This window comes from Pseudoalteromonas sp. PA2MD11 (assembly GCF_017808125.1).
Taxonomy (GTDB): Bacteria; Pseudomonadota; Gammaproteobacteria; order Enterobacterales; family Alteromonadaceae; genus Pseudoalteromonas; species Pseudoalteromonas simplex.
Genome location: NZ_JADKNF010000002.1, coordinates 288,357 through 346,027, shown reverse-complemented (window position 1 = coordinate 346,027; position 57,671 = coordinate 288,357). Strand labels below are relative to the sequence as shown.

Genomic DNA, 57,671 nt, shown 5'->3' with positions numbered 1-57,671 from the left:
TTATTTTTTCTGAAATATTCCCAACCCGTATCCGTGGTGTTGCCATTCCAACGTTTGCCTTTATTGCCAGTGTTGTGAGCTACTTAGTTCAGCAGTTTTTCCCTTGGCAATTAAATAACTTTGGTGCGGCGAATATCTTTTTGTTTTATAGCATGAGTGGCGTGATTGGTTTTGTCTTACTTTATAAAATTATGCCTGAAACAAAAAATAAATCGATTGAAGAGATTGAAGAGCAATTAGCCGGTGTATCAGCTAAAAAAGTATTGGAGGGGGTGTGAGTACTTTATTAGCGATAGGCGAATGTATGGTGGAGCTGGTACCTCAAGGGATCAGTGAATGCAAGCAATCGTTTGCCGGAGATACGTATAACGCTTTAGTTTACGCCAAGCGTTTTGCAGAGCAGCTAAATTGTGAATTATTTACAGCGGTTGGTGAAGACGTATTAAGTGTCAACATGCTGAAAAAATGGCAACAAGAAGGCATTAGCGCTCAGCAAGTAATAAAAACGGCTACGCATAATGTAGGGATCTACGCAATTTCAACAGATCAACAAGGTGAGCGTAGTTTTGATTATTGGCGTAATCAATCTGCTGCTAAACATATGATGAAGCTGTTTGCTGCCAAGCCATTCGATTTAGGTTTAGGCGTTAATGATTGGGTGTTTTTTAGTGGTATCAGTTTAGCTATTCTTGATGACGAATCCAAACAAGCATTACTCGATTTATTAGCTAGTTTAAAACGACAAGGCTGCACCATTGCGTTTGACCCTAATTACCGTGCCCGTATGTGGCAATCAAAAGAGCATGCAATTGACTGGTTAGAGCGCGCATACCAAATCAGTGATCTCGTATTGCCTGGGCTTGATGACCATCATACTTTATTTGGCCACACTGATATTGACGAAATAGTCCTGTATTGCCAACAATTTGCTGTTAATGAAGTGGTAGTAAAAGCCGGTGTTAAAGGCATGCAGGTGTTTTGCCAAAATAGTTTAATTGCACAGTGCTCATTTAATCCTGCGCCGCAGCAAGTTGACAGCACCGCGGCAGGCGACTCTTTTGCGGGCACTTACTTAGCGGCCAGAATGACTAATCATAAACCACAAGCAGCTTTACACATGGCTGATAAAGTTGCATGCCAGGTAGTGCAATATCAGGGTGCCATTTTACCTTTTGACGTTTACCAAGCGCTCAAATTAAGCAGTGCAAAGTAAGGAATATACATGTCTGAAAATCAACAAAAATTAAGTTTAGCAAGCCGTAGAGCAATTGAACGAGGTTATGATCAAAAAGGCCCACAATGGTTAACAGAGTTTGATGTAACGCCATTAAAAGGTGACTTTGCATATGAAGAAGGGGTTATTCGCCGTGATCCGTCATCAGTTTTATACATCGATGGGCTGTACCATTGTTGGTATACAAAAGGTGAAGGCGAAACCGTAGGTTTCAATTCAAATGATCCTGAGGCAAAAGTATTTCCGTGGGATTTGACCGAAGTTTGGCATGCCACTTCAAAAGATAGCATAACGTGGCAAGAGCAAGGCGTGGCAATCGCCCGCGGCGAGGCTGGGAAGTACGATGATAGAGCGGTATTTACGCCAGAAGTTTTTTCTCATTTAGGAAAATACTATTTAGTTTATCAAACTGTTGAAACACCTTATACCAACCGCCAATATGAGCATATTGCCATTGCTCAGGCTGATTCTCCTTATGGTCCTTGGCACAAGTCAGCTGCACCAATCGTTAGCCCAAGCAAAGACGGTGTGTGGTCTGGAATTGAAGATAATCGTTTTGCTGTGAGTAAAAAAGGCAGTTTTGATAGTCATAAAGTACATGATCCGTGCTTAGTGTTTTTTCAAAATAAATTTTACCTGTATTACAAAGGTGAAACCCAAGGGGAGGGCATGAATTTTGGTGGCCGCGAAATAAAACATGGCGTTGCTATCGCTGATAATGTATTAGGGCCCTACGTTAAATCTGAATACAACCCTATCTCGAACAGTGGCCACGAAGTCGTTGTGTGGAATTTTAGAGGTGGTATTGCCAGTTTACTAACGACAGATGGTCCTGAAAAAAATACCATTCAATTTGCTAAAGACGGCATTAACTTTGAAATCATGGCACATATTAAAGGCGGTCCAGAGGCCATAGGTTTATATCGCCCAAATAAAGGCTTTGATGAAAATCCAGCGCCAGGTATTGGTTGGGGTTTATGTCACAAATATGATGCTAGCTGGAACTGGAATTATATTTGCCGTTTTACACCACGAAAACAAGTGCTTGATGCTGGCACGTTCCAAAATAGTAACTAAGGTTTGCTGTAATGAGTAATCAAAACAATGAATTTGATCCGACAGAACATCCACATCGCCGATTTAACCCTTTATTAGGGGAGTCAGTATTGGTCTCACCACATCGAGCTAAGCGTCCTTGGCAAGGCCAAGAAGAAGCTGTTGATCATGAAGTAAAGCCGGCCTATGACGAAAATTGCTTTTTATGTAAAGGAAACACGCGCATCAATGGTGAAGTAAACCCAGATTATGAGGGAACCTTTGTATTTACTAATGACTTTGCTGCACTACGTGAAGATGTGCCAAAGGCAAGCAAAAGTGATCCGTTATTTAGCATGCAAACAGAGCGCGGTACAGCACGGGTTATTTGTTTTTCGCCTGATCATTCAAAAACTCTGCCTGAGCTCTCGATCAGTGAAATCACCAATGTAGTGGATACTTGGCAGCAGCAATGTGCAGAGCTTTCGCAAACTTACCGGTGGGTTCAAGTGTTTGAGAATAAAGGCGCTGTAATGGGGTGTTCAAATCCGCACCCGCATGGACAAATTTGGGCGCAAGATCAACTCCCTAGTTTAGTTGAGCGTAAACACCATAATTTACAAAAGTATTATCAGCAACATGGCAGTAATTTATTACTGGATTACGCCAACCGCGAGTTTGCATTAGATGAACGTGTTGTATGTGCTAATGAAGACTGGCTAGTGGTTGTGCCATATTGGGCTGCATGGCCTTTTGAAACCCTATTATTACCGCGTTTTGCAATTACAAGAATGACTCAGTTAACAAGCGCTCAGCAGATCAGCCTTGCTGAGATGATCAAACAAATTACCGTTAAATACGATAATTTATTTCAATGTTCATTCGCCTATTCAATGGGGTGGCATGGTGCGCCATATGATGATCACGATGACTCATATTGGCAATTACATGGCCAGTTTTTCCCGCCGTTGTTGCGCTCTGCCACGGTGAAAAAATTTATGGTGGGCTATGAAATGATGGCTGAGGCACAGCGTGATATAACGCCAGAGCAAGCCGCTACCATTTTAAAACAGCAATCACTGACGCATTATAAAGAGGTGAAATAATGAACATTGAAAGCAATGCCCGCAACGCATTTTTATCTCATTACGGACGTGATGCTGACTTTGTTGTGAAGGCACCAGGTCGTGTAAATTTAATTGGTGAACACACCGATTATAACGATGGTTTTGTACTGCCTTGTGCCATTGAATACGCCACTTATATTGCCGTTGCCCCGCGTACTGATTCAACTGTAAATGTATTAGCCCTTGATTGTAATAATGAAGTTGACAGCTTTAGCGTAGGCCAAGAACTCGCTCATCATCAAACTCAAAGCTGGAGTAATTATGTGCGCGGCGTGGTTGATGAATTACAAAAACGCGGACATCAATTAACGGGCTGCGATATTTGTATTACCGGTAATGTTCCACAAGGAGCAGGGCTTAGCTCATCGGCCGCCTTAGAAGTTGGTGTTGCTTATGCCTTTAACCATTTATGTGATTTATTTATTGAACGTAAAGAAATAGCTAAAATTGGTCAAGCGGCAGAAAACAATTTTGTGGGTTGCAACTGCGGCATTATGGATCAATTAATTTCTGCGTGCGGTCAGCAAGGTCAAGCACTGGGGATTGATTGCCAGTCTTTAGATTTAATTGAAGTGAGCATTAGTGAAGGCATGACCATCATGATGATCAACTCAAATGTAAAACGTGGTTTAGTTGATAGCGAATATAACCTTCGTCGTGAGCAATGCTATGCTGGGGCAAAAGCTTTTGCAAAACCAAGTTTACGTCACGTGTCAATTGAAGATTATGAAGCAAATAAAGCGCAGCTCGATCCCCAAGTTGCAAAGCGCGTTGAGCACATAGTGTATGAAAACGCGCGAACACTTTCAGCAATGCAAGCCTTTACCAATAACGATATTGCGACGCTGAGTAAGTTGATGGCGCAAAGTCATCAGTCAATGCGTGACTTATTTGAGATCACTACAGTGGAAATAGACACGTTAGTTGAAATTATCGATAACGTACTTGGTGATAAAGGTGGTGTGCGTATGACCGGTGGCGGCTTTGGTGGTTGTGTTGTGGCATTTGTACCTAATGTTATGGTTGCAGAAGTCATAGCAGCTATTGAATCTCAATATCAGCAACAAACCGGTATTAAAGAAACAATCTATACCAGTTTACCTGCACCTGGTGTGTCTGTTATTCGTGCGTAAGGGGTTTAAAATGGAAAAAATACTTGTTACCGGAGGTGCCGGATACATTGGCAGCCATACCGTATTGAGCCTGTTACAAAGTGGCTTTGAAGTTGTGGTTATTGATGATTTAAGTAACTCAAGTCGTGAGTCATTAACACGAGTCGAAAAACTAGCGCGAAAGAAAGTAGAGTTTATACATGCCAGTTTATTGGATAAAGATAAACTCAAAGCAACGTTTAGTGCCCATGACTTTAGTGCCGTTATTCATTTTGCAGGTTTAAAGGCTGTGGGTGAATCAATGAAAAAACCGCTGAGTTATTATCAGACAAATATATTATCGAGTGTCAATTTGTGCCAGTGTATGCTCGAATTTGGTGTTAATAAACTGGTATTCAGTTCATCTGCCACTGTGTATGGTGAAGGGGCTAAACCGCCTTACACGGAAAGTATGCCATTGGGTCGTCCGGCGAGTCCTTATGGACAAACAAAGGCGATGATTGAGCAAATATTGACAGATGTTGCTCGCGCTAACCCACAATTTCAGGTTGCAAGTTTACGTTACTTTAATCCTATTGGTGCCGATGCCAGCGGTGAAATAGGCGAAGACCCGCTCGGTATTCCTAATAATTTAATGCCCTTTATTGCTCAAGTAGCAGTGGGCAAACGTGAACAGTTGGCTATTTTTGGTGGGGATTACCCAACCGAAGATGGCACATGTGAGCGCGACTACATCCATGTTACAGATCTTGCAAATGGTCATGTTAAAGCATTGCAGTGGTTATCCAAGCAAAACCATGGGTTATACGAAGCTTTTAATTTAGGTACCGGCACGCCTTATTCGGTGTTGACCATGGTGAAAGAATTTATTCGTCATACTGGCGTTGATATTAAATTTACCATAGTACAAAGAAGAGAAGGCGATTTACCTGCGTTTTGGGCTGATGCTAGTAAAGCAACAGAAGTACTTAATTGGCAATGTGCATTTACCTTGGCCGATATGATGAAAGATACATGGCATTGGCAAAGTAAAAATCCACAGGGCTTTTTAAGCGAGTAACCGTGATGCAGACAATAACGCTTAAGCAGCACAATGGATTAAAAGTGACTTTAAGTAGCTATGGCGCTACTATTCGATCAATTGAGGCGCCTAACGGCGATCACCTTGCTTTGTGTTATGACAATGAAGACGATTGGCGCAGTAATCCAGTTTATTTAGGTTCTACTATAGGCCGTGTTGCTAATCGCATTGCTGATAGTAAGTACCTCGGAGAGCAACGTGTGGTTAATCTCGTTGCTAATGAGGGCGCTAACCAATTACATGGTGGTAAAAAGGGTTTAAGTCATGTTGATTGGCAGGTAATCGATCACGATATCAGCAATAATAAGGTGGCTTTTCGATACGTTAGCCCTAGCAATGAACAAGGTTTTCCTGGTCGTGTTGAGTTTATTGTCAGCTATCAGCTTAGTGATAACCAGCTAGTGATCGCAATGCAGGGTGACCCAAGTGAAATCACTCCACTTAGTTTAACCAATCATATTTACTGGAATTTAGCGCTAAGTAAACAGCACGATGTTACAGATCATTTTGTGAAATTACCGGCCAGGTTACGGTTATTAAAAAATGAGCAAAATATTGCAAATGGTGAGTTTGCGAATGTTTATGACAGCCATTATGACTTTGCTGAATTTACCAAGCTTGCTTCAGTTTTAACTAGTAACGGTTTTGATGATTACTATTTATTAGACCCACAGGGGACTAGGCAACTACAGCTTCATGGCTCTATAGTGAATAAAATGACGGGTTATCAAGTTGATATACATTCAACATCGCCAGGCTGCCAGTTTTATACAGGGTTTCATCTTGATGAAAGATATAGACATATTGATGGTCAACATTTCGGTCCTTTTATGGGGTTGTGTATTGAGCCACATGAGTTACCAAATGCTGTGAATCACTCACACTTTCTGAGCACACAGTATTCACCGGAAAAACCTTATCATCAAAAAATAGTGTATAAAATCTTTTTTTAAAGTGAATTTCAACGATAGCGTTATAAGTGAGAAGTATATACTTTTGAACTTGGTTATTTTGATCGAATCTGTTACTTAATTTACGTGACTTTTAACACAATAATATTTCAAAAATAGACACCATAAAAAATTTTGCGCAAGCTAAAATTGTTAACAAAATACATTTGACAAAGCTGTGGGGATCATATTATTGTTAACAATATAATAACGTGACAACATAATACAATTATAAAGGGGAACACACATGCATCTAAATAATGGGGCTTTTAAGCTTAGTTTAATCGCTGCAGCTATTTTTGCTTCAAACATTGCAAATTCAGCTGAGCAGGAAACGACTAAAAAAGAGCTGAAGAAGATATTGAGATTATAGAAGTCTCGGGTCTGGCAGCTAGTGTAAAAAAATCAATAAATGATAAACGTTTTGCAGAAAATGTTGTTGATTCAATTAACGCAGAAGATATCGGTAAATCGACTGACCAAAACATTGCCGATGCGCTATCACGTGTAACCGGTGTATCTGTCCAGAGCGTTGATGGTGAGGGCTCTCGCGTCTCTGTTCGAGGAGCAAATTCACAGCAAAACAATATCAGTATGAATGGTGTGCAGTTAGGTTCTACTGGTTATAGTCAAGGGGTTGATTTATCTCAATACTCATCAGATATTTTATCCAAAATTGAAGTTGTTAAAACACCTAGTGCCGACCATGAAGAGGGAGCATTAGGAGCAAATATCAACTTAACTTCTACAAAACCTTTAGATCTAAACTATGAAATTAACACCGTTACTTTAGAGGGCCGTTATAACGATTTATCTGAGGAAGACAATTATAAAGTTTCAGGTACGTTATCGCGTAAATTTTTTGAAGATAAATTTGGTGTAGTAATTACAGCCGTTAAAGAAACAAACGCCTATAGAAAAGATCAATACTCTGCTACTCAATGGTTTGCGGTTGAATCCCCATTAGCAACAGATACACAAGGAAATATCGTTGAGAACGCAGTTGGCATCGCGCCGCTTTTAACAGATTATGAATATCATGAAAGTCAACATGATAGAACTAATGTTAATTTAGGGCTTCAATGGCTTGTTAGTGATGAAACTGAATTCAATTTCAATGCAAATATTAGTGATCAGTCTATCTTAAATTCAATGCATGGAATTCGTACTCGTTCAACTCAATATGGAAACTTAGTTGAAGGTCAAGACCCAGGCCTTTCTACGGGGCCTGCTCAATATACAGATCCGGAAGCTGATTGGCGAACAATCGATTTAGAAACTAATACATTTACAAAGTTTGTTAACAGGTTCGGTACTGGTGATTTGTTGCAATCAGAAGCAGATTATAACAATAAAAGCTCTGTTTTTTCTTTGGATTTGAATCATCAATTTAGTGAAAACTTATTAATGGATTTAGGTGTTGGTTACTCTAAAGCGGAACAAGTTCCCAATAATTCGGTTTATGTTGGATTACAGAACTATGCAAACATAAATGCATGGATTATTAATAATGTCCCACCTGAGGATGTTGAGCCAGTTGGCTATGACTGTACTAGCGGGAAATGCGTGCTCGTTTCTGGTTCTGGCACTGTGGATTATGGAGAAAATGACACTTTCGGAGACCCATTAAATGTTTGGGATAATTATGGGACAACAGGTTTCAATCCTGATGATTTAAGAGCCCAACATTTGAATTATATGAATCGTACATTGAATACAGTTGAAGATGAACAAAAGTCATTGTATGTAGATTTCGATTATATACTTGATTCAAATAATTTCCGCTCTATCGAGTTTGGAGCTAAGTGGTCTAATCGCACAAAATATGTAGATGCTCAGACTGGTGTGTTTACAACAGTAGGTGAAGGTGTTGTCGTATTAAATCCATATACTGGTCAGCCAACTGTTCTTGGCAGTGGTTTACGAGATATTACAGGAGAAATGGTCAGCAATGGTGAAGAATTTCCTGTAGATGATTTTATGGCCGGTCTTGGCTATGATCGTGATAGTATTACAGATGGTTGGAATCGCTTTTCAGCATTCAAAGCATTCGAAGTAGCTCAAGGAAGTCCTGAAGTTGAATTTAACACTGATGATTCAAACACCCGTAACACAGAGCTTGATAACTTAGCACTTTATACTAAATTAAACTTTGAATTAATGGATGGAAAAGTTACAGGGGATATCGGTCTTCGTTATGTCCGAACTACTGTTGAAGTTGCAGGCTCTTCAGGGGTTCAATTTGCTTACGACCCATCAAATGCTGGCAGGTTGATGGACCCTTTCAAACTTGAAGAATTAAGAGACACAAGTTTACCTTTATGTGAGCCAATCCGTTTTTACGGCACAAATTATGATGAAGAAACAAGATGGTCCAGAGTTGACGGCTTAGGTTATGATACTTTGGGTACAAATGACAAAACAGATGACGTAGTAATTCCAGATCAAGGTGCTTGTCATGATCCGAATGCGATTCAGGGAAATCCAAATGAAAGTGAGTGGTGGTTATGGCGTCATTCAGATGTATCGACAGAGAAAAATTATGTCTATGGAGAAAGAAGGTTTGATGAAAATGGTAATTTACTACCAACAGAGGATCGGAGTTTAAGAACATTTGCTGTAACAGATGAGCATGAATATGATTTACTCCTTCCTAGTTTAAATATTAACTACTTACATGACGAAGATACAATTATTCGTTTTGCGGCTTCAAAAACTATGGCACGGCCTCAAATTGACTCGTTGCGTCCAGGTTTCAAAGTACAAGAAACTCAATGGGGAGGAGATAATAGAAATAATTGGATAACATTAACAAACCCTAAACTAGACCCATTAGAATCAATTAATTTAGACATATCTTATGAATGGTATTTTAATAAATCAGGCTTATTAGCTGCTACTTTATTTTATAAAGATATGACTAATTTTGAAGAGTCTGAAACCGTCGTTACTTACATGGATGATCTTCGAGATGTAGGTTTAACAGATGGAGAAACATATGATCCAAACGATCTAGTGTTAATTGCAGGGCAAGATAGTTTGGAAGGATGTATGCCTAAACGCTTCCAAGGTGGAGAAGACTATCAACAAGACTGGATGTATTCAGGTGACCTAGAGCAAATGTGTGCCAAATTTAATACTACTCGGATTAAAAATGGTAAAGGTGCATCTATTAAAGGTTTAGAGTTACAGTATATGCAAACTTATGACAATTTACCTGGCATTTTTTCTGGTTTAGGCCTTCAAGCCAATTATACTTTTCAGGATAGTGAATATGATCAAGAAGTATCATCCATTAACACAGATGTTAAACTTCCTTCATTAGCTGTTGCGTATACTCCTGAGCATAGCTACAACTTAACAGGCTTTTGGGAAAAAAATGGGCATCAGTTACGTTTATCGTATCAGGGAACAACTGATCAATTAGTGCAAAGGTCATGGGAAAATGGTTCATTATGGGAAGAAGGGCGTCAAACATTAGATTTTTCTGCTACATATCAAGTTAATGATATGGTCTCTGTATCTTTCCAAGTTGCTAATTTAACAGATGAAGGCGTACGTCAGTATTTTACTAGTCGTTTCTTATCTGCAGGCGGGGTAACTTTTGATGAGGGGAGTCCACTTGAAGGTGAAGCGACTAAATCTAGAACTGTGTATCAATATCATACAGGTCGAACGTTTAGGCTTAATACTCGTATAAATTTCTAAATATTACTATTTTAGCCCAACTTTTAAGTTGGGCTATTTTGTCTTTAAGTGAGAATTACTCTAATGAATAATTTTTTGCGTCTCGTCCTAATAATTTTAATGTGCAGTATTGTAATTGTAGATACATTTGCTTCAGAAAAACCAAATATCGTAGTGATTCTCGCCGATGACTTAGGGTATGGAGATTTAGGATTTACTGGTTCAAAGGAGATCAAAACACCAAATATTGATGAATTAGCTAATAATGGTGTTAGCTTCAAAAACGCGTATGTAACTCATCCATACTGCGGGCCTTCTCGAGCTGGGTTACTAACGGGACGTTATCAAGCTCGTTTTGGAATGGAGAATAATGTCAGTTACATGCCTGAAGATAAATACATGGGGTTGCCGCTGTCTGAAAAAACAATTGCAGATAGATTACAAGATGTAGGCTATAGTACATCGATCTTTGGTAAGTGGCATCTGGGTGGTGCGCCACATTTTCAGCCTAATAAGCGTGGTTTTGAGTACTTCTATGGTTTTTTAGATGGTGGGCATAATTATATGCCTGATCAAGTGACGGTTGGCGGAGATGGTTATTCACTGCCGCTGATGCGCAACACTAAAGTGGCTGAATTTGATGAGTACCTAACCACTGCGCTTAGCCGTGATGCTGTGAGGTATATCCACCGCCAGCAAGGATCACCATTTTTTATGTATTTATCTTACAATGCACCTCATACGCCACTGCAGGCGCCTGCTGAATATATAGAAAAGTATAATCATATAGAAGATGAGGACCGACGTATATATGCTGCTATGATTGATGTTATGGATGAAGGCATTGGTATGGTTGTTGATGCACTTAAAGAAACCGAACAACTAGAAAATACCCTCATCATCTTTTTATCAGATAATGGCGGCGTATTCCCTGAAAGTTGGCAACCAAACAGTGATTGGGCAGATAACTCCCCTTTTAGGCGAGGTAAAGTAGCTTTACTTGAAGGCGGGATACATGTTCCTTTTCTCGCCCATTGGCCGGGGGTAATTCCTAAAGGTGAGGAGTTTACTGGTTTAGTATCATCACTTGATATTGCTGCAACGTCAGTTGCATTGGCGGGTGCTGATAATAAGAAATTAGATGGTGTTAACTTATTGCCATTTTTACAAGGTACAAAACAAGGTAGTCCACATCAGGCGCTATTTTGGCGCTTAGAGGAAGCACCTAATATTTATGCTGTACGTACTGTTGATTATAAATATATGAACCAACCACTACCGAATGTAGGTCGCAGTTTTTTTGATATGAAAGCCGATCCGTATGAACAAAATAACTTAGTAGATACACTTCCCGCTGAACAAGCGAAATTAGCCAAGTTATGGAATGAGTGGAATAAGCATAATAAAAATAATGTATTGCAGCAATCATGGGAATACAAAGCTGAGATAGATAAGTTTTTTGAGCAATTAAATAAGCGGAATATTGAAAAGGCTGAACAAACGCCAAACTACAATATTAAGTAAAAGTAGTTTACTGATTAGCTATAAAGAAGCCCCAAAATTGGGGCTTTTATTAGTGCTTCATTTTTCCTATATTAATTAAGCGGTCTGCGAGTTGATTACGCAGCTGTCGACTACTTCCATCACGCCAAGTAACATTAATTGTCTTGATTTTGACATCAGTGCCTAAGCCAAAATGGGCTATATTCATTAGGCTCTGTGAATGGTTTGCACTATGTGAACCCACAAGTTTATATTGTGTAGCTTGCTCAGTTTGTATTTCAACCTTTGCCCCCATTGCATCAACTCCTGAAGGCGAATATCCGATACGCACTAAGCTATAATGGTTATTAAGCATCGCGGAGGTGTTTTTATACAAGTGCCAACGACCGTTGTCGTCATCGCCACTGAGCAGATCAAGCTTGCCGTCATGGTTGTAATCAAATGCTGCGCCCATATCTCCATGAGAATCTTGATTTAACTCGCTGGTGGCTGAATTTAATAGCTGGCTAGTAAATTGGTTATTGCCTTGGTTAATAAGCATTACATCGGCAACGCGTTGTTTTAAATGGCCAAATCGATACACCACGAAATCAATTAAAGTGTCATTATTAAAATCACCCGGCACCACGCCCCAGTTATTATCAATAGTTTGTTTTGGTAATTGCGCTGATATATCTGTAAGTTGACCTTTATCGTTACGTAGTAAAATATCACTTAATGCCAGGTTTTGTGGTGTCCAATCTGTGTTATAGCTAGTGACATTTTTGAACGAAGCGCGCACATCCCATGCTAAATTATCCGCTAAATACCATTCTACCCGCCATTTGTTGTTACCTAAATGACCAATATACCAGCCTGTTTTATTGATATTTTTTGCAAATCCTTGGGCTTGATCTGCAGCGATGCTTTGATCTGAAACTGGCGTATTGATGGGTACCTGTTCGGCACCTAAAAAGACCGGCATAGCTTTCATTTTTTTGCCCCGAGGAAAATGATAAAAATCACTTAGAATCAAATCCCCCTGTGTTGTTAGGCTCAAGCCATCATGACTTTTATTGCCTTCGTCTCGTAAGTCTAAACGCTTTAGTTGGTCATTGTATGAAATACTATTATTGGCGATGGTGTAATGTAATTTGCCTCTAGCAAGGTAGTAGTCCATATCTCCATCATTATCGATATCGGCATGGGCGAGAGTTAAAGTACCCGTTGTATCGAGTGATTGTGGCAACACTTTAGCTGTGACATCGGTAAAACTAAAATCATTGTTGCCTTGTAAAATTACTAACGGGCTATAACCATTAAAGCCGAAAATATCAGGAATGTTATCGTTATTAAAATCAGTGATCAGCACGCGCTCGCTATTTAAATTTTCAAAGGCGGGCGAAGGGTGATAATCGAATGTACCATTGCCGTTATTTTCAAATAAAATGTTACGGGGGCTCTGCTCTGTCACCATTTTTTCAGCGTTAACTTGCATAAAGTCCAAGTCGCCATCGTTATCTAGATCAATCCACCGAACAGAACGTCCTCGCGCTCCCATTTCAGATAAGCCAGCTTGCGCTGTAACATCAGTAAATTGACCTTGGTTGTTTTGTAATAACCGCTGTGGTTGCGGGCTAAGGCCATTACCGCCGCCTAATGATAATAAAATGTCATTATCGCCATCATTATCGTAATCGCCACTGGCCATGCCGTGTAAGTCAACTCGTGGATAAATATCAGCTTGCTTGGTAAAACTAAAGTCACTATTTGATAAGAATAACTGAACAGGCGTCGAGTCATGATTAGTTAGTAATAAATCATAGAGTCCATCATTATTTAAATCAGATAGGGATGGGCCGCCGTACTTCCAATTTTTATCAGTTGTTAATCCCACTTCAACAGAGACATCGTTGAACATTATTTTAGGTTTAGCTTGCATGCTGGTGTGTTGATTACTGCAAGCTGTGATGTAAAGTGCAATGGAGATAGCACTGAGTTTAAATACTGTATTGCTCATAGAAAATACTCCTTATAAGGTGTTGGTTGTGGGCTTAACCAAAGTAAACTCATTAATGTAGCTTTCTAAGTTTTCAACAATATCAGCTAAGTTATCGACCGTTTGTTGGTTACTTTGGGTAGTATTTGCTACAGATTGAGCATCAGTATTGATTAAGGTTATTTGCTCATTAATCGAGTTAGACACAGATGTTTGTTCTTCGGTGGCTGTGGCAATTTGCAGGGCCATGTCGATTACTTGATCAAGCTGTTCTTTTAACTGTGTAAAAGCTTGTGTGTTATTGATGACATGATCAATTGCTTGGTTTGATTTTGTTTGTAGCTGCGACATGCTTTGGGTGGCTGTTGTTGCGCCACTTTGAAGGGCATTTATTTGTCCTTGAATTTGTTTAGTTGATTGTTGCGTACGACTAGCAAGATTTCTTACTTCGTCGGCGACAACAGCAAACCCTCTGCCAGTTGTCCCTGCACGGGCGGCTTCAATAGCCGCATTAAGTGCAAGTAAATTAGTTTGCTCTGCAATACCTTCAATCACACTTAAAATATTGCTAATAAGCTGAGCTTGTTCATCTAGCTCTGTCACTATGTCAGTGGTCGTGCTGAGTTCTTCGCTTAGTTGTTTCATCATGGTTTGGCTGATATTGGAGTTTTCTAAGTTATTAGTTGAGAGTGTATGAGCTTGCTCTATGGCATGATGAGTGCGATTCGTCATGGACGACACTTCACTGATGGTCGCTGTCATCTGATTAATTGCCACGGAAATACTGTGTGTGGCTAATTGCTGGTTATTGCTCAACGAAGTACTGTCTTGTATTGCGTGGTGGATAGTGTCTGAGCTGTGTGATATTTGTTGTGATTGTTTGGTTATTTTCGTTAATGTGCTATGAAAGCTGGATAACAATAAGTTAAATGCGTTAGTAAGCTCGGTTAGTTCATCTTGCCCAGTGTGGTTAAATCTATATGTAAGATTTTTTGTACGTGCCAATTCACTCACATTCGCCACTATTTCTGATAATGGCTGGGTAATGCTGCGAATAATAAACCATGAAAATAAAGCCAGAAATACAACTTGCAGCACAAGGGTTAAAATATTGTTGTAGAGCTTTGTTTGTGCTTGCTCTATTAAACTATTTTTAGTGTCGATCAGCTCTTTAAGTACTATTTCAATGGTGCGCTGCTGCAATGCTGACACACTTTTAACAACCTCTGGCCAATCAATGCCAGCGATATTTAGTGGTTTGTTGACTGTTTGATAGATGTTTGTACGGGCTTGTAGCGCCACTTCTTCTGACTTTAAATAGCTCGCGTTTTGCGTCATTTGAGTAAACGCAGATTGTGCATTTGCAGTGGCAAAATTATAAAATAGGCCATTATAAGTTTGCACTGCGGTCGCGCTTCTGAAAATTTCGCCGTATATGTATACATCCAATTGTGTATTGCTTGCAGTATTTATAAAGCTATCGTGAAATGATCGTTCGACACTGCTGGCGACTAAGTAATAGTAAGCATTTGACATTTTTCCTAACTGTTGTTCGCTACTGGCGATGACCACAATTTCACTCAATGTCATTAATAGTTTGCGGATCAGATCGTTAAATTCATACATCGTGTGAACTTCTCGACCAAATTGCGCTATGTAAGCTTTACTTAGGTGATTTTTTTCATCAGCTACTTGTCTGACTATTTGCAGATCGCTTAATTGTTTATCGATTATTTCAACTTGGTTATTCAAGGTCGGAAATTGCTTAATTGTCTGCTGGTTCTCAGTAATGAATTGTTTAAACTGATTAGCATTTGTTAGCGCGCTTTGTCGATAAGTGAGCATCTGTTGCTGCGCTTGTTGCGCACCTGAAGCTGCATCAAGATACAACCTTGTATAAAACCCCTCTTCTAACAAACTTGAAATCAGTGGGTAAGTAACATTAGCGTAATCGAGTATTGCATCAAGCTTACTTATTGCTTGCTGCTGCGCCAAAGAGGAACGTACTTTTTCAACTGACATAAGCCCTGTAATTAGTAATGGAATGAGCACTAGCGTTAAAATTCGTGTCTTTATTTTATAGTTATTTAGAAATGACATAATGAATTAAACTCAATGTTAATTGTTAACAATTGACTTAGGTTACATTTTTTTGTCATTAAATAGCAACCATTAATTAGCGCAATAATAAAGCAAAGCATAAAGTTGCGGGTTCAGTGTTTAGTTAAATGTTTTATTGTGTTGCGTTAATAAATGACAAACGTGTTAAATATAAGGGATTAAATCAATGCCGAGCCATGTGTTATTGCGGGTGAAATAAGGGTCTTAAAAACATCTAACCTTACATTTGAATGAAGTTTTTATAATTTCTTAACGTTTTTATGAAAACAAATGCTGATATTTTTAACGAAAATATATATTGTTTGTTTACTGTTAACAATATTCAATGTGTGAGATTGAAAATTATGAATAAAAATATATCTCGTCGTTCAGTTCTCAAAATGTTTGCTGCTGGGGTTGTAGCAACTGGCGTCTCTGGTTGTACTCGTCATTTAGGTGCTATGAATTCAACCGTTACTAGCGGTACTAAGGCTCACCGTGATAACTGGTATAAAACGTATAATAGAGTTTGGCTTGGTAAACAATATTGGGCTAATCCTATGGAAGATTGGCGTGTGAATAACGGTGCGGCTGAATGTGTAACTCGAGGGGGGAATCGCAGTGTTCATTCTCTAACACATCAAATAACGAATATTGACCAAGCTTTTTCTATGTCAGTGGAGGTTACCCGTTTAGAGCAAAATAATAACGATGGGGGCGCGGGTATTCGTCTTGGCGCTAAAAGTGAACTCAATGAATACCGTAGTAACTGTTTTGTTCAACAGGGATACGATCTCGGTATTAAAAATAACGATTTAGTGTTAGGTAACAACACTGTGCCTTTAACTAGTCAGATAGAGAATCAAGCCGTTACTTTAACACTTACTGGGACTCCTCAATCAGGTGCTATGGCATTAGAGCTAACGGCTCGTTTAACATCATCCGAAACAATAATCGGTACGGTTACTCATTTGGTACCTGCATCAGAGCTATTAGGTAATGTCGCGCTAGTGAGTAATTTCTCAATTCCATCTGTTACTTATGAAAATGTGCCTGAAGACAAATTAGGTGCACGTTATAAATTTAGCCACTGGGCTATGCAAGGTGAAGCATTCTCTGTTACTGATGAGCAGTCATTTGGCCCTATTCTTTGGACTATGTATTCGTTGAGCGATACATTAAGCCATGAAGGTTTTGTGATGAAATTGAGTGCTTACACAGGACCAATAGGTGAGCAAGATAATCAACAATTAGAGCTGCAAGTACAACGTGACAATCAATGGATTGCTATCGACTCACAGCGTATTGACCATGATGGCTGGTTGGCGACTTTTCGTATTGCCAATTGGGATGAGAAACAAGATACGCCTTTTCGAGTTGTATATCATGAGAAATTCAGCGATGGTACACACGCGGCTGATCTATATTCAGGGATCATAAAAGCAAACCCAAGAAGTAATTCGTTACGAATGGCTGCATTGACCTGTCAAAATGATTATGGTTTTCCCTATCAGCCTGTAGCGCAAAATGTCGAAAAACTAAATCCTGATTTGGTGTTTTTCTCTGGCGACCAAATTTATGAAAGTCATGGTGGGTTTGGTGTAATTCGTACGCCTGATGATTTGGCGATTTTGAACTATTTACGCAAATTTTATCAATTTGGTTGGGCTTTTAAAGAAGTCATGCGTAATCAACCGACAATTTGTTTACCTGATGATCACGATGTACTGCAAGGGAATTTGTGGGGTGAAGGGGGCGCAAAAATGCAAAATATTGCAAAAGACCCTTCAGCAAGTGTTTTAGGTGGTTACATAGATTCTGCGCGGGTGGTTAATATGGTACATAAAACAACGCTTAACCATCACCCTGATCCTCATGATCCTACACCAACGAATGGCATTAGTTCGTATTATGGGGCGATGCTATACGGCGGTGTTGGTTTTGCCATTCTTGCCGATAGGCAATGGAAAAGTGGCCCAGAGCGTATTAATGTTGCGGTAGGAGAAACAGGGCAAGACGAAGATCCGCTTTATTATAACCCGCTATTCAATCCTCCAGATTTGGATCTGCTAGGAAATCGCCAAGAGAATTTTCTTAAAGCGTGGGGTAATGACTGGCGTGGACATAAATTAAAAGCGGTATTAAGCCAAACCGTATTTGCTGCTATTTCTACTCATCAGCCTTTGCCAGATCGTTTCTTAAAATATGATTTTGACTCAAGTGGTTGGCCTGCCTCTGCACGTAACCGTGCAATTGATGCAATGCGTGAGTCTATGGCGTTACATATTTGTGGTGATACCCATTTAGGTTCTTTATCGCAATATGGTGTAAATCAACAAAGAGATAGTAATTGGGCTTTTTGTACGCCCGCCATTTCAGCAGGTTGGCCAAGGTGGTGGAAACCTGACTCAATGAATATGCCTTACCAAAACCGCCCTGCACATGGGCTTGCTGAAACAGGCGAATATAATGACACTTTTGGTAACAAGATTTATGTCTATGCGGTTGGTAATCCAGAGGTTGGAAAATCAAATAACCGCTATGTGAAAGCACATGAAAAAGGCAGTGGTTTTGGTTTTATTACGTTTGATTGTGACAACCTCACTTACACAATGGATGCCTATCGATTTTTAGTTGATGTTAACGATGGTAAAGCAAGTAATCAGTTCCCGGGCTGGCCTGTAACAATTCATCAGCAAGAGAACAAAGGTAACAACTTGTTAAGTTAACCTGCTTCTCTAAGTATCACGCATCATAAACATAAAAATTTATGTTGCGTGAAAAACTTGACTAGACTGTATAGCACAAAGCTTTATGAAAACCAGATACTCTCCACTATAGGTCGTGTTTGAAACTAAAATTGTCATTAAGTTTATTGTTACCAAACAGTAAAGTGTCATTAAGCTATAAACCCGTACTGAAGCTGCTTAATTACATTCCTTATCAGCTCGCGGCCACGAATTGAGTTTAATACTGTTACAGGTGCTTTGCCATTGAACTGAATATGAGCAGTATTTAACCATGCACTCCAGTTTTCTATATTTCCGAAGTAATCAATACCCACAATGCTTATCCTTGCTACTTCAAGCGCCTGTTCGCTAACTTGAGAACTTAAGAGTTTTGTCTTGTTTTGAGATAGCTTTGTTGCTGTCGTGCCTATTGCCTTTGCTACTGTTGCAATATCCCAATTAATAGCACTAGCAAATGCATAAACTCCTGATGCTTTTATTCCATGTTTTACTAGCTTAACTTCAATAAGTGGATTGGAATCAAATGCTAGTTCTTTGCATGACATTATACTAATGAGGTCAGTGTTATTTGAAAATTTTGACTGACTTTTTGCCATTATCCACCCACATATAAATTCTCACAGAGATATAATTTTAGCAGAAAAATATTTTTTAATTAGCATTAACGAAATGGGGTGCATAAAGTCCAATAAAAAGACGTGTTGGGTTAGCTGTTGTAATGATGTCATTGCTATAAAAATTTAGTATTACCATAGGTTGTTTTCATGCTCATTAAAAATCAATATTTAGACACGAAAATCCTGTTGGGCACAGTGCCTAAACTTGATGACCAAGATGGTGGTCATTAATTTTTCCCACTATCTACTATAGGGTAGGGGTAACCATTTTTAGTCAATGTAGTGGTCAAAAATACCGGTGAAAAAAGAGTGTAAATTTACCTCAAGGCGCATGGGCACAAAGTTGGGCACAAAAATTCAAATTTGTACCTGATATACCTAGTCTCGATATATTTATATTCTGCTTCAAGTGAGGAATAAAAAATCTTAATGTTGTATTAATGTAGTAATAAAATGGTGAAGAAACTACTGTTCTGACTGTTGAAATTATAAGTAGTGGAACTTGTAAGTTATTGATTTGGTACGACTGAGTGGATTCGAACCACCGACCTCTACCATGTCAAGGTAGCGCTCTAACCAACTGAGCTACAGTCGTATAATAAGGATTTGTGCAATATAATTTATTCATAAATGGCAGAATAAATTTGGTACGACCGAGTGGATTCGAACCACCGACCCCCACCATGTCAAGGTAGTGCTCTAACCAACTGAGCTACGGTTGTATTTTGATTTAAAACTGTTGTTAGCGTGGCTAAACAACGGAGGCTAATATATAGCGACTGGTTGTGTGAATCAAGCAGCTTTAGCTATTTTTGTGCTAAGTGCTGGTTTTTTATTCATAACGGACTAATTTCGCACGTTCTGTAAAAACCTTGCCACCAAGCAACATGGCTTTTAGCAGAGTGCTTAAGACTTTGTAAAATTGCGTCATTACTGTCGCTATCTACAAACTGGGCCAATTCGGTGTCATGCCATATTTGCTGGTAAAGAGGTTGTAGAGTTTCTAATCGACCCACTAAGAATGATTGATAAGGCTGCAATTGCTCTAAATAAAACTTTTTAAACACATTACTCAACGTTTGTGCCTTTTGTTTATTCTTGTTAGCAGGGCAGAGCTCATCTTTTGAGTACTGCATGAGCAGCGCTGTTAATTGTTGATTGTAATGTGTTTGCACACGAGCCGCAGAAATGAGTAGCTTGTTGTATTTAAAGCGGTTTAATACTTCGAGTTGGCTGATGATTTGCTCAGGCTCTATAGCGTTTATTTTGCCGGTATTAATTTGATTGTTTAACTTAGCAATTTGCTCCATCGCGCTCACGGTTTCGCTAAAACCTGCGGTGTTTTCATCAATGTGTGTCGAGCTTAGCTGCCAGCTTTGCTTAAACTCGCTTTCGTTGAGCAGCATAGCTTTAAAGTAAGTAGCAAGGTTTGCTTGCTTTTGTACTGCGGTGAGTTTTATTTTTTCAACTAGCTCACCTTGCTCATCAAAGCTTTCTAAGCACTCCTTTGCGCTTTGAATAAACTTAATTTGATAACTAAGAATGTTAGCAGGCGTTGCAGTTTTGCCAAGCTGGTTATTGTGCTCAGCAATAAGGGTTGCAAGTTTACACTGACGTAATTGGGCAAGCTCGAGCATGCCAATGGTTGCTTTATCTTCACTATATTCAGCAAAGTGGTTAACAGTGAGTGTACTTGGTTTAGATAGCTTAAAACTTTCGGTTTTAAGTACGTTTTCTAATCTTTGCGCGTAGGTGTGATTTACATCACCGGAAGAGGGCGTGCAGGCAATAAGTGCCACACACGCTGTTGCGATGATAGAGTTTAAAAGGCTATTGGTTTTGCAAAAAAGGTGCATGTTTAAATCGCCTATGAACAGTGAACATCAACATAATTGCTGCGGCACTTAACCCTACAATAATGCCTATCCAAAAGCCATGAGGGCCCATTGCTGGAACAATTAAATCTGTACGAGCAAGTACGAAGCCAAGCGCAAAGCCGATCAACCAATACGATACAAAGGTGATATAACCAATCGGTGCCGTGTATTTTAATCCCCGCAAAATACCATTGGCAGAAACTTGCAGGGCATCTGGTAATTGATAGATACAAGCAAGTACCATGATTGAAGAGGCAAGGGCCAATACCTCAGGGTTGTCAGAATACAATTGGCTTATAATATCACGGGCAAAAAAGGTCACACTAGCTAGCAGAAAAGCAATAATTGCCGCGAGAATATAACTCGTTTTAACGGCATTTTTTAACTGCTGATAATGTTGTTGGCCAAACAAATTGCCTATTCGAATGCTAATGGCAATTGAGAGGCTTAACGGCATCATAAACAATAATGTCGTTACACTAGCCGCAATTTGGTGACCGGCAACAGCAACCGCACCTAAGTGCGCTATAAACAAAGGAATACAAGCAAATAGTGTAACTTCAAAAAAAGTAGCTAATGAAATTGGAATACCTACTTTGGTGATAGTCCATAAAGTAGCGGGCTTTGGCGCTTCGAAATTGGCTAGCAATGCTTTGGCATCAATCTTTTTGTTAAAGTGGCAATAAATAACCTGAGTTAACGCCATTGCTGTAAATACCAGCGCCGTGGCAATACCACAGCCCGCGCCACCGTACGCTTGAAAACCTAATTTACCGTGTATAAATACGTAGTTGGCCGGAATATTAACTGCTAAGCCAATTAAACTAATGTAAAAAGCAGGTTTGGTCATTCCCATACCTTCAGTGATATTTCGGTACACACTGAAAAGTAAAAAACCAAAAATACCCCATTTAACAAAATGAATGTATTGCTCAGCTAAGTGGGTAATAGACTTTGAAGTATCTAATTGACTAAGCACAGTATCAGCAAGGCTTGCCAGCCCTAAACCGATTATGGCAAGTACTAACGCCAGATACAGACCTTGTTGAAAGTAGTGGCTAATACCTTGTTTATCGTTTGAACCAGCAAACTGCGCTATGATACCCGTTAACGCCAATAATATGCCTTGCAATGCAAGCATTAACGGATTCCAAATACCCGTTGCAATAGAAAGTGCTGCCAAGTCTGTTGCACTTACTTGGCCTGCCATCACGGTATCTACAACCGTCATTAAAATAAGGGTTACCTGTGCCAAAAAAACAGGAATGGCTAACGAAATTAACCTTTTGGCTTCCCAACTACAAAAAGACATAAAATACACAACTAAATAAACAGACAGCCATTGTAATCTATTCATAGATCAATAAAAATCGCAGTTATCTATTTAATGAAGAAAAGAGAAAGCGATGTTCACTGGAATTGTGCAAACGCAAGCCGTTGTGGTTGATGCTACTAACCAAGGCGGTGTACTAAGGCTAGCTTTACAAGTAGAACAGCAATACGCTGAAAACTTGAATATCGGCGCTAGCATAGCCATTAATGGTTGTTGTTTAACCGTGGTGAAGTTTGCATCAGACACTCAAGGGTGCTGTGTTATAAATTTTGATGTGATTGATGAAACATTGAAGTTAACCAACCTAGGTAAGCTGGCTGTCAATGAGACGGTGAATTTTGAACGTTCAGTGACTTTTGGGACAGAACTGGGCGGGCATATCGTGTCGGGCCACATTCATTGTATGGCCGAGATACTTTCAATTAACCACCATCAAGACAACTGTAAAATGCAATTAGCATTAGCAAAAGAGTGGCAAAAATACGTGCTGTACAAAGGGTTTGTGAGCGTTAACGGGGCAAGCCTCACTGTAGGTGAAGTTGATGAGCAGGGCTTTTGGTTGCACTTAATCCCAGAAACTCTCTCTATTACCAATCTCGATAATTACCGCGAAGGGGATAAGTTAAATATCGAAGTCGATCAGCAAACTTATACCATTATCAACACGGTCGAAAATTATCTCTCGCAACAAGCAAAATAAATACAATAAACGAGCTAAATAGTATAAAAACGAGCAAATTAAAAAATTTGCTCGTCGTCACTATCGACATGTAATTCGAGTTTGTTGTGTGCGTAATCGATATGCATATTCAAATGGATGGGATTGCAACATGCTGCGCAATCTTCATAGTAATCTTGGTCACCGTCACTTGCATCAAGTGCTACGTGAATGTGGTGGCCACAGTGAGGGCATGAAATCCGTTGTGTGTATTGGTTTTTCATCAGCTTTTACCTTAATCAGGCATGCCTGAGTTAGTTAAATTGCAATCTTCATTAAACCCTAACTCATCAAAAATGAATCTAGATTTAATTAGATTGATATAACTCACTAACCGAATTTAGTTAAGCGTAGTGCTACCAATTCGGTTAGCATCTTTATTTATACGCTTTATAAGCTAAATATAGCTGTGTTTAGCGGTTTGTGACATTCCTTTTACAGTGATTTTTAGTTTATTTCAGGAGCTGATCAATTTGTTGTTTTGCTTCAGTAAGATAGTGCCCTGCAAAGATATTGGCATTATTGAGCATAGGGTATAGTTGGTAGATGGCTCTACGTTGCTCGTAGCCTACCTGCAATGGGTAGATATCGTTATAGGCGTCATAAAAGCTATCGGGAAGTGGTGCATAAAGCTCACTCATTGCTATATCGCATTCCCGATCACCATAATAACATGCAGGGTCAAATACACTTGGTACATTATTATAAAAGCCCATATTTCGACGCCAAAAGTCACCGTGTAATAACGAAGGCTCTACAACATGGCTATGCAGTGCGTCTTTAACAAAAGCGATGAAGGTGTCTTGATTGACAAGCTCAATGCCTTTTTCTTGTAATAACTGCAATTGCCAACCAATGCGTTCTTCAGCAAAAAACACATCCCATTTTTTGTGCCAACGATTAGGTTGTAGAGTTAGGCCAAGGAAGTTGTCGTTATCTAAGCCGAACATGGCTTGGGTATGCTTTTGGTGTAAATGGGCAAGGTGTTCTCCCATTTCATGCCAATTGGTATGGGGCTGTTTATCAAGTTCTAACCATTCAAGCACGATAAATGAAAACTCAATATTGCAACCTGTGGTGACGCAATCTGGGATCATAAATAAGCTTTCTTGAGTTAACAGCTCTAGATTAAAGGCTTCGCACTCTAGGCGCTCTAGATCACTCAAGTGAGCAACTTTCACAAAAAAGTGGTGTAGATCATCACCAATTTGGAAGTATTTATCATTATTGGGTGATTGTAATTGGCGCTTAAAGGTATGCTTAAAATCAAAATGCATCGCTTGGCTAATCTGTTCATTCACCGAATTCCACATAATTTTGTTCACCTTTTAACCATATAATTAAACTATGGCAAAAAGACGATGAATTAACAAACCCATAGCGTTAATATTGTTAAAGTTTATCGAAGTATTTATGAGGGGTCAGATGAATAAAAGTCTCATTACTAACTTAGTGGCACTTGCCTTAGTATTAGTCGGATTTTTATTTGAACAAGCAATTGTGCTTTCTGTTGGTTTATTTGCGTTATCGGGCGCAGTAACAAACTGGCTTGCTATTCACATGCTATTCGAAAAAGTACCATTTTTATACGGCTCTGGGGTTATAACATTAAAGTTTGCGTCTTTTAAGGTGGCGATTCGTAACTTGGTAATGACCGAGTTCTTCGCTGAAGAAAAAATCGATCAGGTCATGGCGCTCGCTAAACCAAATATTGATTTAGAGCCTGTGATCAGTGAAGTTAATTTAAGTCCAGCTTATGACTCTTTAATTGAGGTTATCGAAAACTCTCAATTTGGTGGCATGCTGTCGATGTTTGGTGGCCGTGATGCGCTCGAGCCAATGCGCGAACCTTTCATTGAAAAAATGAAAGCAGCGGTGATTGATATTTCGAAGAGCGACGAATTTAAAACCATTCTTGATGAAAAGCTATTTGCAAAATCTCACCTTGGTGGCTCATTACACGGTACAGTTGAGCGTTTAGTTGATGAACGATTGAATGAGCTTACACCAACCATGGTAAAAGATATAATTCAAACCATGATCAAAGAACATTTAGGTTGGTTAGTAATTTGGGGTGGGGTGTTTGGCGGCTTATTTGGCCTGATAGCTGCGCTAGTCTAATGAAGAAGGAATTTGTAGCAGGCCTTCAAAGACCTGCTACTGTGTATTCATCATTATTTTGAGCCTGCAATTACAATCACAGTGTCATCAGATACGTTAGCGATATCTTGAATACTGGTTTTTGTTGCTATGTCAAAATTTAAGTATTTCGCAGAGTTATGCAACCCATAAGTGCTAACAAACTTATTAGTTGGCATATCATTGCAAAATAGTTTTTCTGTCATTACTCGTTTACTTAAGCGTAAATCGCGCATAGTTCCGATTACATTAAGTGGCTTATTTGATGCAATAGCCATACACGCTTGAGTGCCAACTGAGTTATCTGCTGCTACAAATTGGGCTGCACTTGCATCAGTTGCTGCTAGTGAAGAACCTAAAATTATTGCTGTACCTAGTGCTGTAGTTAACGTATTCATCTTTCTCTCCAGTTGTTGTCTATAACGTAACATTTGTGCGACCTGGCTATTATGGATACTGCACACTTCCTGTTTGCTGGGCACATTTAAAGTATTATGCTAAACAAAAACAATTGCTGTTAATGAAAATCGACAAGATGTAAGTAAGTATGTAGATGTGAACAAGCAAAACTAACCGCTTGATAAGTGCTATTTTAAAGTGTGAATTTTGACACAAATAGGCTGATATTTTTTTTCATTTATTTTTTAAAACGTGTTTTGGCTCGTATTAAAGGCTTAATTTTTACGTAGCTGTTACATTTAAGTATTGACTCTAGCTTTTCTTAAAAAGGCTATTCAGAGTATAAGGAGCATGAGTGACCACAAAATTAGCAGGCTATTATCAACAAGCCTATGCATCTGAATCAAAAAACTTTAATCAATGTTTTTATTGTGGTTGTGAAGCAACTGAGCGAGATTTTTGTCCGCCACTGCATATGCTGCAAAGCATTATAGATTTAGGCGAAGAGGCTGAATTTATATCAATTCCAGCATGTTATGAGTGCTTTGCATTACTGCATAACGAACGAGTGCTGACTATTGATGGACGAGTTACAAAGCTTAAAAAGAAACTTTCAACAAAGTATGCAAAAGCGCTGAGAATTTATCACATGTGGCATGAGAGTGAACTTCACGATATGAGTGATGAGTTTGTGCACAGTATTAAAGCAGGCATGAAGTTAGGTGCAGAGGCAGCAGAGCGAGTAGCATTTCAAGGTTATAGCTATTCAACTGAAGATGCCAGTGTCACTATTCGTGAGAAGCGTGCCGAATTTGATGTGCAAGGGAAAGTTTTTTATGACTTTAAAGACGCGCTTAATTACTGCATTAATGATTTACAAGTCGACAGAACAGAATTCTATAAGCTGGTGGTAGAAGATTACAATGGCGATTTTAACCGTGCATTGAGTCAATACCGCCATCGACACGAAAAAGTAACCGCAGCTAACGATGCTGATTCACTGATTAAAAGTTTTGCCAAGCAGCATAAGCAAAACTCTGATTTTGTAACTCGAACTGTGAAACATTTTATCAACAAAGATCCGAGCTTGACGACCGAAGGTGCGTTAGAGCAGCTATATAACAACTACATAAAGAAATAGTGCTCTGTGAGGCTGGTTGTTCGTCTTGAATATAGGTGACTGGCCTTGTTTACTCGCATTAGAATTAACAATTAGTTAAAGTAATTAAATAATAAAAAAGAGGAACGTAAGAATGCAAAAATTTGCACCATCCTTGTTGGTTATGGCGCTTGGTGTCGCGTTAGCGGGTTGCCAAGACAATGGCCCACAAGACCCAAAGGTCTCAATTAATAAAAACCCATATCCAAGCACTTATCAACCACTTGCATCACAAAGTACGTTAATCACTAATGCCACTGTTTTAACCGGCACAGGTGAGCGTTTAGATGACGCAGATGTATTTTTTGTTGATGGCAAAGTACAACAAGTAGGTAAAGACCTATCTGTTCAAGCTGATAAAACAATTGATGCACAAGGTAAATGGGTAACACCAGGTATTATTGATGTGCATTCGCATTTAGGTGCATACCCAACTCCATCGGTGGCATCTCACCAAGATGGTAACGAAATGACCAGCCCAGTGACTGCAGAAGTATGGGTTGAGCATTCAGTATGGCCGCAAGATCCTGGCTTTAACCGTGCTCGTGAAGGCGGTATTACGTCATTACAAATTCTACCTGGTTCAGCAAACTTAATTGGTGGCCGCGGTGTAACGCTTAAAAACATTCCCTCGCACACGATGCAAGGTATGAAGTTTCCTGAAGCACCATATGGTTTAAAAATGGCATGTGGTGAAAACCCGAAACGTGTTTATGGCCGCAAAGGTGTTTTACCATCAACGCGTATGGGTAACATGGCGGGCTATCGCACAGCGTGGATTGAAGCGACTGAATACAAACGTGAATGGGATAAATACGAAAGTGATTATGCCGCAGGTAAAAACCCTGCAGCACCTCACCGCGACATCAAGCTAGATACGCTAGCAGGTGTGTTAGAAGGTGACATATTAATCCATAACCACTGTTATAAAGCAGAAGAAATGGCCATGATGATCGACCTCGGTAAAGAGTTTGGTTATCACTCAGGTACTTTCCATCACGGTGTTGAAGCATACAAAATTGCTGACTTACTTGCTGAAAACGGTAACTGTGCGGCACTTTGGCCAGATTGGTGGGGCTTTAAAATGGAAGCCTACGACATGGTTCAAGAGAACGTAGCAATTGTAGATGCTGTTAAAAATTCATGTGCCGTTGTTCACTCTGATTCTGATACAACGATTCAACGCTTAAATCAAGAAGCCGGTAAAGTGATGTATCGCGCGAATGATGTGGGTTACGACATCTCTGAGCAACACGCAATTAAGTGGATCACTTTAAACGCGGCTAAATCACTGGGGATTGATGATAAAACAGGTTCACTTGAAGCAGGTAAGCAAGCTGATGTGGTTATTTGGAACCAAAACCCATTCAGTGTTTATGCGAAAGCTGAACAAGTATTTATCGATGGTGCCAAAGTTTATGATCGTAACGATGATAAATACCAAGCACAAAGTGATTTCATGCTAGGTCAAAAATAGGAGTAACATTGATGACAAAATTAACTAAATCATTAAAGCTGTCACTTGTTGCTGCTGGCTTATTTTCTGCGACAGCAAGTGCTGCATCAGTAGCGATTGTAAATGCAACACTACACACTTCAACAGAGCAAGGCGTACTTGAAGGCGCAAGCGTTGTTATTGAAGATGGCAAAATTGTTGCTATTAACCCCGCGACTGTCAACGCGGATACTACCATTGATGCAAAAGGCCAAATCGTGACTGCAGGCTTTATTGGTACTATGAACCAATTAGGCTTAGTGGAAGTGGGTGCTGTTGCAGGTTCGCGTGATGGTGGTGACGACAAAGCAGGCATTGACTTTGATCCAAGCCTTGCATTCAACCCACGCAGTAGCTTAATTCCTTATACACGCAAGGGCGGTATTACTCAAGATGTGATTGTACCAAACGGTGGTGACAGTATCTTTGCGGGTCTTGCATCTGTCGTTGATCTATCAGGCAGCTTTGAAAGCGTAAATAAAAAGCAAGTTGCACTTGTTGTTCACTTAGGTGAAAAGAGTAAAGGCTCACGTGCTATGTCGATGAAAACTCTTATCGACAAGCTTGAAGGCGAAAAGTCAGCTAAAAAAGATGACAAAAAAGAGCCATCAACAGAGCAAAAAGTTATAGCTGCTGTGCTTTCGGGTGATATGCCGTTGATTGCCAGTGTTCAACGCGCATCAGACATCTATGAACTTGTTAAGTTAAAAGAAAGCTATGGCATCAATTTAGTGATTCATGGCGGTGATGATGCTGTTGTGGTTGCTGATACATTAGCTAAAGCGGATGTACCTGTGATCATCAGCTCTATGGCTAACTTACCGGGTAGCTTTGACTCTATGCATGCAAATCTTGCTAACGCAGGTAAGCTTGAAAAAGCGGGTGTAAAAGTCATTATTGGTGTTGCTGGTGACTCAAGCCACAATGTATACCAATTACGTTTTGATGCAGGTAATGCTGTGTCATACGGTATGAGCCAACAAGGTGCACTTAGCGCAGTTACCAGCAATATTGCTGATGTTTTTGGTTTAAACTCAGGCGCAATTGCCAAAGGTAAACGTGCAAACCTAGTTATGTGGTCTGCTGATCCATTTGAGCTTAACTCACACGTAAGCAAAATGTGGATCAACGGTGAAGAGGTTTCAACCGAAGCGCGTCAAGACAAACTACGCGATCGTTATACAACTGATTCAGCGATGCCACGCGCTTATACTAAATAAGTGCTCAACATATAAAAAGGCCGCAAATTTGCGGCCTTTTTTTAATACATATTTTCAAACTAAAAGCTAAAAAATTAGATTGCTTAGTTTATAAAGGCTAAGGCCAAATATAAGCAGTATTACTGGCACAATTACAAGGTTAAGTACCAGCGAATTTGTGTAGCCTTTCATCACCGATTTTTGATTCACTAACCAAACAAGGTAACAGGTCACAATTGGTAGTAATAATCCATTGGCAGCTTGCGCAAAGATGATAACCGCAACTGGATCAAGCCCAAGCGATGCGACCAGTGCACCGAAAACAAGGATAGTGATAGCAACCAGTTTAAAACGTGTATCACTCATTTGTGTTGACCAACCAAGCATGCCGCAAACAGCGTAAGCACCCGCAAGCGGTGCAGTGATTGCGCTAGTAAGCCCGGCAGCACATAAACCGATAGCAAAGAAATAATGAGCCATACCACCTAGAAGAGGTTCAAGTTGCACAGCCATATTGGCCGCTGAAATTTTACCTGCATCAGTACCGTAAAATGCCACAGAGGCTGTCGATAAGATAGCTAACGTGATTATGCCACCTAAAGTTATCGAAATACCGGTATCAAGGTTTGTTTCTTTGATTACTTTGTCGATATTTTTTGAACTATCGTGTTTTTCTGCAAGTACCCCAGAGTGTAAAAACAGGTTGTAGGGCACAATTGTTGTGCCTATTAAGGCAAGTACCGTGGTGATTGAATTATCAGGTAAGCTAGGTATAAATCCTTTTAGCACTTCACTAAGTGGCGGAGCTGCCATCACCAGCGTTGAAATAAATACTAAACTCATCAACACCACTAGAACAATTAACGCACCCTCAATGACTTTATGTTTGCCAGTGTACAAGAGCACTGCACTTAAAATTGCAATAAGGGGAGTCCAGAGTAGTGGACTTACAGAAGGTAGTATTTCTTGCAGTCCTAAACTGGCACCAGTCAGATTGCCTGCTTCATAAGCTGCACTGCCAATACCAATTGCACTGATCACTAATATGGCAGCCAGGGCTTTAAAAATCGGTGTTTGAATGGTGGTTCTGAGTGCAGATGCTAAATCAAGTCCTGTAGCAACACCAAGACGAGCAGCCATTGATTGCAACAAAATAGTCGCTACAACTGAGAACAATAACGTCCAAATAAGAGCAAAGCCAAAATTAGCACCAGCAACACTTGCCGTGGTGATGGTACCTGGTCCAATAAAAGCTGCGGTGACTAGCAGTCCGGGCCCTAAACGCATAATAAAACCTTTTATTATTATTTTTATACATTAACTATTAGCAAAGCAGCTAATGTTATAGAAAACAGACCATATAGAGTATAGACAGACTTAGTATGGGTAAAGTAAAACAGGTGAATCGCTTAAAGTTAGCGAGTTGAACTTAGACCAATCCACACTGTAATTTTTATATGCAGTACGTAGTAATGGCACAGTACGCATAACGAAATAAAAGTAAATACTTCTAAAATCAATGGTTTGCTTTGAGTTTTGGCTTGGTAGGTATCTTGCAAAGTGTATTTGCTTTTAACTAAAGGAAATGAAAATGCCTGAACTTACTCTTTCAGCATATGCGGCCGTGTATGTTTATCTGATTATGCTGACAATTCAGTGGGTGGTTGCCGCTGTCACTAAAGCCAAACAGCCCAATGCGGTGCCTGGTAAACTCGATAATTCATTAAGCCACGATAGCTTTGTATTTCGTTCACATCGCACATTTATGAATACCTTAGAAAATAGCCCGTTATTTTTGGGTAGCGTATTTCTGGGGTTCTTTTTAAACTTGAACAGTAGTGCATTTGCACTGTGTATTTGGTTGTATGTGATAGCCAGGATCATTCATATGCTGCTGTATTATGCTGTGGCTACTGAGAAGAATCCAAGCCCACGCAGCTATTTCTTTTTAATCGCTGCTTTGGCAAATAGTGTGATGCTTGTTTTAATTGGTTTACGTTTGATTTAAACAGCATTGCTAACATATATAAAAGGCATTGAATGAATGCTCATACAATGCCTTTTTTAATACTGAAAACCTAGCTACTCAACGCCAATAAAGCCACCTGTTTGGTGTGACCATAGGGCAGCATAGATACCATCTTGGCCAATTAGTTGCTCGTGAGAGCCTTGTTCAACCACGCCACCTTCATCAAGCACAATGAGTCTATCCATTTGCGCAATAGTTGATAGGCGGTGCGCAATGGCAATAACTGTTTTGCCGGTCATTAAATCGTCTAGGCTAGTTTGAATTGCGGCTTCTACTTCAGAATCAAGGGCACTGGTTGCCTCATCTAAGATTAGAATTGGTGCATCTTTTAGAAGGACTCGTGCAATAGCAATACGTTGACGTTGACCACCAGAAAGCTTCACACCGCGTTCACCAACTTGTGCGGCAAAGCCTTTATTGCCTTTGCTGTCTTCTAAGTCTTCGATGAACTCAATTGCTTCTGCTTGCTTTGCGGCCGCAAGCATTTCATCTTCAGTAGCATCGGGTCTGCCATAAAGAATGTTTTCTTTTACTGAGCGGTGTAACAGCGAGGTATCTTGCGTCACCATCGCAATGTGCTTACGTAAGCTTTCTTGGCTTACCTCAGCGATGTTTTGACCATCAATGCGAATTGTGCCTGAGTCAACATCATAAAAGCGCAGTAACAAATTCACTAAGGTAGATTTACCTGCACCAGAGCGACCGACTAAACCTATTTTCTCACCCGGTTTGATGTCTAGATTTAAGCCATTGATAACAGGGCCGCGATGGGTTTCGTTGGCAGCTTTACCATAGTTAAATTGCACATTCTCAAAGCTTATCGACCCTTTATTAACAGTAAGAGTGCTTGCGTTTTCTTTATCATCCACTTCAATCGGCGTTGATAGGGTTTTCATACCATCAGCAACAGTACCAATGTTTTCAAATAGGCTACTGATCTCCCACATGATCCACTGTGCCATACCGTTTAGTCTCAGTGATAAACTCACCGCAATGGCGATAGCTCCAACACTGATGGCGCTAATTGACCAAAGATACAAAGAGAGGGCAGCAATACTAAATACCAATAAATAATTAAGGGTGTTGATAGAGAAGTTTAAGCTAGTAACTAAACGCATTTGCTTATATACAGGCTGTAAAAATACATCCATGCTATCTTTTGCATATTGTTCTTCTCGCTGTGTGTACGAGAATAATTTGATAGTCGAAATGTTAGTATAGCTATCAACAACACGTCCGGTCATTTCTGAGCGCGCATCAGCCTGCGAGCTGGCGACTTTCTTGAGCTTTGGTACAAAATACATTTGAATAGCGGCATAAAGAACTAACCAAATTAATAATGGCAACATTAAACGCCAGTCAGATTCTGCGACCAAAAATACCATGGCGCCAAAGTAGACCACGATATACATTAATACATCGAGCAGTTTCATCACTGATTCACGAACAGCTAATGAGGTTTGCATTACTTTTGTCGCAATACGGCCGGCAAATTCGTTTTGATAAAAACTAACACTCTGACGAAGCAAATAACGGTGTGCTAACCAACGGATAGACATAGGATAGTTGCCAAGCAGCGCTTGATGTAACACTGCTGAATGAAAAAATACGACAATGGGTAACACGACTAGCAACATAATTGCCATTCTTGTAAGTTCAGCCTGCTGCTCAACAAATAAAGTATCAGGAGTATATTCGCCAAGCCAATCGACAAGTTGGCCCATGTAACTAAATAGCGATACTTCTAAAATAGCGAGCGCAGCAGCACTTAACGACATCAGGATTAATGAAAGCTCCATGCCACGGGTATAATGACGGCAAAAAGCAAATAAGCTATTAGGTGGTTGAGAAGGTTGCTCTTTAGGAAACGGATTAGTCATCCGCTCAAATAAACGATACATAGACGACGCTTTTTAAAAAATCAAAGTGGCCTTACTATATCATTTGAGTGGTTTTTTAGCAGTTCATTTAATTTAAAAACTAAGATTAAAATCTATCAACTATTCAGTTATTTACATCTAGTGTGAGAAATGAAAATATAATAAGAAAATTTATCATACATATGGCTCAATATAAGATGTTTCAACGTATTCTGGTGTTAATTGCTATCGGCTTTTTCGCTTTTATTGGTTGGGTTATTTATCTTGCCAATACTGGTCAAAAGTCGGTGTTTTTCGAACTCGTTGCGGCCATTCCTTACGGTGATAAGTTGGGGCATTTTTTCTTATTTGGACTACTTACGTTATTCATAAACCTTGCCTTTAAGTTTAAAACATTGAACGTTGCTGGACGGCCTATTTATTTAGCTGTGTTGATTGTGAGTACGTTTGTGATTTTAGAAGAGCTAAGCCAATTTTTTATTGAATCGAGAACATTAGACTTTGTTGATTTAATTGCAGATTTTACTGGTATCGCAATATTTAGTGCCATATCTGCATGGCTTAGCAAAAAGTTATATCCACCTAAGGTCTAAACTTTCAGTGACTTGTTAGGTTTCGTCTATTCTCAGTATAGTGCTAGCCTAAAAGTTGCGTATGAATAAAGATACCTCAGATTATTTGTCAGATATTATTGAGCTATTACTTGATGCTGTTTGCGTAGTAGATGTAAAAGGCACCTTGCTGTTTACTAATCCAGCTTTTCAAACCATATTTGGTTATACGCTTGAAGAAGCTATAAACAAAAAGATGTTAGACTTTGTTTACCCTGAGGATAGAGCAAAAACCATTAACGCTATCAATCAAATAATGACAGATAATCTACATCCAAGGTTTGTAAACCGGTGGGTGAAAAAAGACGGTACTGTGGTCCATGTCTTGTGGTCTGTCTATTGGTCAAAAGAAAAGCAAGTCAGAGTGGCGATTGCTCATGATATAACAGAACAGAAAAAGCTTGAGCAAAAACTCATATTCATGGCTGGGCACGATCCACTTACTAATCTCCCTAATCGTAGCTTTTTAATTACCCAACTAGAAGAGTCACTATCCACTGCTAATACTATTTCTGCAATTATTGCGGTATTGTTTATCGATATTGATGGCTTCAAGCAAGTCAATGATATTCACGGCCACAGTGCTGGCGACAAGCTATTAAAAACTATTGCCATGCGAATTCGCCATGTATTGGATAAAGACGACATAGTTGGCCGTTTGGGAGGGGATGAGTTTGTAATTGTTGTAAAAAGTGTAAAACGCAAAGCTGATGTAATAAAAATTACTGATAAACTAAGTCGTGAAATATGTAAGCCTTTAGTTTTTAATGATGATGAACTGTGTTATTCCCCAAGTATTGGTGCAGTTCTATTTCCAGAGCATTATGGTGATGCAGAATTCTTAATACAGTGTGCAGATAATGCTATGTATAAAGCTAAGTATGAAGGGGGTAATCGCTTGGTGTTTTATAACGAGGGAATAAAGTTATCAGGCACTAAAAATATTAAATAGTATTAATAGCTTTATCGGAAAAATGTTTTAACCTATTAATTTGTTTTCTAACGCATTACTATTGCGCGAAATGAAATATTAGTTAGCCTTTAATGATTCATTGAAGGAGTGAAACTATGTTAAAGCGTAAAATAACAACAACGGGTGCTTTGTTTAGCTCATCGCTGTTATTGGTCTCGGCAGCTCATGCCACAACACCTCAATATAAAGATCAACAAGCTTTGCATGATATTGCAAGTGCTGTTTCTAAAACACGTATAGAGCAAGATATTCAAACGCTGGTTGATTTTGGCACTCGCCATACTCTCTCTGAGACGAAATCAGATACGCGCGGTATTGGTGCTGCAAGACGTTGGATCAAGTCTGAATTTGAGGCGATTTCTAAAGCTTGTGGTAACTGCCTAGAAATCATCGAGGTAAAAGACACAATCTCCGGTGAAAAGCGTATTCCAAACCCGGTTGACGTGGTCAATATTGTGGCTATACAGCGTGGTCAAGTTGATGCAAACCGTATGGTTATGATGTCGGGTGATATTGACTCGAGAGTGTCTGATGTAATGGACTATACCTCAGATGCGCCAGGGGCTAACGATAATGCATCTGGAGTGGCTGGCGTGCTTGAATCGGCGCGAGTTTTATCAAAGTATAAATTTAACGGCTCAATTGTTTATGCAGCATTATCTGGTGAAGAGCAAGGCTTGTTTGGCGGTAAAATCTTAGCTAAATATGCACAAGAGCATGATTGGCGTGTTCATGGTGTTTTAAACAATGACATGATTGGTAATTCAACAGGGATTAATGGGGTAACAGATAACACAACTGCACGTATCTTTTCTGAAGGTACACGCGTTATTGAAACCAAAGAGCAAGCCCATAAACGCCGTTTTACGGGTGGTGAGGTTGACTCAGCAAGTCGTAACCTAGCGCGTTACATAGATACAATCGCAGATCGTTACATCGAGAATCTAGATACCATGTTGGTATATCGACTCGATCGGTTTGGTCGAGGAGGGCATCACCGTCCATTTAACGATGTTGGCTTTGCCGCTGTGCGTATAATGGAAACCAACGAAAACTATAATCAACAGCATCAAGACTTACGTACTGAAAATGGCATTACTTATGGTGACACCATCGACCATGTTGATTTTGCTTATGCAGCGAAATTAACCTCACTCAATGCAGTAACAATGGCATCAATGGCATGGGCTCCGGCGCCACCAACGGGTGTTAATATTTCAGGTGCTGTAAAGCCAAGTACAACCTTAGCCTGGCATAAAAGCGATGATCCAACGGTGGTTAGTTATAAAATCTATTGGCGTTATACAAGTGAGCCACGATGGCAGTTTAGCCGCGATGTTGGCAAGGTAACCGAAGCTACACTGAAAAATGTTGTTATCGATAACTACTATTTTGGTGTTGCGGCTGTGAACAAAGACGGTATTGAATCACCGGTTGTATTTCCTGGCGATGTTGGCGCGTTTGAATGGCCAGACAAGTCTGCTAAATAGCAATCGTTAAGTCATAGCGTACACCACCCAGTTCGCTATGAGCTGCTGTAATACGCCAGTTATGGGCTTCGACAATTTGTTTTACTATCGCAAGCCCAATTCCTGAACCTGACTGTTTCACTGTTTTTAAGTCAGGCACTCTATAAAGGTGGTCAAAAATCTTTGCTAAACTCTCGTCGCTGACGCCAGGGGATGAATCTTCATAGCAGATTAAAAGCTGTGTTTGGTTTTGGCTAATCGTCAAATTAATCTTACCAGGGTGATTTGTGTACTTAAGCGAATTACTGATTAAGTTTGCAAATAACTGTGAAAGCCGTGTTGCATCGCACTCAAAACTTAGTTCATCAGCAACATTTTGTGTAAATGTCACTTCAAATTTTTCAAGCTGGATCAGCATATCTGCGTGTAAGCTTTGGAAATACTCAGCCGCATTAATTGTTGTTACGTTGAGCTGAAAGCTGCTTTGTTCTAAAAGTGAAATTTTATTTAAATCAGTAACTAAAGTTGCCATATCGGTGATTTTTTGGTTGAGCTTTTCGTATGTAAGCTCATTAAATTGGGTTAGGCCTGCTTGAAGCGTTTCAAGGTGTAAGCGCAACCCTGTTAATGGACCACTTAGTTCGTGAGCTACTTGTGATAATAACTTACTACGTTGACTGATTTGTTTATCCAGATAATTTCGGCGCTGTTCAATAAGCTGTTTTCTCTGTCTTATTCTTAATAAAGCAATGCCCATTGCAGCTAAAAGCAGGCTAAATAATAAGACGCTGTATAAAATAGCTTGACGTTGTGCGGCAATAGCTTGGCTTTTTTCATTGTCTTGGAGTTTTAAATCTTGTATTGCTAAATCGCGGTCGCGCATTGCAATGGAGTTTTGTAGCTCAGCTAAACGGTGGTTGTAGTTGTTACGGGCAAAGCCTTTTTCAAGCTCTGTAATAGCACGTTGATACGACAGGGCTTGTTTATAATCAGCTTGTTTTTCTGTCACAGTGATCAAATGTTCTAGGGCAATGATTTGCTTTTGCAGCTTATTTTTTTGCTTACTTAACTGGTAGGCTTGCTCAGCATAATGTTTAGCTTGTTCGTGCTCAGTAGAGCCAATGTACAGCTTAGCTAATGTAAGTAATACATCTACATATAAGTGATCGTCTTGCTTGAGTTCAATGATCACTTGTTTTTCAATGCTTAATGCTTGGTCAGGTTTATCTATTTCGAGCAAATTTATCGCAATATTATGGTTTGCCCAGGCAGTATTTCGCGTACTGTTATAACTAGCGAAGACCTGCTTAGCCTCTTGTGCGTATTCAAGTGCTGCAGGGTAGTTTTTAAGTCCATATTCGCATTGGGATAGCTTAACTAAACTATGTCCGATATCAGACAGTGAACCCGTTTGCCTATCAAAATTAAGGGCTGTAATAAACTCGCTCTTTGCTTTTTCGTATTGTTCTAAATCTAAATAACTTTGAGCAATTGAATAACTTATACCTGCTTGTAATGAAATAGACGGCGACATTTGCTGAATAACTTCACGGCGTTTTAGCTTATATTCTAGGGCAAGGGTTAACCGGTCTAACTGTTCAAGATTACGCGAATAACCATGGTAGAGCATTTCTTTTTGCTTTAAGGTTAATTCTCGATTGTTGTCGTGAATATAAACCTCAAGCAAGTTCAAGGCTGCTTGATATTCACCCGCATTATGATAAGCACTGACAAGGCTCGCAACGGCATCAATTTCGTAATCGGTGAGTTGCAAACGCTGAAACAGCGCGACATTTTGTTGAGATAAGTGAATTGCAGATTCTAATTTATTTGCGCTATATGCCAATCGAGCTTTGACTAAATATAATTCGCTATAAATAGAGGTGTCACTTTTATATTTTGGAGAAGACTCAAGTTCTTCTACTATGTTTTGCGCCTGTTGAAACTGACCTAGGTGTATATGAATGTGAATTAATCTAACATTAAAGCTTAATCGCTCAGCAAAACTGGCAGATTCAATAAGGCGTTTATCTATATTTGTTAAATATTTATAGCGTTCTTGGTAATCGCTTATTGTTCTAGCTTCATCAATGTGGCCTTGTAAAGTTGACGCAATTGATGCAAATGACAAGGTACAAAGCAGAATAACAAGAGCTTTAAAGTTCATTTTTAACATTTATTATTATTTTTTCTGAAGCAATTCTAGCACATCATGCTTTTGTGTTGAGTAAATTTGTTTTTTGTGATTAAAAAGAATTGCATTTTGCGATATAGATGGTTGCATCTTGCAAAAAGGATCTGCAAAAAATATTTAAAACCTTATTTTTTAATGAGTTATATTTTGGAACAATTGCTGCTTTAAATAATTACATAACCACAGGAGAGTGTAATTATGAAAAGCAAAATACCCGTCTGTCTTTTATCAGTGCTTGCCACTAGTTATGTAAGCGCAGCTCCGTTTGAAGAATGCCCAAGTAAAGCATTTTTAATACAAGGTACACCTGCACAAATGTTTGGAATTGATTTGGTCTCTGCTAAAGCGACAGTATTAGCACCGTCATTAAACTTTAGTGACGAAACAAACAATGAAAGCGTAAATGCTGTGGGTTTTAACTATAAAGACCAATATATGTATGGCTTTAGTAAGCAAAGCCCTAAGAGTGTTGTCAAAATTGGTGATGATTATCAACTAGAACGACTCGTGGTTAACGGTCTGCCTGATACTAACTTTTATGTGGGTGACATTCATGTAAATAGTGAAACTAATCAGGCGGTATATTATTTGTATCATCCCAAATTCGGATTGTATGGTATTGATTTGAGAGAGCCTGCTGATGAATATCAAGCTGATTTAGTTGCGGGTTCAGCTAGCTGGGGGTTAGCTATTTATGATTTTGCTTTTCATCCTAATAGCAACCTTTTGTATGCAGTTGAATCAAATGGCGACTTATACGAAATAGATCTTAATAATCAGACACCCACTTTTGTGGCGAACTTAGATATAGCTGGTGATACCGGAGCGAATGGTGCTGGGTATTTTGATGTAAAAGGACAGTTTTATTTTAGTAATAACCGAAGCGGTAAAATACACAAAGTAGACCTTAGCATCAGCCCTGTAAACGGTTACACACCAACTGCTGCGGTGTTTACTTTAGGGCCTACATCAAATCAAAATGATGGTGCACGCTGCGCAATTGCTGAGGTAAAGGTAACGGATAATTCAATCGATTTTGGTGATGCACCAGCTCCTTATCAAACCTCACTCGAAGACAGTGGCGCAAGACATTTATTTGACCCAAATGCAGATCAAACTAATTTGGTTTACTTAGGTGCTACAGTAGATGGCGAGAATATTAATACACGTTCAGACTTACTTTTAACACCTGATGATCAATCAGATGACGGCGTAAAGTTCGTCACTGATTTGGTAGCAGGCAATACCAGTCAAATTATTGTTACCTCTGCAAATGACGAGACATATCTATACGCATGGTTTGATTGGGATCAGAATTACCAATTTGATGCGGATGAAATTACGGTGTCTAAATATCGGTTAAACCAAGGCGATAATAGCATTTTAGTTAATGTTCCAGATGATGCCGTTATGGGAACAACCTGGTCTCGCTTTCGTGTAACTGATGGTAGTGAAACCAATCCAATTACAGCAACTGGTGGTGTTATTGGTGGGGAGGTAGAAGATTACTCTGTAACAACATTGGGAAGCTTAGTTTACCCCGGAGAAAATAGCTGGGTAACACTTGCATTTGAGGATAAATGGCCATTTTCTGGAGATTATGACTTCAATGATTTAGTTATAAACTATCGAACTACAATTATAGATCAAAATGGTATGGCTACAGGTTACAAAATAGAAGGTGAGCTAGTTGGGATAGGTGCTGATTTTCATAATGGCTTTGCAGTTAGGTTATATGAGACTGTGGAAGGTTCAAATGATAAACGCATTTTACGTAGCCAAATTAATGCTGAAAAAATTAGTTTACTGATTAATGGTCTTGAACAAACGCACGAGATCTTAGAGCAAAATACTGAAGATGCTATTTTCGTGATTATGCCTGATACTTGGGATTACATTGATAAACAGTCTAATTGTAATTATTTTAGAACCGAGACGGGTTGTGATAGCAACAGTAAAGTCACGTTTTCATTGTTTATTGATTTATTACCAGGTACAGCGACCGCAGATGCACCTAAGTACACATTAGATCCTTTCATATTTGCAGCTGATGGACACTATCATGGTGAAGCCTTGGTTGGTAAAGACCCTAGAAGCTGGGAGGTTCACCTTAAGAATCAGCAGCCGACAGAAAAATTTGATATGCAACTATTTTCTTTCGCAGAGTCTGATGATGCATCTGACAGTGCGCAGGGTTTTTACTTCCAAACCGAAACAGGTCTGCCTTGGGCAATTGAAGTAGGTACTTCGTGGGCTCACCCTAAAGAAGGCGTAGATATTACCCATGCATACAGCGACTTTAAAGCATTTGCAGAATCAAAAGGGCAAGAAAAGCCAATGTGGTTCAACAATGCTAAGCCTGCTAACGTGATTTCAAGAGGAGAATAATTATGAAACATTATACTTTAGTGATCATAAGCTTAATGTTAGCTGCGTGTGGTGGCGGTGGTGAAGGCGACTCTGCAACTGAAAGTGCTGGAACAAATGTAACGCAAGCACCTACAACAGATACAACGCCACCTGAGACAACACCTCCTGCTACTGGCGTGGATCCTGAGACGATGAATGATTTAACGATTGCTCCTGAGTTTAATTTAAGTAGTAAATTAGAGCTCGATGTAGATGTAGATTTGAATATTGGTGACACCAGAGCCTTTTTAAACATATGTCTTAAAGGCGACGACGATAAAGCCGATTATAACCAGTGTTTGCTTCGTGCACCATTGGTACAGAGCAAGCTGTCATCTAGTTTAATGTTAGCTAACAGTGGATTAGAGCTGGTGGCCGAGGTGTGGTTTTATGACACTCAGAGTGAGCCTTTGCGTTATTATTGGAAAAATGATAGTGAGCAGCCAATGGTGTTTATGATTAGGTAAGAGTGATCGATTCTTTTCGTAAATGAGTTTAATTTTTAAGAATCTTATTTTCAACAGCTTGAAGAGGAATGAGTGATGGAATACATAGAGCAAGTGTTAAAATCAGTAAAGAGTTCTAATCCAAATGAAACGGAGTTTTATCAAGCTGTTGAAGAGGTTCTGTCTTCGATTAATCAATATCTCGAGATTAATGATAAGTATCAAAAAAACTCTATTGTTGAACGATTAGTAGAGCCAGAAAGGCAAGTCATATTTAGGGTTCCTTGGCTTGATGATCTTGGAAATGTTCAGGTTAATCGTGGTTTTAGAATTGAATTTAGTTCATCGTTAGGTCCTTTTAAGGGCGGCTTACGATTTCACCCCAGCGTTAACCAAAGTGTGGTTAAATTTTTGGGCTTTGAGCAAGTCTTAAAAAATGCATTGACAGGTTTATCGTTAGGTGGTGGTAAAGGTGGTGCTGATTTCAACCCCAAAGGCAAAAGCGACCATGAAATTATGCGTTTTTGTCAGTCATACATGACTGAGCTTTTCCGTCATATTGGTGCTAATACAGATGTACCTGCTGGTGATATTGGCGTTGGGGCGAGAGAAATTGGTTATTTGTTTGGGCAGTACAAGCGGATCACAAACCAATTTAGTGGCGTTTTAACAGGAAAACCTGAATCATTAAATGGCTCTTCTTTAAGAACAGAAGCAACAGGATACGGCGTTGCTTACTTTCTAAGTGCTATGTTAGATGCGAAAGGCGACTCTTTAACAGGAAAACGGTGCTTAGTGTCTGGTGCTGGTAATGTTGCACTTTATCTGATGAAAAAGCTTGATGAGTACGGTGCTGTGATTCTTAGCTGTAGCGATTCGAAGGGCACGCTATATAGTAAGAATGGGCTTGACGTAAAATTAGTGATGCATCTAAAAAGTGAACGTGGTGCTGAGCTTAGAGATTATTTGAATGAACATGAAGATGCTGAGTTCACACCTGTCAATCAATACCCAACTGACGGTCATCAAGTTTGGCGATATGAAGCAGACATTGCTTTGCCATGTGCGACTCAAAATGAAATTACTAAAGGTGATGCTAAAGCTCTTTTAGAAAACAGATGTTTAACTGTGTGCGAAGGTGCCAACATGCCAACTACACCTGAAGCAATGAAGATTTTCAAAGAGCACAACGTTTACTTAGGGCCAAGCAAAGCCGCAAATGCTGGAGGTGTGGCGACGAGCCAATTCGAAATGGCTCAAAATGCCAGTATGCAAAAGTGGCAATCTGAGCAAGTTGATGAAAAACTTCAGCAAGTTATGAAATCCATTTTTAATACTATTTCAGTTACTGCCAAGCAGTACTCTATTGAACACGACTTGGTGCTTGGTGCGAATATAGCAGGATTTGAACGAGTTGCAGATGCAATGTTAAAGCAAGGTGTTGTTTAGTGATTTGACAATATAATAAGACACCCACTTTTGTTCTAAGAATATAAAATGTAATTAAAGAGACATCCATTTTTTACATAAACAATAAAGACACCCATTTTATTTATTGATATGAGTGCAGCATCGCATAATTGAGATTTATCTCGGCTAGATGAAAGTGGGGGTTGGTACTTAATTGTTACTCTGTCTGAAAAATTAGCTATTTAATTTATATCATAAGTAATTTCAGAACGTCGATATTTCTATTTATATCAATAGCTGTTTATTAGTGTCGTTTTGTAGTTTTAATAGATTAACAAAATAAAGCTTGGCTCTTAGCTATAGAGCTTCTCCGTTTTCGTTTCATGTGATTTGTGTAAGCTGTGATTGCTTGCTCTTTACCAGCCGTATTTTTAAACGAGCGAGTAAAGGAAGTGGTGAGTGTAAGCCAGTTGTCAGTACAAATATTTAGTCTTTCAAGTATTGGTAATGCATTTTCAGGGATTTTCCCTGGTTTACCCTCTCGGATTGAGCGACCAGTCCAATCAACGAGTTGCAGGTATGTTTTGAGCTTATATGGCAGACCTTTAGGCATATGCTTACGTGGTTTACCTGCAAAGCGCATAAGTGACTTTGGTTGCTTATTATTTTGAGCTGACTCAATGCGTGTTTTTATACTGGTGTAGTCAGATTGCTCAGGTAAATCAGCCGCTTTCGCTCTTACAGGGTTTAGGTCAACATACGCAAGACAAGCTGCAAGAGCTGCTTCATCAAGTAATGCTTGTGACTTAAAGCGACCTTCCCAAAAGCGTCCTTTGCACTCATCTTCTTGATTTGCTTTTCGAGCAACACTCTCATTAAGAACGCGCATAAACCAACTGATGCTACTGAGCCTCTCTCGATATAAATTTACTCTGGTATTAACCGCAGAAAGCTCTGTTTTTGTTAGCAATTCGCCATTTAAGAATCGTTGGCAAAGGAATGTACTTTTAAATAACTTATGCCATCTAATCAGAATCGCTTTATTATTCAAACGCTTTGCTTTTGCTATATCAATATGAAGTACTAGATGAGTATGGTTACTCATAACAGCGTAAGCACAAACATCAATACAAAATATACGACCAAGTTGAAGTAGTTTGTTTTCAACCCAATCGCGCCGGTGTTCATATGAGCGACCAGTTAGTGGGTCTTGCCCGCACAAAAAAGCGCGACGAACGCAGCGTGAAATACAGTGATAGTAAGGCGTGTTTGAAACGCTAATTAAGTTTCTACGTGGGGTTGCCATGCTCTTCTCCTCCATGAGTTGAACACTATAAGCTTAGCTGTAATTCCAAAAATTGAGAAATATTAAGTTGGATGTCTACATTAATTTAGTCTTTATATATGAAGCTCGGTTAACTCTTCAAATTTAAAATGGGTGTCTTAATAAATTAAAAAAGCTCAGCGGTGCTGAGCTTGCTTGAAATTAGGGGGTACTTTGCAAGTGAATGATTACGAAAATGCCTTTTCGCTTAGGAGTTCTTGCATTTGTTCGCGCATTTTAAATTTTTGAAGTTTGCCTGTTACTGTCATTGGGTATTCTTCAACAAAGCGGATGTGCTTTGGTACTTTGAAGTAGGCAAGTTTATCTTTTAAAAAATCACGAATGGCATTTTCATCAAGTACTGCATCATCTTTAGGTTGGATCCAGGCACATACTTCTTCGCCGTATTTTTCATCACTTATACCAAAAATGGCCGCATCTTGAATACCAGGGTAGGTGTAGAGAACTTCTTCTATTTCTCTTGGGTAGATGTTTTCACCACCACGGATGATCATGTCTTTTATCCGACCAACGATAGCAACAAAGCCATCTTCGTCCATCACACCTAAGTCACCAGAATGTAACCAGCCGTCTTGATCAATTGTTGCTTTCGTTTTTTCTTCATCATTCCAATAGCAGCGCATAATTCCAGCACCACGGCTACATACTTCTCCAGGTAAGCCAACTTGTTGAACATCACCCAGCTCGTCGATGATTTTCACTTCAGTATGGGCTAATGCACGGCCTACTGTGGTAACTTGTTTTTCGAGAGGCGAGTCGGTTTCAGTTACGTTATTTATCGGGCTACATTCAGTTTGGCCATAACCAATTACAACTTCTTTCATATGCATTAATGAGTGAACTTTACGCATAACTTGCTCAGGGCAGGTTGAGCCGGCCATTACGCCTGTTCGGAGGCTAGATAAGTCATAATTTGCAAAATCTTTAAGCTCTAACTCGGCGATAAACATTGTTGGAACACCATGTAAGCCTGTACAGCGTTCTTTTTCAACAACTTCAAGGGTTGTTTTAGGGTCGAAAGAATCACCCGGAAAAACAGCGGTAGCGCCTTTACTTATACATACTAAATTGCCAAGCACCATACCAAAGCAGTGATATAGCGGTACCGGAATACAGAGTTTATCTTCATGTGTCAGCTTCATCGCTTGGGCCATCAAAAATCCGTTATTGAGGATGTTTTTATGGGATAAGGTCGCTCCTTTTGGATTACCCGTAGTACCAGAAGTAAATTGAATATTGATATCTTGGTCACAGCTTAAAGTAGCAGCTATTGCATCAAGCTCTAGCTTATGGGCATCTGTTGCGCGCTGCATGATATCGCTAAAGCTAAACATGCCAGTAGCAGGCTCATCACCAATACGAATAATATTTTTTAGGTGTGGCAGGGCGTTTAAATTTAATTCACCTGCTTGTGAATCTTTAAGCTCCGGTGCGAGCTCATTCAGCATGTTTATATAATTACTGGATTTAAATTCACTTGCTGTGATAAGTGTTGAACACTCAACACTATTGAGTGCGTATTTTAATTCGCTTGGTCGATATGCAGGGTTAATGCACACCATGATTGCACCAATTTTTGCTGTGGCAAATTGAGTTAAGCACCATTCAATATTGTTAGGAGACCAAATACCAACCCGGTCGCCAGGTTTTACGCCAAGTGATAATAATCCCATTGCTAACTGGTTAATCTGTTGCTGGTATTGCCTGTAGGTTAAACGGATCTGTTGATGATGAACCACAATCGCGGGGTGATCAGGGTGATTGTCGACAATATTATCAAGGTACTGTCCAATTGTTTGTTCTATCAATGGAATGTCTGTACGGCCTTGATAATAGCTTTGAGTAAGTGGAAGCGCATTACAGTGTGTGTTCTTTGTCTGCATTGTATTCTCCGTGTCCGGTTAATTTGTTGTCATGGACTTGATGCAAAAGAATTGAAACAATCATTTAGGATGATTTCAAAACATGCGTACCTGATTAACTAAACATAGATTGTCGACAAAGAAAAGCTTTATAAGACTAATGTACAGAGTGTAATTTTAATAAAGCAGAATAAAGGATGGGTTTTGAGGTATAAAAAAACGTGCCGTAGCACGTTTTTTTAAGAATAAGCAGCAATTAAGCTTTTGGCTCATCTTGCTTATAAGTTTTACGCATGATGTACACGTAAGCACTAATGAATGCGTTTTCTTGGAATTTTTTCAGGCCTGTGTCTTCAAAATCAATAGGTACTGGGTTGCGCTTAAGCTGCTCTTTAATTTCAGTTGCAGATAAAACTTGCACATCTAAGCGCTCGATTAACTGAATAGCCGTTTCCATTTTGAAACCTTTAGCACTACCAGCGAATTTACCTTTAGCTTGGCGCTCTTTGATTGCTACAGAGTCAATTTGGTAATCTTCCATTAATTTTTTGAAATCAAATTGGAATTTACGCATTACTTCTGTGTCATTACCGTTACCTAAGGTAAAACGTGTTTGTCTGACATCACGGATATCAAATACGTCATTGTCTTTGGTTAAAATACACAGTAGTACGTCGCTACCTGTAATTTCTACACCGCATGTTCTCATGGTCATTCTCTAAATAACTTAATTTGCGCAATTATAGCAAGTAACGTTATGAAAAACAGTTGCTTTAAAAATGAATTTTTATAGCGATAACACTATGGTCACTTACACTAATGTCTTCGGTCTGTTGTGTAGGGGAAATATGCTTGTCATAACTTTCATAGTCGAGCGCTTTCACCTTTGAAACTTGGCAATCGGGATTAAAATGCGCTGAAGCAAGAATATAATCTAATACATTCCCTTTTCCTTGGTAATAATGGCTAAAGGGTTTGTTTTTATTATCATAATATGAGCGGCTAAACTCATAGCTGTCGGTCAGACCAACAACAAGTTCGTTCTGTTCTATACAAGGTTCACAGCGAGTGGGGTGAAAGCCTTGAGTCATAAACGATAAAGTTGGGCTGGTAAGTACATCATTAAAGTCCCCCATAACAAGTGTTGCACATTGCATTTCTCGCTGCGTTTTCAGTGCATCATAATAGACAATAGACGCTTCTAATGAGCGGGAGATTTGCGACTGCATGGTACCCACCGTTTGATGTAGTAACTGCAGGAGCGGATCTTCAAGGTTATGAATATTAAGAATGTGCGCCATTGATTGCACACGCTGTGACTTAAAATGAACAACATAAAAACAGACTTCACCAAAATCAGGTAAATCAATGATACATTTAATCGGTGTGCGATTAAATTTGAACTCATTTTGATTGTTTAAGTACTCAAGTAATTCAGGGCATGGCGTCAGTGCATCGGCTGATTTAAACGGGTATTTACTCGCAATTGCAACTACAGGGTTGAATAACACTTGCGGATAGAGCGCATCATGGGACGGGCTATCGACCGTTTTAAAATAATCATAACCCGCTTCTTTACACTGCACTTCTAATGCGTGTTGACTAAACACTTCTTGAAATGCCACCACATCAGGGGTTGACTCACTTAAGAAATTAGCAACAAACAATTGTTTTTGCAGCCATTGTGTATTGTTATAGCGTTCATGTAATTGGTAAAACGAGTAGGGTGGCGCGGTATAATTTAATAAGTTAAATGTAGCAAACTTAAAAGAACGCGTGTTTGGCATTTTCATCACCCTAAAAGTACTGACTCATTAAGTATGAAATGAGTTAACTAATTGTCAATTTAGTCTTCTAACTACTTGTATTTGAGCACGTGAGCAGCGACAATAGTCGCTTGTATTTGCGAGGACTCAGTAAATACAAGCTTAAATAGCAATGCTTATTCGTAAAAGCGTTGCAGAGTTACTAAAAATTAATTTAAAAATATTACATGTGATGCATTGTAGGCATCACCACTGTATTAAGGATTTATAATGCCAGTTATTACCCTCCCTGACGGCAGTCAGCGTAGTTTTGAAAACCCAGTAAGCACATTTGACGTAGCGAGCGATATCGGTCCAGGTCTTGCCAAGGCAACGATTGCAGGCCGTGTTAATGGTACTCGTGTTGATGCATGTGACTTAATCACTGAAGATGCGCGTTTAGAAATTATCACAGCAAAAGATGATGATGGTTTAGAGATTATCCGTCACTCATGTGCGCACCTTATTGGTCATGCAGTTAAGCAGCTTTTCCCTGAAGCAAAAATGGCAATCGGTCCGACCATCGATAACGGATTCTATTACGATATCGATATGGAACACTCTTTAAGCCAAGATGATTTAGATGCTATCGAAAAGCGTATGCTTGAGCTTGCTAAAACAAACTACGACGTTGTTAAAAAGACCGTAAGCTGGCAAGAAGCACGCGATACTTTTGAAGCGCGTGGTGAAACCTATAAAATGGAAATCCTAGACGAGAACATCGCGAAAGATGATCGTCCAGGCTTATACCATCACGAAGAATACATCGACATGTGTCGTGGCCCACACGTACCAAACATGAAATTCTGCCAACATTTCAAAATCATGAAAGTGGCAGGGGCTTATTGGCGCGGTGATTCTGAAAACAAGATGCTGCAACGTATCTACGGCACTGCGTGGGCAGATAAAAAGCAACTTAAAGCGTATTTAAAACGCTTAGAAGAAGCTGAAAAACGTGATCACCGTCGTATTGGTAAAGCGCTTGATTTATGGCACTGGCAAGAAGAAGCACCAGGCATGGTGTTTTGGCACAACGATGGCTGGAGCATTTACCGTGAACTAGAAGACTTCGTTCGTGAAAAATTACGTGAGTACGATTACGAAGAAGTTAAAGGCCCATTAATGATGGACCGTGGTTTATGGGAAAAATCAGGTCACTGGGACAAATACGCAGATGCGATGTTCACAACTGAATCTGAAAAGCGTGAATACGCAATCAAACCAATGAACTGCCCGGGACACGTACAAATCTTTAATCAAGGTTTAAAATCATACCGTGATCTACCATTACGTATGGCAGAGTTTGGTTGTTGTCACCGTAACGAACCATCAGGTGCATTACACGGCTTAATGCGTGTACGTGGCTTTACTCAAGATGATGCGCATATCTTCTGTACTGAAGAGCAAATCATGGATGAAGTTTCTGCATGTATCAAAATGGTTTACGACACATACGAAACGTTTGGCTTTGAGAAGATCGTTGTAAAACTATCTACTCGTCCAGAAAAACGTATCGGCGAAGACGAAATGTGGGATAAAGCTGAGCTTGCACTAGCTGATGCATTAAAAGCAAACGACATTGAGTTTGATTACCTACCAGGTGAAGGTGCATTCTACGGTCCTAAGATTGAGTTTACACTTTATGACTGTTTAGACCGTGCATGGCAATGTGGTACTGTACAGCTAGACTTTGCATTACCAGGTCGTTTAGGTGCAACTTATGTTGCTGAAAATAACGAACGTCGTACACCAGTTATGATCCACCGCGCAATTTTAGGTTCAATTGAGCGTTTCATCGGTATTTTAACTGAAGAATACGCTGGTTTGTTCCCAACGTGGCTTGCTCCTAAGCAAGTTGTGATCATGAACATCACGGATAAACAAGCAGATTATGTGCAAGAAATTGTACAAAAATTAAATAAACTTGGAATTAGAGCCGCTGCTGACTTGAGAAATGAGAAGATTGGCTTTAAAATCCGTGAACATACGTTAAAACGTATTCCATATTTACTTGTTGTTGGCGATAAAGAAGTTGAACAACAAGAAGTGGCAGTACGCACTCGCACAGGTGAAGACCTAGGCAAATTTAGTGTTGATGATTTCGTTGCTAAAGTAAGCGAAGAAATTAAAAATCGACAATAAATCATGAGCGTGTAGGGCAAAACAAACAGCCAACTACACGCTTTTTATTTTATATTCTTGGAGGATCGTACCATTAGAGGCGGCAAGAAAGGGCAACAAACAGCTCAAAAAAATCGTATCAACGAAGATATTACAGCTAAAGAAGTTCGTTTAATTGGCATCGACGGCGAGCAAGCTGGCATCGTGTCATTAAAAGAGGCGCAAGCTATCGCTGATGATGCGGGTGTAGATCTTGTAGAAATCAGTCCTAATGCTGAGCCACCTGTTTGTAAGGTTATGGACTACGGTAAGTTCATCTTTGAAAAAAGCAAAGAACTAAAAGAACAAAAGAAAAAGCAAAAGCAAATCCAGGTTAAAGAAATCAAATTCCGTCCAGGTACGGATGAAGGTGACTACCAGGTTAAGCTACGCAACTTACGCAAGTTCTTAGAAGCGGGTGATAAAGCTAAAATCACTATCCGTTTCCGTGGTCGTGAAATGGCTCACCAAGAAATTGGTATCGAATTATTAAACCGTGTTAAAGCCGATTTAGAAGATGTTTCACAAGTTGAATCATTCCCAAATCGTGTTGAAGGTCGCCAGATGGTTATGATGATGGCACCTATTGCTAAAAAGCAATAAACAGGGTACATTACGCACCGATTTTATTTCAGGTCTGCAAGTAACAGTTTACTGTTCACCTGAAATAACCGGTTATAAGTAAGGTTGCACTGCTTTTGTAGTGAGCCTTCACCGGATTATGGCAGTAAGTTAGGCCTTAAAAGTAGAGCTATTTTTATATCTCTCGCCTGCTTGCTAATTTTTAAGCAATACATTTGGAGTTATTGCAATGGCTTACAAGCTAAAAACTCACAGAGGCGCGGCTAAGCGTTTCAAGAAAACTGCTTCTGGCGGTTTCAAGCGTAAACAAGCGCATCTTCGTCACATTCTGACTAAGAAAACTTCTAAGCGTAAATTACACTTACGTCCTAAGATGATGGTTCATAAGAATGACCATGGTCTAGTTTCACGTATGTTACCATTCGCTTAATAGGAGTCTTCAGAAATGGCAAGAGTTAAACGCGGTGTTATCGCACGTGCACGTCACAAAAAAGTTTTAAAGCAAGCTAAAGGTTACTACGGAGCACGTTCACGTGTTTACCGCGTAGCTTTCCAGGCAGTTACTAAAGCGGGTCAATACGCTTACCGTGACCGTCGTGCTAAGAAACGTACTTTCCGTCAACTTTGGATTGCACGTATCAATGCAGCAGCTCGTCAAAACGGTCTTTCATACAGCCGTTTTATCAATGGTCTTAAAAAGACTTCTGTAGAAATCGATCGTAAGATCCTTGCAGATATCGCTGTTTATGACCAAGTTGCATTCGCAGCGCTTGTTGCAAAAGCAAAAGAAGGCCTAGCGGCTTAATTTCGCTTTTCATAAAGTTTAAAAAGGAGCCTAGTGCTCCTTTTTTTGATCTTAATTAATATTCATAACTAACAACGATTTTGCATAGCGTATGTCGTTTGCTCCATTTTTTTGTTGAATCACCGCAGTTTACGCAATCCATTCAGATTAGTTGTTATAATTTCCCCAATATAGAATAAGTACCGCACTTGAGAGTGATATGTTTGCGAGTTTAGTGTTTTTATCTGCTGCAGTAACTTTAGACAGCCACTTACCCCCATTATTGCCATGGCAAGGCGATAGTGTGTCTTTAATGCAAGAAAAAGGACCTTTAACCACAGATTTTGAATTAAGCGAAGGCACTTTATCGCCTAATTATGCCGACACTATGGCGTTCGTAGATCGCCTAGTTGCAGCAAACCCAACACAATTCAAAGTAACGACTATTGCGACAAGCAGTGCGGGTCGTGCGGTTAAGATGTTAGTGGCGAATGAGCAAGGTTTGTTTGATGCCAAACAACTTGTTGCTGATACAAAACCAACCATCTTTATTCAAGCAGGCATTCACAGTGGTGAAATTGATGGCAAAGACGCCATGTTTATGTTGCTACGCGATATTGCAACAGGTAAACGCCGCGATATTCTGAGCAAAGTCAATATTCTGTTTGTTCCTATTTTAAACGTTGATGGTCACGAGCGTAGTAGCCAATACAACCGTATTAATCAGCGTGGCCCTGTAGAAATGGGTTTTAGAACGAACGGTTTAAATTTAAATTTAAATCGTGATTACACTAAGCTTGATACACCCGAAGTACGCGGTGTAATGCAGGTTATTAATCAATTTAAGCCAGATTTATACGTGGATGTCCATGTAACCGATGGCGCTGATTATCAGTATGACGTGACCTACGGCTATAATCCGGTTTTTTCGAGTGAATCACCGAGTGTGTCACAAGCGCTGGATAATCTATTTAAACCTGTTATTGATGCCAAACTCGAAAAAGCAGGGCATATTCCTGGTCCACTTGTGTTTGTAATGGACAAGCGCGAATTTAAAAAAGGGTTAGCGGGTTGGGTGGCAACACCACGTTTTTCAAATGGCTGGGGTGATTTACGTTCATTACCGACCATCTTAGTTGAGAACCACTCTTTAAAACCTTATAAGCAGCGCGTATTAGGTACTTATGTATTTATTGATGGTGCCATTGATGCTTTAGCTGCAAACGATAAAGCCCTTAATGAAGCGGTTCAAAAAGAGCTCGATTTCAAACCTACGCAATTAGTAGTGGAACGCGGTTATGCAAAAGAGCCTGATACCATAGAATTTAAAGGGATCGCCTATTCAAGAACTGAAAGCGCATTGTCTGGGCAACCTGAAGTTAAATATTTAGGTGAAGCTAAAAACTATGACGCATTACCGGTTTTTTGGCAAAAAGAGGTTAAAAAAACCGTTAATGTTCCTACCGCGTTTTATATTCCGCCGGCGTACAGCCAATTGGTAAGTAAGCTTAAATTACACGGCGTAGAGGTAACGACAGTGAATGGTTCTGTTTCTGAGCCATTAACGCAAGCAAGCGTTGCTGATTATTCATTTGCAAAAGCACCTTTTGAAGGACGTTTTCGTGTAGAGGCGACATTTGATTACAATACCGTAAAAAATGTCGATATGACCGGTTGGTACAAAGTCTCAACTGAGCAGCCATACTCAGAACTGGCTACACACTTACTACACCCAGAATCGCCAGATTCATTCTTTGCTTGGGGCGAGTTTAATACTATTTTTCAGCGCACTGAATACGTTGAGAATTACGCTTTAATGCCGTACGCACGTCAAATGCTTAAAGAAAAACCTGCATTGGCTTTAGAGTTCGATAAAAAAATTCGTGAAGATAAAAACTTTGCAAAAGATGCTGATGCGCGCTTGCATTGGCTTTATGAGCGTACACCGTTTTATGATCAAGGCTATTTAAAATACCCAATTTTAATGGCGTTTGAGCAGTTACAAAAAGGACAATAACATGAAAGTGAAAGCTGTTCCTGTTACTGGCTTTGCGCAAAATTGCCGCATTATTATTTGTGAGCAAACGAATAAAGCGGCATTGGTTGACCCTGGTGGCGATGCTGAAAAACTTCAAGCAGAACTTGCTGCTTTAAATTGCCAATTGGAGGCAATTTATTTAACACATGGCCACTTAGACCATGTGGGCGCTGCAAAGCAACTCGCAGAGCATTTTAGCGTTGATATCATTGGCCCACATTTAGATGATAAATTTTGGTTTGATGCCTTGCCAATGCAAGCGCAAATGTTTGGTTTTGCACCAATTACACCATTTTATCCAACCAAGTGGCTAAATCATGGCGATACAATCTCAGTGGGTGAACTTGAATTATCTGTACGCCATTGCCCAGGGCATACGCCTGGTCATGTTGTTTTTTACCACCAAGGTTCAGAACAGCTGATAGTGGGTGACGTGATTTTCCAAGGCTCTGTTGGTCGTACTGACTTTCCAAAAGGGGATAGTGCGCAATTAATCGAATCAATTAAGTCTGAGATTTTATCATTCTCTGATGAAGTTGCTATTTTGCCAGGCCACGGTCCGAATACCACCGTAGGGCATGAGCGAAAAACAAATCCATTTATTAGTGGGCGTTTTGGTTGATATTTACTCGCAATAATGGCTAATTTTTTAATTAAGTGGATTGGTATAAAGTTGCAATTTTTTTGCACAAACAGTAGAAAATAGGCAGACTGATATTTAAATCAGTTATATAATTTAACCAGTATTTTTACAGAAAAAGAAATAAAATGTCTCTGAACCAAGTAGATCGCCAAATTTTGGCATTATTACAGCAGGATGCTAGCTTATCTACGGCAGAAATTGCCGATAAAGTTGGTTTATCTCAATCTCCATGTTGGCGTCGTATTGCTAAGCTTGAGCAAGATGGTTATATCAAAGGTAAAGTTGCTTTGCTTGACGAGAAAAAGCTTGGCTTTGATATGTTGGTTTATGCCCATGTTCGTCTATCTAACCACGGTAGAACGAACCTAGCTGAGTTTGAACGTTTAATTATGAGCTATGATGAAGTAACCGAGTGTTACAGTATGGCGGGTACCATGGACTTTATGCTTCGTATTATTTCAAAAGGTATTGAAGGTTATGAGCAGTTTGTTCGTGATAATCTACTAAACCTTGAGTTTGTTCAAGAAGTTCACTCAAACGTGACTATGACATGCGTTAAGCGTAGTACGTCTTTACCTCTTTAATCTTTTTCTACTACGTTTTATTTTTCGAAAACGGTTAGTGCTTTTAGGTACTAGCCGTTTTGTTGTTAATAATTGTTAACTTTTGCGGATTTTGCTAGAATTCTGCGCCTTGCCGAAATGCATTCACTATAAAGAGGATCTTAATGTTTAACTTACTCAGCAAAGCGCCAAGCTCTGCTAAAAACGATATTCTATCAGGCCTGACCGTTGCGTTGGCATTGGTACCAGAAGCGGTTGCGTTTGCTTTTGTTGCTAATGTTGAGCCTTTGGTTGGTTTATATGCCGCATTTATTGTTGGCTTAATTACGGCTATTTTTGGTGGTCGTCCAGGTATGATTTCTGGTGCTACCGGCGCACTAGCCGTTGTAATGGTAAGTTTAGTTTTAGATCATGGTGTAGAATATCTATTTGCAACCGTCTTATTGATGGGGATACTGCAAGTACTCGCAGGTATCTTCAAGCTTGGCAAGTTTATTCGCATGGTTCCGCACCCTGTAATGCTTGGCTTTGTAAATGGTCTTGCGATTGTTATTTTCTTGGCGCAACTGGGTCAATTTAAAGTACCAGACGGTATGGGTGGCCAACAGTGGATGGAAGGGCAAGCACTTTATATTATGCTTGGCTTAGTAGCGTTAACTATGGCTATTATTCATTTCTTACCTAAGTTAACTACAGCTGTACCTTCATCGTTAGCTGCCATTGTAACGGTAACAGCGATTGTGATTGGCTTTGATTTAGAAGCGCGCACTGTACTAGATTTCTTAAAAGGAATGACAGGTAATGAGCAGGCAACGATCGCCGGTGGCTTGCCGGAGTTTCATATTCCTATGGTGCCATTTAATCTTGAAACATTAAAAATTATCTTCCCTTACGCTTTAGTTTTAGCGGCGATTGGTTTGATTGAATCGTTATTAACACTGACCTTAATTGATGAAATTACTGAAACCCGTGGTCACAGTAACAAAGAGTGTATTGGTCAAGGTGCAGCAAATATTACCTGTGGCTTTTTTGGCGCGATGGGTGGCTGTGCGATGATTGGTCAATCTATGATCAATATTAACTCGGGCGGTCGTTCACGTTTATCTGGTATTAGTGCCGCAATCATACTGCTAGCATTCATCATTTTTGCAGCCAGCCTCATTGAGATGATCCCACTCGCTGCCTTAGTTGGCGTAATGTTCATGGTTGTACTTGGTACCTTCGAGTGGGCAAGCTTCAAAATGATGAAGCGTGTACCTAAGTCTGATGCTTTTGTTATTGTGCTTGTTTCAGGTGTAACCGTAGTAACAGATCTTGCGATCGCGGTATGTGTGGGTGTGATTGTTTCGGCTTTAGTGTTTGCTTGGCAGCATGCGAAACACATTTACACAAGCAATTATATCGATGAGCAAGGCTCTAAAGTGTACGAGCTTCATGGTCCTTTATTCTTTGGTTCGGTTAAGAACTTTGCCGAGTTATTTGATGTTAAAAATGACCCAGAAGACGTGATCATTGAATTCAAACATAGCCGTGTTGCTGATCACAGTGCGATTGAAGCGATTGACAGTCTTGCAGAAAAATACGCAAAAGTCGGTAAGAAACTGCATTTGCGTCATTTAAGCCCTGATTGTATTCAACTATTACACAATGCGCGTGATTTAGTTGAAGTGAATGTGATTGAAGATCCAAATTATAAAGTGGCTTCAGATAAACTAGCTTAAAAATAAAGCAGAGAAAAAGCGAAGGCTGTTGTGGCCTTCGCTTTTTTAATGTCTGAAGAATGCGGTAAGGCTATAAAAAATTAAGATAGGCGGCAGTGCTTTGTTCTCGTGACTATCGGTATAATAAAAATAATTATGAAAGGTAATCTGATATTTTGAATTGGCAATCATTAGTTGATAATCGACAACGCTTTTTCTGGGTTTTGCAAATTGCAGGCTGGATAGGTTATGCGTTAGTTAATTATATCGGCTCAAAAGTCTTTGAAATGCGTGATATTTACGTATTTGTTATTGTATTAAACGCTTATGCAGGCTGTTTAATGACAGTACCTTTACGTTATATGTATCGTAAAGTGTGGAATGCCTCACCTTGGGTATTAATGCTTGTCGTTTTTGGTGCTTCCTATGTAACTGGCACATTATGGGCCGTTGTACAAAAATTCAATTTATGGGAAATCTACCGTCACGGTTACCGTCCAAATGAATGGTTTTATTACTTTCAACAAGGGTTAGATTCGGTTTATATCATCCTTTGTTGGAGTGGTTTGTATTTTGGTATTAAGTATTACCAGCTATTGCAAAGTGAGCGACAAAAGGCCCTAAAAGCAACCACTATGGCGCACGAAGCTCAGCTGAAAATGCTGCGCTATCAACTTAATCCGCACTTTTTATTTAATACCCTAAATGCAATCTCAACCTTAATTTTGGTAAAAGAGAACAAAGATGCAAATTTAATGGTGTCAAAATTGAGTGACTTCTTACGATACACACTCAATACCGACCCAATAAAAAAGGTGCCGTTAGAGCAAGAAATTCATGCCCTCATGCTGTACTTAGAAATTGAAAAAGTACGCTTTGATGAACGTTTACAAGTCAATGTAGACGTAAGCGAGCAGGCAAAAGAAGCCTTGGTACCAAGCTTGATCCTCCAACCTATTATCGAAAACTCGATAAAGTATGCGATAGCGCAACTAAATGAAGGTGGTGTGATTGATATTAAAGCACAAGTTTTTGCAAATGAACTATTATTGGAAGTAGGCGATAATGGTCCTGGCACTGAGCTTAAAAATGGCCAACTGGTTAATTCTCAAGGCGTTGGCATAGCTAATACACAGGACCGCTTAAAAACACTTTATGAGAACAACTACTCGTTTGTTCTCTCTGACAATACGCCAAGTGGATTAAAAGTTAATCTGCGCGTTCCGTTTGAAAAGGCTGTTAAGAAATGAGCAAAATTAGAACTTTGATCGTTGA

Annotated in this window: 48 protein-coding genes and 2 tRNA genes (2 of these 50 cut by a window edge); 33 read left to right on the top strand and 17 right to left on the bottom strand. The window is 39.6% G+C overall.

The annotated features are described in order from the left end of the window. The 10 genes from ISP07_RS04265 to ISP07_RS04225 all read left to right on the top strand — a co-directional run. Nucleotides 1-278, top strand: partial view of an MFS transporter gene (locus ISP07_RS04265; protein ID WP_209326905.1) — the 3' end only. 1,318 nt of this gene lie to the left of the window's left edge; 278 of the gene's 1,596 nt are visible here — the last part of the coding sequence; the start codon falls outside the window, past its left edge; the stop codon is at nt 276-278. Continuing rightward, complete coding sequence (locus ISP07_RS04260; RefSeq protein ID WP_209326904.1) at nt 275-1,213, top strand: sugar kinase; 939 nt, start codon at nt 275-277, stop codon at nt 1,211-1,213. Before ISP07_RS04265 ends, ISP07_RS04260 begins: the two co-directional genes overlap by 4 nt. Before the next feature lie 9 nt (nt 1,214-1,222). Beyond that, a complete protein-coding gene (locus ISP07_RS04255) occupies nt 1,223-2,311 on the top strand; it encodes a glycoside hydrolase family 117 protein (RefSeq protein WP_209326903.1) in 1,089 nt (362 codons plus the stop codon). A gap of 11 nt (nt 2,312-2,322) precedes the next feature. Continuing rightward, nucleotides 2,323-3,375 carry a UDP-glucose--hexose-1-phosphate uridylyltransferase gene (locus ISP07_RS04250; protein ID WP_209326902.1) on the top strand — a complete coding sequence of 351 codons (1,053 nt, stop codon included), beginning with the start codon at nt 2,323-2,325 and terminating at the stop codon, nt 3,373-3,375. Further along, nucleotides 3,375-4,529, top strand: a complete 1,155-nt coding sequence (gene galK / locus ISP07_RS04245) for a galactokinase (RefSeq protein WP_209326901.1) — start codon at nt 3,375-3,377, stop codon at nt 4,527-4,529. The genes ISP07_RS04250 and galK overlap by 1 nt, the downstream gene beginning before the upstream one ends. A gap of 10 nt (nt 4,530-4,539) precedes the next feature. Continuing rightward, nucleotides 4,540-5,568: a UDP-glucose 4-epimerase GalE gene (galE, locus tag ISP07_RS04240; protein WP_209326900.1), complete on the top strand. Its 1,029-nt coding sequence runs from the start codon at nt 4,540-4,542 to the stop codon at nt 5,566-5,568. Nucleotides 5,569-5,573: 5 nt separating this feature from the next. Beyond that, nucleotides 5,574-6,542 carry an aldose epimerase family protein gene (locus ISP07_RS04235; RefSeq protein ID WP_228290519.1) on the top strand — a complete coding sequence of 323 codons (969 nt, stop codon included), beginning with the start codon at nt 5,574-5,576 and terminating at the stop codon, nt 6,540-6,542. Nucleotides 6,543-6,786: 244 nt separating this feature from the next. Beyond that, nucleotides 6,787-6,912, top strand: coding sequence for a hypothetical protein (locus ISP07_RS20660; protein WP_267874650.1), 126 nt, complete (start codon nt 6,787-6,789; stop codon nt 6,910-6,912). Beyond that, entirely contained in the window at nt 6,900-10,247 is a 3,348-nt protein-coding gene (locus ISP07_RS04230; RefSeq protein ID WP_324616099.1) for a TonB-dependent receptor, read from the top strand. The genes ISP07_RS20660 and ISP07_RS04230 overlap by 13 nt, the downstream gene beginning before the upstream one ends. Before the next feature lie 99 nt (nt 10,248-10,346). Beyond that, nucleotides 10,347-11,750 (top strand): sulfatase, encoded by a 1,404-nt coding sequence (locus ISP07_RS04225; RefSeq protein ID WP_228290506.1) that lies wholly within the window; start codon nt 10,347-10,349, stop codon nt 11,748-11,750. Nucleotides 11,751-11,799: 49 nt separating this feature from the next. On the opposite strand, the gene ISP07_RS04220 is transcribed toward ISP07_RS04225, so the two are convergent. Next, nucleotides 11,800-13,728: a CRTAC1 family protein gene (locus ISP07_RS04220; RefSeq protein WP_209326897.1), complete on the bottom strand. Its 1,929-nt coding sequence runs from the start codon at nt 13,726-13,728 to the stop codon at nt 11,800-11,802. 12 nt (nt 13,729-13,740) lie between these two features. After that, on the bottom strand, nt 13,741-15,807 hold the full coding sequence (locus ISP07_RS04215) for a methyl-accepting chemotaxis protein (RefSeq protein ID WP_209326896.1): 2,067 nt from the start codon (nt 15,805-15,807) through the stop codon (nt 13,741-13,743). Between the two features lie 365 nt (nt 15,808-16,172). Between ISP07_RS04215 and ISP07_RS04210 the strand changes: the two genes are divergently transcribed. After that, entirely contained in the window at nt 16,173-18,536 is a 2,364-nt protein-coding gene (locus ISP07_RS04210; protein ID WP_209326895.1) for an alkaline phosphatase D family protein, read from the top strand. A 170-nt stretch (nt 18,537-18,706) separates the two neighbouring features. Here the strand turns inward: ISP07_RS04210 and ISP07_RS04205 are convergent, their stop codons facing one another. The 5 genes from ISP07_RS04205 to ISP07_RS04185 all read right to left on the bottom strand — a co-directional run bounded on the left by ISP07_RS04205 (nt 18,707) and on the right by ISP07_RS04185 (nt 22,363). Further along, complete coding sequence (locus ISP07_RS04205; RefSeq protein ID WP_209326894.1) at nt 18,707-19,153, bottom strand: antitoxin Xre/MbcA/ParS toxin-binding domain-containing protein; 447 nt, start codon at nt 19,151-19,153, stop codon at nt 18,707-18,709. A 539-nt stretch (nt 19,154-19,692) separates the two neighbouring features. Then, a tRNA-Val gene (locus ISP07_RS04200) sits at nt 19,693-19,769 on the bottom strand. 50 nt (nt 19,770-19,819) lie between these two features. After that, nucleotides 19,820-19,896: transfer RNA gene (locus ISP07_RS04195), tRNA-Val, on the bottom strand. Between the two features lie 114 nt (nt 19,897-20,010). After that, a complete protein-coding gene (locus tag ISP07_RS04190) occupies nt 20,011-21,030 on the bottom strand; it encodes a DUF3080 family protein (protein WP_209326893.1) in 1,020 nt (339 codons plus the stop codon). Continuing rightward, nucleotides 21,005-22,363 (bottom strand): MATE family efflux transporter, encoded by a 1,359-nt coding sequence (locus ISP07_RS04185; protein WP_209326972.1) that lies wholly within the window; start codon nt 22,361-22,363, stop codon nt 21,005-21,007. The genes ISP07_RS04190 and ISP07_RS04185 overlap by 26 nt, the downstream gene beginning before the upstream one ends. Before the next feature lie 94 nt (nt 22,364-22,457). Between ISP07_RS04185 and ISP07_RS04180 the strand changes: the two genes are divergently transcribed. Then, on the top strand, nt 22,458-23,084 hold the full coding sequence (locus ISP07_RS04180) for a riboflavin synthase subunit alpha (RefSeq protein WP_138617573.1): 627 nt from the start codon (nt 22,458-22,460) through the stop codon (nt 23,082-23,084). Nucleotides 23,085-23,122: 38 nt separating this feature from the next. Here the strand turns inward: ISP07_RS04180 and ISP07_RS04175 are convergent, their stop codons facing one another. Beyond that, complete coding sequence (locus ISP07_RS04175; protein ID WP_209326892.1) at nt 23,123-23,326, bottom strand: CPXCG motif-containing cysteine-rich protein; 204 nt, start codon at nt 23,324-23,326, stop codon at nt 23,123-23,125. A gap of 228 nt (nt 23,327-23,554) precedes the next feature. Then, nucleotides 23,555-24,415 (bottom strand): fructosamine kinase family protein, encoded by an 861-nt coding sequence (locus ISP07_RS04170; protein WP_209326891.1) that lies wholly within the window; start codon nt 24,413-24,415, stop codon nt 23,555-23,557. Nucleotides 24,416-24,527: 112 nt separating this feature from the next. Here ISP07_RS04170 and ISP07_RS04165 point away from each other — a divergent pair, with 112 nt between their 5' ends. Beyond that, nucleotides 24,528-25,223: a DUF445 domain-containing protein gene (locus ISP07_RS04165; RefSeq protein WP_209326890.1), complete on the top strand. Its 696-nt coding sequence runs from the start codon at nt 24,528-24,530 to the stop codon at nt 25,221-25,223. A 53-nt stretch (nt 25,224-25,276) separates the two neighbouring features. On the opposite strand, the gene ISP07_RS04160 is transcribed toward ISP07_RS04165, so the two are convergent. Continuing rightward, entirely contained in the window at nt 25,277-25,639 is a 363-nt protein-coding gene (locus ISP07_RS04160; protein WP_054554737.1) for a DUF3718 domain-containing protein, read from the bottom strand. A gap of 356 nt (nt 25,640-25,995) precedes the next feature. Between ISP07_RS04160 and ISP07_RS04155 the strand changes: the two genes are divergently transcribed. From ISP07_RS04155 to ISP07_RS04145, 3 genes are all read left to right on the top strand, one after another. Next, complete coding sequence (locus tag ISP07_RS04155) at nt 25,996-26,781, top strand: hypothetical protein (RefSeq protein ID WP_209326889.1); 786 nt, start codon at nt 25,996-25,998, stop codon at nt 26,779-26,781. A gap of 112 nt (nt 26,782-26,893) precedes the next feature. Then, on the top strand, nt 26,894-28,276 hold the full coding sequence (locus ISP07_RS04150) for an amidohydrolase (RefSeq protein ID WP_209326888.1): 1,383 nt from the start codon (nt 26,894-26,896) through the stop codon (nt 28,274-28,276). 11 nt (nt 28,277-28,287) lie between these two features. After that, entirely contained in the window at nt 28,288-29,514 is a 1,227-nt protein-coding gene (locus ISP07_RS04145; protein ID WP_209326887.1) for an amidohydrolase family protein, read from the top strand. A 66-nt stretch (nt 29,515-29,580) separates the two neighbouring features. Here the strand turns inward: ISP07_RS04145 and ISP07_RS04140 are convergent, their stop codons facing one another. Beyond that, on the bottom strand, nt 29,581-30,780 hold the full coding sequence (locus tag ISP07_RS04140) for an Nramp family divalent metal transporter (protein WP_209326886.1): 1,200 nt from the start codon (nt 30,778-30,780) through the stop codon (nt 29,581-29,583). 304 nt (nt 30,781-31,084) lie between these two features. Between ISP07_RS04140 and ISP07_RS04135 the strand changes: the two genes are divergently transcribed. Beyond that, nucleotides 31,085-31,501, top strand: coding sequence for an MAPEG family protein (locus ISP07_RS04135; RefSeq protein WP_209326885.1), 417 nt, complete (start codon nt 31,085-31,087; stop codon nt 31,499-31,501). 74 nt (nt 31,502-31,575) lie between these two features. On the opposite strand, the gene ISP07_RS04130 is transcribed toward ISP07_RS04135, so the two are convergent. Then, nucleotides 31,576-33,423 (bottom strand): ABC transporter ATP-binding protein, encoded by a 1,848-nt coding sequence (locus tag ISP07_RS04130; protein WP_209326884.1) that lies wholly within the window; start codon nt 33,421-33,423, stop codon nt 31,576-31,578. A gap of 176 nt (nt 33,424-33,599) precedes the next feature. On the opposite strand from ISP07_RS04130, the gene ISP07_RS04125 reads away from it, so the two are divergent. The 3 genes from ISP07_RS04125 to ISP07_RS04115 all read left to right on the top strand — a co-directional run bounded on the left by ISP07_RS04125 (nt 33,600) and on the right by ISP07_RS04115 (nt 36,476). Then, nucleotides 33,600-33,995, top strand: a complete 396-nt coding sequence (locus ISP07_RS04125; RefSeq protein WP_209326883.1) for a VanZ family protein — start codon at nt 33,600-33,602, stop codon at nt 33,993-33,995. Nucleotides 33,996-34,056: 61 nt separating this feature from the next. Further along, on the top strand, nt 34,057-34,965 hold the full coding sequence (locus ISP07_RS04120) for a GGDEF domain-containing protein (protein WP_209326882.1): 909 nt from the start codon (nt 34,057-34,059) through the stop codon (nt 34,963-34,965). A gap of 116 nt (nt 34,966-35,081) precedes the next feature. Further along, nucleotides 35,082-36,476 carry a M28 family metallopeptidase gene (locus ISP07_RS04115; protein ID WP_209326881.1) on the top strand — a complete coding sequence of 465 codons (1,395 nt, stop codon included), beginning with the start codon at nt 35,082-35,084 and terminating at the stop codon, nt 36,474-36,476. Here the strand turns inward: ISP07_RS04115 and ISP07_RS04110 are convergent. Then, complete coding sequence (locus tag ISP07_RS04110) at nt 36,469-38,622, bottom strand: ATP-binding protein (protein WP_209326880.1); 2,154 nt, start codon at nt 38,620-38,622, stop codon at nt 36,469-36,471. The two genes, ISP07_RS04115 and ISP07_RS04110, sit on opposite strands and share 8 nt — an antisense overlap. A gap of 225 nt (nt 38,623-38,847) precedes the next feature. On the opposite strand from ISP07_RS04110, the gene ISP07_RS04105 reads away from it, so the two are divergent. The 3 genes from ISP07_RS04105 to gdhA all read left to right on the top strand — a co-directional run bounded on the left by ISP07_RS04105 (nt 38,848) and on the right by gdhA (nt 42,953). Beyond that, complete coding sequence (locus ISP07_RS04105) at nt 38,848-41,037, top strand: LruC domain-containing protein (RefSeq protein ID WP_209326879.1); 2,190 nt, start codon at nt 38,848-38,850, stop codon at nt 41,035-41,037. 2 nt (nt 41,038-41,039) lie between these two features. Then, nucleotides 41,040-41,525 (top strand): hypothetical protein, encoded by a 486-nt coding sequence (locus ISP07_RS04100; protein WP_209326878.1) that lies wholly within the window; start codon nt 41,040-41,042, stop codon nt 41,523-41,525. A 75-nt stretch (nt 41,526-41,600) separates the two neighbouring features. Then, nucleotides 41,601-42,953 carry an NADP-specific glutamate dehydrogenase gene (gdhA, locus tag ISP07_RS04095; protein WP_209326877.1) on the top strand — a complete coding sequence of 451 codons (1,353 nt, stop codon included), beginning with the start codon at nt 41,601-41,603 and terminating at the stop codon, nt 42,951-42,953. 292 nt (nt 42,954-43,245) lie between these two features. Here the strand turns inward: gdhA and ISP07_RS04090 are convergent, their stop codons facing one another. The 4 genes from ISP07_RS04090 to ISP07_RS04075 form a co-directional block, all read right to left on the bottom strand. Continuing rightward, nucleotides 43,246-44,220, bottom strand: coding sequence for a transposase (locus tag ISP07_RS04090; protein WP_209326876.1), 975 nt, complete (start codon nt 44,218-44,220; stop codon nt 43,246-43,248). 206 nt (nt 44,221-44,426) lie between these two features. After that, nucleotides 44,427-46,142: an AMP-binding protein gene (locus ISP07_RS04085; protein ID WP_209326875.1), complete on the bottom strand. Its 1,716-nt coding sequence runs from the start codon at nt 46,140-46,142 to the stop codon at nt 44,427-44,429. Nucleotides 46,143-46,377: 235 nt separating this feature from the next. After that, nucleotides 46,378-46,830: a DUF3010 family protein gene (locus ISP07_RS04080; protein WP_054561405.1), complete on the bottom strand. Its 453-nt coding sequence runs from the start codon at nt 46,828-46,830 to the stop codon at nt 46,378-46,380. Nucleotides 46,831-46,894: 64 nt separating this feature from the next. Next, complete coding sequence (locus ISP07_RS04075; protein ID WP_209326874.1) at nt 46,895-47,908, bottom strand: endonuclease/exonuclease/phosphatase family protein; 1,014 nt, start codon at nt 47,906-47,908, stop codon at nt 46,895-46,897. A 249-nt stretch (nt 47,909-48,157) separates the two neighbouring features. On the opposite strand from ISP07_RS04075, the gene thrS reads away from it, so the two are divergent. The 10 genes from thrS to ISP07_RS04025 all read left to right on the top strand — a co-directional run. Further along, nucleotides 48,158-50,068: a threonine--tRNA ligase gene (gene thrS, locus ISP07_RS04070; RefSeq protein WP_209326873.1), complete on the top strand. Its 1,911-nt coding sequence runs from the start codon at nt 48,158-48,160 to the stop codon at nt 50,066-50,068. A gap of 57 nt (nt 50,069-50,125) precedes the next feature. Continuing rightward, nucleotides 50,126-50,689 (top strand): translation initiation factor IF-3, encoded by a 564-nt coding sequence (gene infC, locus ISP07_RS04065; RefSeq protein ID WP_082389338.1) that lies wholly within the window; start codon nt 50,126-50,128, stop codon nt 50,687-50,689. Nucleotides 50,690-50,897: 208 nt separating this feature from the next. Next, entirely contained in the window at nt 50,898-51,098 is a 201-nt protein-coding gene (rpmI, locus tag ISP07_RS04060) for a 50S ribosomal protein L35 (protein ID WP_054554888.1), read from the top strand. Nucleotides 51,099-51,113: 15 nt separating this feature from the next. After that, nucleotides 51,114-51,473, top strand: coding sequence for a 50S ribosomal protein L20 (gene rplT / locus ISP07_RS04055; RefSeq protein WP_036968189.1), 360 nt, complete (start codon nt 51,114-51,116; stop codon nt 51,471-51,473). A gap of 199 nt (nt 51,474-51,672) precedes the next feature. Beyond that, nucleotides 51,673-53,469: a M14 family metallopeptidase gene (locus ISP07_RS04050; RefSeq protein WP_209326872.1), complete on the top strand. Its 1,797-nt coding sequence runs from the start codon at nt 51,673-51,675 to the stop codon at nt 53,467-53,469. A gap of 1 nt (nt 53,470) precedes the next feature. Next, on the top strand, nt 53,471-54,112 hold the full coding sequence (locus tag ISP07_RS04045) for an MBL fold metallo-hydrolase (protein ID WP_209326871.1): 642 nt from the start codon (nt 53,471-53,473) through the stop codon (nt 54,110-54,112). A 146-nt stretch (nt 54,113-54,258) separates the two neighbouring features. Further along, the gene (locus tag ISP07_RS04040; RefSeq protein WP_036968198.1) at nt 54,259-54,717 is read left to right on the top strand and encodes an Lrp/AsnC family transcriptional regulator; all 459 of its coding nucleotides are present in this window, start codon (nt 54,259-54,261) and stop codon (nt 54,715-54,717) included. Nucleotides 54,718-54,860: 143 nt separating this feature from the next. Then, the gene (locus ISP07_RS04035) at nt 54,861-56,417 is read left to right on the top strand and encodes a SulP family inorganic anion transporter (RefSeq protein ID WP_054554885.1); all 1,557 of its coding nucleotides are present in this window, start codon (nt 54,861-54,863) and stop codon (nt 56,415-56,417) included. A gap of 155 nt (nt 56,418-56,572) precedes the next feature. Next, entirely contained in the window at nt 56,573-57,646 is a 1,074-nt protein-coding gene (locus tag ISP07_RS04030; protein WP_054554884.1) for a sensor histidine kinase, read from the top strand. Further along, nucleotides 57,643-57,671 carry the 5' end (the start) of a LytR/AlgR family response regulator transcription factor gene (locus ISP07_RS04025; protein ID WP_054554883.1) on the top strand. Its footprint extends 796 nt past the window's final position, so 29 of the gene's 825 nt are visible here — the first part of the coding sequence; it begins with the start codon at nt 57,643-57,645; its stop codon lies beyond the right edge, outside the window. Before ISP07_RS04030 ends, ISP07_RS04025 begins: the two co-directional genes overlap by 4 nt.

Excerpts from the sequence above, each read along its gene's own strand:
- ISP07_RS04255 (WP_209326903.1), top strand. The coding sequence starts at position 1,223 with ATGTCTGAAAATCAACAAAAATTAAGTTTAGCAAGCCGTAGAGCAATT.
- ISP07_RS04250 (WP_209326902.1), top strand. The coding sequence starts at position 2,323 with ATGAGTAATCAAAACAATGAATTTGATCCGACAGAACATCCACATCGC.
- galK (WP_209326901.1), top strand. The coding sequence starts at position 3,375 with ATGAACATTGAAAGCAATGCCCGCAACGCATTTTTATCTCATTACGGA.
- galE (WP_209326900.1), top strand. The coding sequence starts at position 4,540 with ATGGAAAAAATACTTGTTACCGGAGGTGCCGGATACATTGGCAGCCAT.
- ISP07_RS04235 (WP_228290519.1), top strand. The coding sequence starts at position 5,574 with ATGCAGACAATAACGCTTAAGCAGCACAATGGATTAAAAGTGACTTTA.
- ISP07_RS20660 (WP_267874650.1), top strand. The coding sequence starts at position 6,787 with ATGCATCTAAATAATGGGGCTTTTAAGCTTAGTTTAATCGCTGCAGCT.
- ISP07_RS04225 (WP_228290506.1), top strand. The coding sequence starts at position 10,347 with ATGTGCAGTATTGTAATTGTAGATACATTTGCTTCAGAAAAACCAAAT.
- ISP07_RS04220 (WP_209326897.1), bottom strand. The coding sequence starts at position 13,728 with ATGAGCAATACAGTATTTAAACTCAGTGCTATCTCCATTGCACTTTAC.
- ISP07_RS04215 (WP_209326896.1), bottom strand. The coding sequence starts at position 15,807 with ATGTCATTTCTAAATAACTATAAAATAAAGACACGAATTTTAACGCTA.
- ISP07_RS04210 (WP_209326895.1), top strand. The coding sequence starts at position 16,173 with ATGAATAAAAATATATCTCGTCGTTCAGTTCTCAAAATGTTTGCTGCT.
- ISP07_RS04205 (WP_209326894.1), bottom strand. The coding sequence starts at position 19,153 with ATGGCAAAAAGTCAGTCAAAATTTTCAAATAACACTGACCTCATTAGT.
- ISP07_RS04190 (WP_209326893.1), bottom strand. The coding sequence starts at position 21,030 with ATGCACCTTTTTTGCAAAACCAATAGCCTTTTAAACTCTATCATCGCA.
- ISP07_RS04185 (WP_209326972.1), bottom strand. The coding sequence starts at position 22,363 with ATGTCTTTTTGTAGTTGGGAAGCCAAAAGGTTAATTTCGTTAGCCATT.
- ISP07_RS04180 (WP_138617573.1), top strand. The coding sequence starts at position 22,458 with ATGTTCACTGGAATTGTGCAAACGCAAGCCGTTGTGGTTGATGCTACT.
- ISP07_RS04175 (WP_209326892.1), bottom strand. The coding sequence starts at position 23,326 with ATGAAAAACCAATACACACAACGGATTTCATGCCCTCACTGTGGCCAC.
- ISP07_RS04170 (WP_209326891.1), bottom strand. The coding sequence starts at position 24,415 with ATGTGGAATTCGGTGAATGAACAGATTAGCCAAGCGATGCATTTTGAT.
- ISP07_RS04165 (WP_209326890.1), top strand. The coding sequence starts at position 24,528 with ATGAATAAAAGTCTCATTACTAACTTAGTGGCACTTGCCTTAGTATTA.
- ISP07_RS04160 (WP_054554737.1), bottom strand. The coding sequence starts at position 25,639 with ATGAATACGTTAACTACAGCACTAGGTACAGCAATAATTTTAGGTTCT.
- ISP07_RS04150 (WP_209326888.1), top strand. The coding sequence starts at position 26,894 with ATGCAAAAATTTGCACCATCCTTGTTGGTTATGGCGCTTGGTGTCGCG.
- ISP07_RS04145 (WP_209326887.1), top strand. The coding sequence starts at position 28,288 with ATGACAAAATTAACTAAATCATTAAAGCTGTCACTTGTTGCTGCTGGC.
- ISP07_RS04140 (WP_209326886.1), bottom strand. The coding sequence starts at position 30,780 with ATGCGTTTAGGGCCCGGACTGCTAGTCACCGCAGCTTTTATTGGACCA.
- ISP07_RS04135 (WP_209326885.1), top strand. The coding sequence starts at position 31,085 with ATGCCTGAACTTACTCTTTCAGCATATGCGGCCGTGTATGTTTATCTG.
- ISP07_RS04130 (WP_209326884.1), bottom strand. The coding sequence starts at position 33,423 with ATGTATCGTTTATTTGAGCGGATGACTAATCCGTTTCCTAAAGAGCAA.
- ISP07_RS04125 (WP_209326883.1), top strand. The coding sequence starts at position 33,600 with ATGTTTCAACGTATTCTGGTGTTAATTGCTATCGGCTTTTTCGCTTTT.
- ISP07_RS04120 (WP_209326882.1), top strand. The coding sequence starts at position 34,057 with ATGAATAAAGATACCTCAGATTATTTGTCAGATATTATTGAGCTATTA.
- ISP07_RS04115 (WP_209326881.1), top strand. The coding sequence starts at position 35,082 with ATGTTAAAGCGTAAAATAACAACAACGGGTGCTTTGTTTAGCTCATCG.
- ISP07_RS04110 (WP_209326880.1), bottom strand. The coding sequence starts at position 38,622 with ATGAACTTTAAAGCTCTTGTTATTCTGCTTTGTACCTTGTCATTTGCA.
- ISP07_RS04105 (WP_209326879.1), top strand. The coding sequence starts at position 38,848 with ATGAAAAGCAAAATACCCGTCTGTCTTTTATCAGTGCTTGCCACTAGT.
- ISP07_RS04100 (WP_209326878.1), top strand. The coding sequence starts at position 41,040 with ATGAAACATTATACTTTAGTGATCATAAGCTTAATGTTAGCTGCGTGT.
- gdhA (WP_209326877.1), top strand. The coding sequence starts at position 41,601 with ATGGAATACATAGAGCAAGTGTTAAAATCAGTAAAGAGTTCTAATCCA.
- ISP07_RS04090 (WP_209326876.1), bottom strand. The coding sequence starts at position 44,220 with ATGGCAACCCCACGTAGAAACTTAATTAGCGTTTCAAACACGCCTTAC.
- ISP07_RS04085 (WP_209326875.1), bottom strand. The coding sequence starts at position 46,142 with ATGCAGACAAAGAACACACACTGTAATGCGCTTCCACTTACTCAAAGC.
- ISP07_RS04080 (WP_054561405.1), bottom strand. The coding sequence starts at position 46,830 with ATGAGAACATGCGGTGTAGAAATTACAGGTAGCGACGTACTACTGTGT.
- ISP07_RS04075 (WP_209326874.1), bottom strand. The coding sequence starts at position 47,908 with ATGCCAAACACGCGTTCTTTTAAGTTTGCTACATTTAACTTATTAAAT.
- thrS (WP_209326873.1), top strand. The coding sequence starts at position 48,158 with ATGCCAGTTATTACCCTCCCTGACGGCAGTCAGCGTAGTTTTGAAAAC.
- rpmI (WP_054554888.1), top strand. The coding sequence starts at position 50,898 with ATGGCTTACAAGCTAAAAACTCACAGAGGCGCGGCTAAGCGTTTCAAG.
- rplT (WP_036968189.1), top strand. The coding sequence starts at position 51,114 with ATGGCAAGAGTTAAACGCGGTGTTATCGCACGTGCACGTCACAAAAAA.
- ISP07_RS04050 (WP_209326872.1), top strand. The coding sequence starts at position 51,673 with ATGTTTGCGAGTTTAGTGTTTTTATCTGCTGCAGTAACTTTAGACAGC.
- ISP07_RS04045 (WP_209326871.1), top strand. The coding sequence starts at position 53,471 with ATGAAAGTGAAAGCTGTTCCTGTTACTGGCTTTGCGCAAAATTGCCGC.
- ISP07_RS04040 (WP_036968198.1), top strand. The coding sequence starts at position 54,259 with ATGTCTCTGAACCAAGTAGATCGCCAAATTTTGGCATTATTACAGCAG.
- ISP07_RS04035 (WP_054554885.1), top strand. The coding sequence starts at position 54,861 with ATGTTTAACTTACTCAGCAAAGCGCCAAGCTCTGCTAAAAACGATATT.